The sequence below is a fragment of the Aeromonas sp. QDB11 genome (assembly GCF_027705265.1).
Taxonomy (GTDB): Bacteria; Pseudomonadota; Gammaproteobacteria; order Enterobacterales; family Aeromonadaceae; genus Aeromonas; species Aeromonas allosaccharophila.
Window position 1 is genome coordinate 1 of sequence record NZ_JAPDBM010000032.1, and the last position, 50,681, is coordinate 50,681.

Consider the following 50,681-nt stretch of genomic DNA (forward strand, 5'->3'; position numbering starts at 1 on the left):
TGCGATTAAATCAGATCACAAACGAAGCCTTTTTTCTATCTATTTCAATTGGTTGTAGCTAAAGATCCTGTACATGACAGGTCACTGCAGCGGCCAAACTGTTGCCACATCTCAGTTCAGGAGGAAACGCAATGACTCAGGAAAGGATCCAGACCCGCTACCCACTCGGCGGCCCCTTCGCCACCCAGGCTGAGCTGGAGCAGGCCATCACCCAGGCCATAACGACCCACAGACAAGATTTCTTCCCTCTGCTGGAACGGCTGGTGGACGTGGGGGACACCCGGGTCAACCTCAGTCAGGAGAACCCGCTGCGGGTGCTCAGCATCGAACTCGCTGACGGCCGTGAAGGAGTGGCCCATATCAACTACGAGTCCAACTTCGCCGAGAGCTGCCTGATTATCAACGAATACGACCAGCACCAGACCAGCCTGGCCTTTCGCCTCGACGGGGATGCACTTATCTTCGACGTCGAACTGCCGATCGCGTGGAATTTCAATAACTGAAGATTCAGCGGTGTAATGCCGCCTGGTTGCTACACCCGGTCAGCCAGCTCCCCTCACCCTAACCCTCTCCCAAAGGGAGAGGGGATCAGCCCGTGCCAACCTCCAGCCGTGGTAGTCACTCCATACTCTGCTGTTATTTCAGGCGCCTGTAATCTTCCCCATATGGCTGTCATCTGAATAGCAATATCCAGCATATAGCCACCATAACCCTCACTCATGTACAGGATCTTTAGCGGCAACCAATTGAAATAGATATAAAAAAGGCTTCGTTTGTGATCTGATTTTATCGCCAAACAAAATCAACACGCGCGAAGCCTATGACTATTATCAACGCTAATTACTATCTGGAGCAACTCTTGGCTCCCGCCGCACTCGAGCGCATTGCTCGGCTCTGCAAGTTTTGTCTGCGTCAGCGTGCCATTACCCCAGCCATGCTCGTACCTGCACTGCTGCGGGCCATGGGAGGCGACCAGGTCAATGACATTGCCGGTTTACACCGCCATTTCAATGCCTTGCAACTGGTAAACACCCATCAGGTTTCTTACAAACCGTTTCACAATCAGCTGCGCAAAGAGAGCTTTGCCCTGTTTATGAAAGCCCTGGTCGAGCGGGCCATCGCCTTGCGTATCGACCATCAACTCAAAGCAGCCTCCCTCGGCGCGTTCAAGCAGGTGTTACTGCACGATGGCACCTCCTTTGCGGTGCATCGGCGCCTTGCTGCTGATTTTCCCGGCCGGTTCAAGACCATCAGTCCGGCAGCTATCGAGTGCCATATGACCATGTCACTGTCGGAGCAGAGCCCGTTGTGCATGAGTGTGTCTGCCGATACCGCAGGGGAACGGCAATTTCTGCCTGAAGCCCACACGCTGACCAACTGCCTGCTGCTGGCTGACGCAGGTTACATTGACAGGGCTTGGTTTGAGCAGGTGAACGACGCTGGCGGATTTTATCTGGTGCGCGGCACGAAAAGCCTGAACCCCAAGATAATCCAAGCCTGGCGCGGTGATGGACGGGAAGTACCCAAGCTGGCGGGACTATCTCTGAGAGAGGCCGGACGGCGACGCTGTCGGGCCGAGGTACTGGATATGGTGGTGAAGTCCGGCCAGGTCGAGTACCGGTTGATCCGGCGCTGGTTTGCTGAGGAAAAGCGGTTCTGTCTGTGGATGACGAACCTACCGCGAGCAGCATGGTCAGCAGAGCAGGTGATGAGCCTGTATCGCTGCCGTTGGCAGGTGGAGTTGTTATTTAAAGAGTGGAAATCGCACAACCGGCTCAAGGGGTTTGTGACGGGCGAGAAAGCGATTGCCGAGGGGTTGGTGTGGACGAGCCTGCTGTCGCTGGTGATGAAGAGACGGGTCGCGCAGAGTGTGATGAGTGGGGCGCTATCGATGCTGAAAGCGTCGAAGAACAGTGCGACGTGGTGGCTACCGCTATTGGAAGCAGTGGCCCATAGGGCGCTGACAGAAATAAGGGAAAGATTGGAATGGGCTGCCGATTATTTGGCCAAGAACGCCTGCCGAACCAAGCAGAGAAAGTCGATACAGAACAGGACCTTGGAAGGCGTTTTAAATGGACTCGCCGCTTAAGGTCCTGTACATGAGCGCTTGTTGTACTTGCGCCGTTGGTGCTCATGTTCAATGAAAAATGCCGTCCACGGCAGGATCTTGTCACTGCAGTCATCCAGCATCGCTGGCCCGATCAGCCCAAAAACCTTGACAGATACGCCCACTGGGCGCACTATTTTCGCAACACGGCCCCTGTCGGTGATGCTGCCAGTCAGCAAAACTGCTCAGGGGTTTTTTGTTGCCCGCGATTTACCCTACCAATCCTCTCGCCAGTTAATCGGGGCGCCCATGCCCGATAGATCGAGGCCTATATGGGCCAGATCCGGGAAAGCGTTGAGATGCTTGTGCATCCGCTGCGGCCAGCTTGAGTTTGGGTTGATATAAGCCATCAGGTGGCGGCAGATCCGTAGCAGCAAAAAGCAGCGAGCCTGCGCATGGTGATTGTTTGTGTAGCTCGCAACCCAAGGCAAATTGGCAGCATGCGGCAGCTTTGGCTGTTCCGTAATGTTGCGATTCCACAACCGGCTATGGTGAGCACACACATTGCGCAAGTAGTTGAGACTGCGCAGCCAGGTTGCAAAGACCCGGCCATTAGCAACGCCATAGGCTGCCGCGATCTGATCCTGTTCCGTCTCTCTCATGCCTGCATAGAGCGTTGACATGGTGCCAAAATCCCAGACTTCACAGGCCACCCAAATTGGCAGCGGCAGCCCATATTTGACCTTGTTGTGTTTGACGAACTCCTCTTTGGATCGGCCAATCAATCTGCCGTGTTTCCCTAACCAGTCGTGATGCTTACTGACGCCGCTGCTCTCGTCAAGTTGCTGGCTGAAACCGGCAAACAGACACTCCGGCTTGAGATAGGCGAAGGGGTCAAGCTGCCCCAAGGTGTGGGAAATATCGACACGAATGGCGATTTCGATCCGCTCCAGCGCATCCATCGCCAACATGCGCAGTCGCTTGTCGAACACATAGAGTTCAACCGCATCGATGAAGCGGCTACTCGCCTTGAAGTGTTCCAGCGCGACACGGGTCGTTTTGATTTTCTGCGGCTTTCTGCCCTGCTCAGATAACAGAATCACCTCGCCAGAGCGTTCGCGAAACGGATACCAGTAGCCACTGAGCCGGTAGTAACCGATGCGTTCGAGATAATCGAGGGCGATGGCCTGATCGGTGATGGTCATGCCGCGCCGTTGCAGTTGGGCAAGCTGATCCTGATGGCTAAGCCACGGCTTGGTGTAGGGCATCAGCTTAGCGCCCCCTCTACCAGCGACTCGGCCAAAGCAAGCTGGGTCTGCTGGCTGGTTTGCAGGCGGGATTTAAGTTGATCGCAGAGGGTCATTAGTTCATCCACTTTGGCGACGATGCGATGCTGTTCGTCAATTGGAGGAAGTGGGATAACGGTGCTCGCAATTTTGCCAACATTTAAATTCGGTTGTGCTCCACCAGCCGCATGCTCCCTTAATTCAAGGTAGGCTTTCCGGAAGAACAATTTTACAAAATCCTTATGAGCTTTTGTTTCATCAATCAACCTAATTGCAGCACATGCTTGGTTAGTACCTGCTGGTTCAAGTAATTCAGTTATTTGCCCTCTTGTTTTCCCTTGTCCATACATTGCAACGATTAAAGTGCCTACAGGATAGATAGAAACGTTAGTTTCTTTTATGGCTAATTTCGATATTTGCTCTTTCGTTTTACCAACAAATAGCTCAGCCGTCTCCCCACTAGATACCCAGTTAATTTCCGCTGGTTCCCAATAGGCGGGATTGCTTCTCGATGGTGTAGCACCAGTGCCTACAAGTCCAAATACAGCGATCCTTTCAAACACCCATCCCTGCGGTAGCTCAAACGGCTTTTCGTTTTCACTAATCTCAGGTAGCGGTTTTTCTTTTTTGATTTTCTTCTCTTTGACCAGCCGCGCCTTTTCGGCAGCGATACGTTCCAGTAGAGCTGAAGCGGGTTCATCGCTCGGGTCTTGCGGTACCAGCTTGCCCATTACCGCCAGTTGCAGGATGGTCTGTTTCAAGGCGTCAATGCTGGCCTCAGTGGTAAAGAGGGTATCGAAGTGAGTGCTTAGCCGCGCCCAATTTTGCGACAGCTCATCGGCATCTGCGCTGTCTGTCAGCGTGGTAAGCAGAGTCTCCACCAACGTCTGATGGGCAGCCAACTGTGATTCGCTGTGCTGCTCCAACTGGTCGCAGAGGGCCATTAGCTCATCCACTTTGGCAACGATACGGTGTTGTTCGGAAATAGGTGGAATTGGAATAACCAATTGCTCCATTTTTTCCTTAGTCATATGCACCATAGCAATACCATTGCCAGATGCTTTGATGCTTGCAGATATAGCATCAAGATATAAACACATAAAGTGTTTATCTAAGGAATTAGGGTCAAATATATCCATTTTCCATATATGATAATGGTATATAACTCTACCACCACTCCAGATAAAGGGGCCGAAGGATGCTGACCAAGAGTAGATTAAGTCTCCATTGTCGATGTATTTTTCCGGCTCTAATTCAAGATCTGAATAGTACCATTTATCTGATGTGAATAGATTACCGACACGGAGTAATGGAGTACCAGACTCAAGCATTTCATGTTTTTTGTATGCACGACCATTTAGCACATTGATAGCGGCACCTAATCTTAATTCAGCCCACCCCTCTGGCAGCTCAATACGTTTCTCCTCCTCGCTAATTTCCGGCAAGGCTTTGGGCTTTTTAATCTTGCCCTCTTTGACCAACAGCGCCTTTTCGGCTGCGATGCGCTCCAGCAGCACGGAGGCGGGTTCATCGCTGGGGTCTTGCGGTACCAATTTGCCGCGCACGGCCAACTCCAGGATCAGCTCGCGCAGCTTTTTGATGCCGGTGAGTTCCAGCTTGCTGTTGCTGCCGCGCCCGGCACTGCTTTTGGGGCGCACTGCCGCAGTCCAGAGATCCAGATGGTCGGTAATCAGATTCTCGATCGCCATTATGCCTGCCCCTCTTGCTTGATCGCACCTTTGCCCAAGGCCTCGCCCAGAATGGCTTTTAGCTGGTCACGCAGGGCCTGGATTTCGGCCTGCTCTGTGGCATAGCACGCCAGCAGCTCGTCAGGGTCATGGCTTATCTGCTCGCCGACATGGGGGTTTTTGATATCGAGGTTAAAGTTGCGCTCGATAATGGTCTCGATACCGACCTTCCACGCTTGCTCGTTCTCTACCCGGGCAGCAAAGCCGTCAGCCTCATCGCCCCACCAGGCAATCTCGGCTTCGAACTCCTCGAACTTCATCGGCTTGGTCTTGCTGTAGTTTTTCACCCCAGCAGGATAGGGGTGCTCGTAGAACCAGACATCCTTGGTGGGCTGGCCCTTGGTGAAGAAGAGGATATTAGTCTTGATGCCGGTATAGGGGGCAAACACGCCGTTGGGCAGCCGCACTATGGTGTGCAGGTTGCACTCAGCAGTGAGCAGTTGCTTGATCTTGGTTTTGACCCCTTCGCCAAACAGAGTTCCATCAGGCAGCACCACGGCGGCGCGACCACCCTTTTTCAGAACTTCGATGATGAGCTGCAGGAACAGGTCGGCGGTTTCGCGGGTGCGCAGATCGGCGGGGAAGTTCTGCTCGATACCATCCTCCTCGGTACCGCCAAAGGGCGGGTTGGTGAGGATCACATCGATATCGCTATCCCAGCTCGACAGCGGCTTGTCGAGGGTGTTGCCGTGACGGATCTGCACCGGCACCTCGATGCCGTGCAGCAGCATATTGGTGGTGCAAAGGAGGTGCGGCAACTGCTTCTTCTCAACCCCCAGGATCTGCTGCTGCAGGGTCTGATGGTCGGCTGAGGTCTCGACATAGTGCTCTTTGACATGATCAAAGGCGCAGGCGAGAAAGCCGCCGGTACCGCAGGCCGGGTCCATGATCCGCTCGCCGAGTTTGGGGTCGATGCGGTTGACCATAAAGCGCGTGACGGCGCGGGGGGTGTAGAACTCGCCCGCGTTACCGGCGCTTTGCAGGTCACGCAGGATCTGCTCGTAGATGTCACCAAACAGGTGGCGTTCGCTGCTGTCGGTAAAGTCGATCTCGTTGAGCTTGTTGATCACCTGCTTGAGCAGGGTGCCGTTCTTCATGTAGTTGAAGGCATCGCTGAATGCCTCTTTCACCACATAGCCACGAGGGTTGAGACTGATATTGGCTGGCTGGTTTTTCAGGCTGTCGAACAGATCGTTGTTGACGAAATCGAGCAGGGCATCGCCGGTCAGCCCTTCGCTATCGGCCGCCCACTTGCGCCACAGGAAGCGTTCGGGGATGGGGCAGCGGTAGTTATCCTGCTCAAACTCCAGCTCCTCTTCCTGGGCGTCGAACACTTTCAAAAACAGCAGCCAGGAGAGCTGACCGAGGCGTTGGGCATCACCGTCAATACCGGCGTCCTTGCGCATGATGTCCTGAATGGATTTGATGACTGAGCTGATGGATGACATGGGGTTCTCTGCTTTTTACAAAAATGGTGACGAATACAGGGGCGAATGCGTCAGGAAGATCGATAAAACAAGCGGCCATCATTGGAATGGCCGCATGGTAGTTCAGAAGCAGTCAGGTCGTCAGGCGCTCTGCTGCTCACGGTAAATTTCTTGTTCCAGTTCGGTGATGGCTTGCTCGAACTGTTTGGGGCCACCAAAACCCTTCTTGGCCAACTCCAGCGGGCGCCCCAACTCGGTAAAGGGGGCGACTTTTAGCGCATCCTTGGTCTCAATCTCGGTCACCCCCTGATCGGCATACTTGTCGAGCAGGCTGGTAAGCACCTGCTGGGCGGTGTCGTTGTACTTGGTGAAGTAGTTGCGCTTTTTGACGTTGTTGGCACGCTCGCGGCGGGTCAGTGGCGGCTGATCGTATACCACGTGGCAGATAAGGTCGAACGGGTCGAGCTCCTTACCCACTTCCTGCTCCAACACCTCCCACAGCACGCCCGCCTGAGCCAATTCATCCATAATGGCTTGCTTGCGTTCGGCGGCTTGCCAGCGTTTGGTGAACGCATCGAGGGTGGCAAACTCTTTGAGCAGGGTCTTTTTGGTGTAGTCCTTGAAGGATTCGGTCACCAACTTGCCATCGGCATCGTAATACTGCACCCGCTCGGCGATAACGCTGACCGCCACGCCGTTGACATAATACTTGCTGACCCCGGGCTCGGGGTCACCCAGCGGGCCTGTGCCCTGACCCCCTGAGCCACTCTGGCCACAGTTACTACCGGTTGTGTAGCTGCCAGACTCCTCATCAATCCCGGGAGCAAGCGGATCGTCATGGTTGCCGGGTTCATCGGCAGGCAGTGGATCGGCGCCATCGATGATATCGCCCAAGCCTTCATCCGGATTGTTGATGTCTGCCGGTTTGACCACCATGACGCGCTCCGGCTCACCGTCGAAACGGGGATCGGCAAACAGCTCGGTGGCCTTCTTGAAGTCGAGAATGGTGAACCAGAGCTTGCCGTACTTGTCGTCGATACGGGTGCCACGGCCGATGATCTGCTTGAACTTGGTCATGGACTGGATGTTTTGGTCCAGCACCACCAGCTTGCAGGTCTTGGCATCGACGCCAGTGGTCATCAGCTCGGAGGTAGTAGCGATGACCGGATAGGGCTTTTTCGGGTTGATGAAGTTGTCGAGCTGGGCTTTGCCAAGGTCATCATCGCCGGTGATTTTCATCACATACCGATCATCTTTCAGCATCTGCTCGGGGTTAAGGTTCGCCAGCGCCCGTCGCATCCGGTCGGCATGATCGATGTCGTTGCAGAACACGATGGTCTTGGCCATCGGGTCGGTTTTCTTGAGGTAGTTGGTGATGGTTTCGGCCACCAGCTGGGTACGCTCGTCGATCACCAGGGTGCGGTCAAAATCCTTCTGGTTATAAATACGGTCTTCAATCAGGTTGCCCTGTTTGTCCATCTGCCCTTTGGTGGGACGCCACCCCTGCAGATCGACATCGATATCGACCCGCACCACCTTGTAGGGGGCAAGAAAGCCATCTTCGATCCCCTCTTTGAGGGAGTAGGTATAAACAGGGTCACCGAAGTAATCGGTACTGGAGACGGTCTCGGTCTCTTTGGGCGTGGCGGTGAGACCAATCTGGGTAGCCGATGAGAAGTATTCGAGGATCTCGCGCCAGGCGCTGTCTTCAGCGGCACTGCCCCGATGGCACTCATCCACCACGATCAGGTCGAAGAAATCAGGGGAGACCTGCTTGAAGGCTTTCTGTGACTCTTCTGGTCCGGTGAGCGCCTGATAGAGGGCAAGGTGGATCTCATAGGCGGGGTCGATCGTGCGCCCGGTGACCTTGGTCATGGCCGAGCCAAAGGGCTGAAAATCATTGATCTTGGTTTGATCTACTAGAATGTTGCGATCGGCCAGAAACAGGATGCGCTTCTTGGCGCCCGCCTTCCACAAACGCCAGATGATCTGGAATGCGGTGTAGGTCTTGCCGGTGCCGGTGGCCATCACCAGCAATACCCGATCCTCATCTTTCGAGATGGCTTCTACGGTCTTGTTGATGGCCTGCAGCTGATAATAGCGGGGAGATTTGCCGCTGCCATCCGAGTAATAGTCCTGACTGATGACAGGCAACTGTGCCTGGGTGTAACCCTTCCAGGTGCAGAGTTTGTCCCAAAGCTGGCCGGGGCTGGGGAAGTCCTCCAGCGCGATCTCGGATTCCAGCTTGGCCGGATTGGTCTTGTCATGAAATACGAAGCCATCGCCGTTGCTGGCAAATACGAACGGCACATCCAGCAGGCGGGCATAATCGAGCCCCTGTTGCATCCCCTTGCCAATCTCATGCTTGTTGGCTTTGGCCTCGATCACCGCCAGTGGCAAGCCCATCTTGTGATAGAGCACGATATCGGCCGATTTGACCTTTTTACGTGCCGCCATCTGGCCGCGCACCACCACCTTGCCATCCCGCAGCTTCACCTCTTGGCGAACCTGGGTCAGGTCATCCCACCCAGCAGCCTTGATAGCAGGCAGCAGGTATTTCGAGATGATGTCGGCTTCGGTGAGGGTTGCTTTGTTGATCTCGGCCATGAGCACTCTTCCGGTCGGGGGACAATATTGCTCAAGATTCTCTCATAAATTCAGCCGGGTTTTATTGATTTCAGACTCATAAAGCAACATGGGTGCAGCTCTTGATGGCATGCCTTCGGGTCAAGGAAACGTCTGGCAATGGCGTAACTAGGTCGTAGTGAATGATTGTTGAAGGGCATCGCTTGAGTTAGTCCCATAGCAAGTCAGCCGGTTTGGCTCTCGCTGAATGCAGAGGCCAAGATTCCAGATAGATAGGAATCTGCCCCCCATCAATTCCAGCACACCAAGGTCCATAATCCCTTCAAACAAGATGACCAATATTCCAGAGAGAAAAACGGCACGAAATTTCCAGATAGATAGGAAGTCTTCGATCAGGATTCCACATAACTCGTTCTGAACTGGCATTCCACTATGTGGAAAATTCGCACCACTTTTCCAGATAGATAGTTATGTGGAAAGAAACAGGACGGGAATTGGTTGGGAATGACAGTGTTCATTCCATGGCTCCACATCCTGCGTGATTCCACGCAATCATGTTTGTTACGAGCGAACAAACTTCAATACTTTCAGTGCGTTGTTGATTTTTTCCTGAGCGAAGTCCATGGTGATATGGAGTTTGGTCACACGATCACCTGATTGCATCCTTTATCCGCTACACCTGAGGCCATCACCATGAACAGCATCGTCATCCTGATCCTCCTGTTTTCATTCCTGATAGGGTTTGGCGCCTTTGCTGCGTGGCTGTATATCGAGAAGCGTCGCATGGGAGCCTCGGATAAATGACCCGCTATTTTGCTGAACGGACCTCTTTTGCCACGCACGAAATCAGATGGCGGGAGCAGCCCAACATTTCCTGGATCACCGAGTAGCTGTGTCCGGTGCTCAACAACTGTGCGATGTGCTGACGCTTCTTTTCATCTTTCTGGCGACCGCGATATTTCCCCTCATCCCTAGCCTTGGCAATACCCTGCTGTTGCCTGCGTCGGCGATCTTCATAATCCTTGCGAGCGACGGCTGCGAGCATATCCAGCAGCATGCCATTTACAGCCTGCAAGATGGCGCAGGTGAACTCGGAGCGGCTGTCCCCCTGTAACGCTACCCAGGAAGTCGGAAGCTCCGGAGAAACGATTGAGAGCTGTTTCTGAGCCAGCAACTGCTTCAATGTTTGCCAATCCGTCTGATTGAGGCGGGCCAGACGATCAATCTGCTCTACCAGCACAATGTCACGATCTGCAGCATCGCGGATCAGCCGCATAAGCTCAGGCCTGTCCAACGTCGCACCAGACTCATTCTCCACATAGAAACTGGCTATCTGATTGCCATGCTCTGCAGCAAAACCAATCAGCAGCTCTCGTGCCCGCTCAGCATCCTGCTCCACTGTCGATGCACGTAAATACGCCCGTATGAACACTGAAACCTCCATCGGTCTGTTTAAACTGGTTCTGAATTTTCGGTTCAATATAAGTGGTTTCAATATTGTTTTCGAGAGGGTATTGAGTGGTTTTAATGGGGTATACCTTTTTAGAACCACCACATGACGATCGAAAAACAACCTTTCGATAGCCTTTTGATCTGACAGCACAAACTTTAAGTGTGATCCGTCATCACAAAGTCGCTTTTGAGTTGTATTTGGGTATTTAAGCGACGTTGCTCACCATTCCTGATCTGCTGAATGGGATGCCAAAGGAGGAAATCTACAGAAGCTGGGCTTTGAGGTGAGTCATCTTTTCGACTCACCGAACAAGCCAGCAGCCAAGCGCAGCGCGGCAGGCTACTGGAAGTTACGTACAAAAGCCCAACCATGTGGCACCATACTAACCAGAACTCTGTCTCAAGCGACCAAATGGCCGTACCAATATGAAACCCGACAGCGATGTTATTCACCAGCTGATTACCCTAGCCAACAGCAACCCCCAGGTGCAGGTGCTTTGGCTTTACGGCTCCCGTGCCAAGGGGACTGCAGGTCCTGCCAGCGACTGGGATCTGGCGGTGGCCTTTGATCCAATCAAACAGAGTGGACCACTGGGTACTGCACTGGAAAACCGCTTGCGCCCTGAACTGCTCGCGCTGGAGTGGCAACGTGCCATGGGGTTGGCAGAGGGGAAACTTTCGGTCGTCGATATCAATCAGGCCCCGATTCCGTTGGCTTTTGCGGTAGTAGATGCAAATCGTCCTCTCTATAGCCGTGATGAGGGGCGGCGTTTGCAAGAGGAGGCGCGGATAATGTCGCAGATGGAACTTGGTTATCACCATCGCCAAGCCTATATCAGCAAACATCATTCTGAGGAGTGGAGTAAAGATGAGTGATAACGCCTATATAGGAGCTTTACGCATCAGCCTGTCGCGCTATAAGGCCGAGTTGTCAGAGATACGGGCTATTCTGGCGCTGCGTGCGCTTTCCAATCTGGAGTACCGCGCAGCTGAGCGAACTCTACAAGTGTCTATCGAAGCGTGTATTGGCGTGGCAAAGCACTGGGCTAAAGCATTGGCAAGTCATACCCCACAGGATGCCTATCAGGCATTCGAAATCCTGGCCCAGCGTGGTGAGCTATCCCCCGACACCTTAATCGGCTGGCGCAAGATTATTGGCCTTCGCAATGCGCTGGTGCACGACTATCTGAATATTGACCCCGAGATCATCCGTAGCGTCATTGCTCAAGGCTATAGCGACCAGCTGTTCACGTTTGCAGATCAAGGTCTCGACTGGTTGGCTGCCCATATTGATTGAAACTTCGACGTCATATCTCCGCTTACCGTTCTCTTACCCGCTATAGGGGATTAATGTTTAATACCGGCTATAGCGTGTAAGTTATATTTACCTCCTATAACAGGTAAACATTGATATACCTGTCACAGCGTGTAAATTGGAAGAAGGCACGCTACCAGGTTGTCGAATCATGAAAGTAACCAGCGCCAAGCAGCTGAGCGCCTGTATCAAGGATGCCAGGCTTTCTCAAAAGCTCTCTCAAGGCAAAGTGGCCGAGAAAGTGGGGATTAGGCAAGACACAGTCTCCAGCTTCGAACTCAATCCTGAGTCCACCAAGCTGGAAACCCTGTTCAAGATCCTCGCATCACTCGAATTGTCACTGGACATCAAACCCCGCAATGAGTCATCCGAGAGTCCGGCATCGGGCTGGAAGGAGGAGTGGTAATGGCCAATCTGGCTGTCTACATGAACGGCTATCGGGTAGGCACATTCACCAAAACTACCAGCGGCGCCCATCAGTTTCAGTACCATGAGTCATGGCTGGCACAACCGGGCAGCCGTCCCATCTCACTTTCCATGCCATTGCGCCATCAGGCCTACCGGGGCGATGAAGCCTATAACTTCTTCGACAACCTGCTGCCAGATAATACGGAGGTGAGGAACAGGGTTGTAGCACGCTATCAAGCGGCATCAACTCAGCCCTTCGATCTGCTCAGTTGCATTGGCCAGGATAGCGTAGGGGCATTACAGCTGGTTACCGAAGGGCACGACGTTCCAGATGTCAGGCGAATCGACTACAAAGCACTTTCCGATGGCGAGCTCGAGCAGATTCTGACCAGCTACAAATCAGGAATCCCTTTGGGGATGGTCAGGGAGCAAGAGGAGTTCCGGATCTCTATCGCCGGAGCGCAAGAAAAGACAGCGCTGCTCTTTCTCGATGGCCGTTGGTACTTGCCACTCAACGCAACGCCGACAACCCACATTATCAAACTCCCTATTGGCAAGATTGAAAGCCACTCCTACTCGATAGACCTCTCCCAGAGCGTAGAAAACGAATATCTCTGCACTCTGATTGCCAAGGAGTTTGGTATACCCGTACCTCACTGCTTCATGATGCAGGTTGGCCAGGTCAAAGCACTGGCTGTGGAACGCTTCGACAGACGTTACGCTGCCGATCGCAGTTGGATCATGCGCCTTCCCCAAGAAGATTTCTGTCAGGTATTGAATGTTCCGTCAGCACGGAAATACGAGAGTCATGGAGGACCAGGGATCACTGACATCATGAAAACCTTGCTGGGCTCTGCGACACCAGAACAGGATCGCTACCTGTTCATGAAATCTCAGGTCCTGTTCTGGCTGCTGGCGGCCACCGATGGCCATGCAAAGAACTTCTCGGTCTTTATTGAACCGGAAGGGCGTTTTCGCCTGACCCCTTTTTACGACATCCTATCTGTCTATCCAGTGTTTGGCGGCCGAGGCCTCAACCGAAGGGACGCCAAGCTCGCTATGGGCCTAGCAAGCAGCAAGGGAAAGAAATACGCCATTGAGCAGATATTCCCGCGTCATTTCTTCCAAACGGCGAAAGCTGTGGGATTTGAGCGTTCTGCTATGGAAGAGATCCTGACAGAACTGGCCAACTCCGTTGATGATGTTATTGAGCGTGTTACCCAGCAATTGCCAGCGGGCTTCCCCGATGCCATCAGCAGCACCATTCTAGAGGGCCTAAAAGCCCGCTCAGCCAGGCTGATAAAGGGCTGGGATTAAATTGACGGTATGTGGGATGATTGCACGGTTAGCCAAACCACCTATGGGAAGTTTGCACGGTTCGAAGAGTAAAAGCGGCTTTCCAGGCACCGGACGGTGCTATGGTCGGTTCAAAATATGTTCAAAACTCACCTAAAAAGCGGTTTTGAATGCGTGTTGTAGCATCGCGTTGATTCATATGGGAAGGCTGCACGATCGAGAATGGACTATGTGGGAACGCTGCACGATGTGAGCGGCCTCTCAATATGCTGTTTTAGTTACTTTTACCCCAACTGGCCCCCCGAAAAGCCACTAACATATTGAAAATAATAGATTATTTACATTCTGCATCGGCAAGTAAGCCGGGTCGGCAGACCACAAAAAGCCCGGGTTCATTCCGCAATGCTGATCAGTTAAGGATCCATTGACCGATCCTTCTGCTGTAGGACAATCCGGAACCAATCACTGGTTCCGGATTTTTTATGTCTATTGCAAACGATCTGAACGATGTTGTTGAGGTATCTGGCGACATGCTGGCTCGGCTGGCCATTTTTGCCGACCATATTCCCGACGAATGGATTACTGCCGCTGCAGCCTTGTCTGAAAAGGCCACTATTCGCCGCCGCCGCTTACCTTCTGATATGGTCTTGTGGCTCGTCGTGGGCATGGCCTTTTTCCGCAATGAGCCCATCTCCGAGGTCGCTCGGCGCCTCAACATCTGTGCAGAAGGGTTGGCCAATGATGCCTTGCTCGCGGACAGTGCCCTGTCTCAAGCCCGTCAGCGACTAGGCAAACAGCCGCTCGAGTGGTTGTTCAAGCAGTGCGCCGATGTGTGGGGGCGGGAACGTTATCCTGAAGACCATTGGCACGGTTTACAGGTCTTTGCCATCGATGGGGCCCTGCTCCGAACCCAGGATATGCCTGAGCTCAGAGCACATTTCGGCTCGGGTAAACCGGCAGACACCCTACCCGATGCTGCGGTTGGTCACGCTGATGAATGTCCGCTCGCATGTCATTGCCAACGCGGCCATCAGCCCGTACCGCAAAGGGGAGATCCCCCTGGCCAGCGAGTTCATTCACTCATTGCCGGACAAGTCAGTGACCCTGCTGGATAAAGGCTTCTTCGGTGCCGACCTGTTGCTGCGTATTCAGGCCGAAGACACCGACCGTCACTGGCTCATCCCGGAACGCAAGGGGCTGGTATACACGGAACTTGAGCGCTATGGCGACGGTGACCGTCTGTTGCAAATGACGGTCTCGCCTCAGGCTCGCAAGAAAAACCCGGCGTTGCCGACGCACTGGCAAGTTCGCGCAGTGACCTATGAGGTGGCCGGCAAGGAGAAAACGGTCTTTACCTCCCTGCCCGTGGCGCGATTCAGCGCAGCTCAGGTGGCGACCCTGTACCACGAGCGCTGGGAAATCGAGCTGGGATACCGGGATATCAAAAGCGCGATGCAGCACAACGCCATCACGCTGAGAAGCAAGAAAGTGGACTTGGTTTATCAGGAGCTGTGGGGATTGCTATTTGGATACAATCTGGTCAGGCGGGAGGCGAGCCAGGCCGCCGTAGCTCATCAGCGAGCGCCCAATGAGGTGAGCTTCAAGTTTGCCTGTCAGTTCATAGCGAACCAGATGGCAGTGATGGCGGGCGCGTTATCGCCAGCCCATACCCCTCGGAGGTTGGCGGAGTTACTGGGCTGCATAGGCGTCATGTTCATAGAAAAACGCCCCAGGCCATCGAGACCCAGGGCGGTGAAGATATCAAAGACCCGTTTTCCGGTAGATCGCAATGCGGCTCCGCTTAAGTGAACAGCATTGCGGGTTCATTCCGGGCTTTTTTGTGCGTTTTTTATCCGAAAACCTAGAGACGGCGCAGACACCACATGAAGTAAGCGCCCCCTAACAGGGTGGAGACCAGCCCGACCGGTACCTCCTGCGGGAAGAGGATTTGCTGACCGATCCAGTCCGCCGATACCATCAACAGGGCACCGAAGGCGGCAGCCCCGAGTAGATGCCATCGGGCCCGTACCAGCCCCATCAGCTTGGCCATGTGCGGGGCCAGCAGACCAACGAACGAGAGCGGCCCCACCACCAGGGTGGCGCTGGCGGTGAGCACGGCCACCAGCAGCAGGATGGCGAGCTGGGCACGGTTGAGGCGAATGCCTAGCGCGGTCGCCACCGCAGTTCCCATCGGTAGCAGATCGAGCCAGCGGCTCACCAGCAGGCAGCCAGCCAGCATCAACAGCGCCAGCCCCACCAGCCCATAGGCCACCGGCAGGGTGACATAATAGGTGGAACCGGACATCCAGGAGAGCAGTTGCTGCACCCGCATGTCGCCGTTGGCCAGCGCGATAGCCTGCAGCGGCTCAAACAGGGCCGTGATGGCGATACCTGAGAGCAGGATCCGCTCCGGCTGGAAGCCGTGCTTGCGATTAACCACCACCAGCAGCAACAGGCAGCCGAAGGCACCGAGCAGGCCACCGGCCAGCATCAACGGCAGGGGCAATGCAGGCAGCAACAGCGCCGTGGCTATTACCCCCATAAAGGTGCCGCCGCTCACCCCCAGCAGCTCCGGGCTCGCCATCGGGTTGTTGCTGACCCGCTGCAACAGGGTGCCTGCCAGCGCCAGCAACACGCCAGCCGCTCCCGCCGCCAACGCGCGCGGCAGCCGCCACTCCAGCTGGGCCTGCCAGCGGAGCCAGCTCGGCCAGCTCCAGCCCGTCATTCCCTGACCAAACAGCAGGGAGGCGACCATTGCCAGCAGCAGCCCGACCAGCAACAGGCCGATAAGGCGAGCCGGTGCCGGATGGCGGGCCACCAGCAGGCCGGCGTTTGCCTTCGGTGTACCAGACTTGATACCAAGACGCGGGATCAGCCAGAGCAGCAGCGGCGCACCCAGCAGGGCGGTCATGGCGCCGGTGGGGATCAGCACCGGCCAGAAGCGGCTCAGGCTCTGCAGCAGCAGATCGGTGGCGGCCAGCAGCAGGGCGCCGAGGATCGGTGCCCACAACAGCCGCTGGCCGAGCTGGCGGATCCCGAGCAACCGCACCATGGCGGGCGCCGCCAGCCCGATAAAGCCGATCAGCCCCACCACACTCACCACACAAGCGGTGACAAACACCGCCAGCCCCAGTCCGGCAAAACGCAGATGCTGCAGAGAAACCCCCAGACTGCGGGCGCTGGCATCATCCAGCTCCAGCACTGCCAGCGGGCGTACCAGCACAACGGCCAGCGCAGCGGCTGCCAGCAGGCGGGGCAACAGGTAACTCACCCCGCTCCAGCTGTTCTGCACTAGCGAGCCACTGCCCCACACCAGCAAACCTTTCAACTCCTCCTGAAAGAACAGCAAGAGTCCCATGCTGATGGCCGCCAGATAGAGGTTGATCACCAGCCCGGCAAAGACGATGACCACCGGATTGAGCTGGCGACGCCAAGCCAGGGCGAACACCAGCGCCATCGCAAGGCTGCCACCGGCCATGGCGATCCACTCCCGCCCCAGCAGCAGCCAGGATGGGGCAAACAGGGTCACCATCATCAGCGCCAGCTGGGCGCCGGAGGCCACCCCCAAGGTGGTCGGTGACGCGAGCGGATTGCGCAGCACCTGCTGCATCAGGGTACCCGCCAGCCCGAGTGCAGCTCCGGCCAGCAGGGTGACCACCAAGCGGGGCAGCCAGCTGAAATGCACCACCGCCTGGCTGACGTCATCCAGATTGGGAGCGAACAGGCTCTGCCACCAGAGCGCACCGGGCAGCTGGCGAGCCAGCTCCCAACATGCGAGCGAGAGGGTCAACCCCAGCAGGATCGAGACAGGCCGCAGCAGCGGCGATGTGAGCAGTCGCTTCATCGGCCAGCCTCCATACGCTCGGCATCTTGCAGTAGCGCATTGCTGAGCAGACCGGCGAAACGGCGGGCGGCAAGTACGCCGCCAAAACTCCAGACCGCAGGCAGATGCAGCACGGGCGCCTGCCGTACCAGCGGCAGATGCTGCCACAGCCCAGGCTCCTGCAGCCGTTCGCTCACCCCGACCGGAATGGGATCGACCACCACCAGCCGCGCATTGGGCAAAGTCATAAACTGCTCGATGCTGACCACCGAGAACCCCCAGTCATTGGTCTGCTCCTGCCAGCCATTGCGCAGCCCAAGCCGCGTCATCACCGCATCGAACAGGCTGTGGCGACCAAACACCCGCACATGGCGCTCATCGATAAACTGCACCACCAGCAGGGGCGGCAGATCCGCAGGCAATCTGCCCTGCATCTTGGCGAGATCCCGATCCAGCCCAGCCAGCAGCCGTTCGCCCTCGGCGGTTTTGCCCACCATACGGGCGAGGGTCAGGGTCACCTCGTGCAGTCTCTGCCACAGATCGGTTTGCCCATCATAGAGGGCAATAGTGCTCACCGGCGCGATGCGGGAAAGGGTTGGCACCAGCGGGGCCGCCAGCGGCGAGATGAGGATGCGATCGGGTTTGAGCTCCGCCAGCAGCTCGCGGTTGGGCTGGGTGCGCAGGCCGATATCTACCACCTCGGCGGGTAACCGTGGCTCGCCGACCCATGCCTGATAGGGGCCAGCATCCCCCACAGCCAGCGGCGTCACCCCGAGCGCCAGCAGGGTTTCGGCTATGGTCCAGTCGACGGTGGCGATACGGGGTAGCGGCGCAGAGGCGATCGGGGATGTGTCGGCCTGCGCCACAAGTGGCAGCAGCAGGCTAATAAGGCAGGGAGCCATCTTCTTCAATAAACGGTTCAAGGATGCCCCCTGTCAGACGATGGCGATGGGATGGGCATGAGCCGGATGGCGAATGACCTCCATCGGGATGCCATAGATGGCATGCAGGGTCTCGCTGGTCATGATCCCCTCCGGTTCGCCGTGGATGAGCAGGCGGCCTGAGTGAAGCGCCACCAGCCGATCGCAGAAGCGGGAGGCCATATTGATGTCGTGAATGACGATGATGACTCCGAGGTTGAGCTGACGGCTGAGCTGCTTGACGAGCGTCAGCACCTCCACCTGATGGGCCACATCCAGCGCGGCCAGCGGCTCGTCCAGCAGGATAAAGCGGCTCTCCTGGGCCAGCAGCATCGCCAGCCAGACCCGGCCCCGCTCGCCGCCGGAGAGGGTATCCACCAGCCGTTCGGCAAAGCGTTCGGTATGAGTAAGAGCGATGGCCCGCTCGACCTGACGGTGATCCTCCGCCCCCATCCGGCCCAGCAGGCCACGCCAGGGGTAGCGGCCCATCTCCACCAGCTCCCGCCCGAGCAGATTCTCGGCGCTCGGCAGATGCTGGGGCAGATAGGCCACCTGACGGGCAAACTCCCGGTTGCCCCAGTCGGGCAGCGGCTTGCCATCAAACAGGATCTCGCCGTCGCTGAGGGGTTGCTGGCGTGCCAGCAGCTTGAGCAGGGTCGATTTGCCCGACCCATTGTGGCCGATGAGGCCATAGACCTGTCCCTGCTCGAAACGCAGGTCGGTGGGGTGCAGCAGCGTGCGGTCATTGACCGTGAAGCTGGCTGATTTCATCTCGAACATAAGCAATTCCTGTGCTGGCTTGCCGCCAGTCTCATCAGTGCCGGTATCAAGCCGGCACCTCGCAATCCAGATGGGCGATAGCATCGCGGCTCACTGCGGCACGGCGCGCGCCGGTCAGTTCGGTGAGTTTTCCCTGCCGCATCTCCAGCAGGCGATCGGCCAGCGGGAAGTAGTGATCGTCGTGACTGATGGCAATCACCGTCTTGCCCATCTCCTTGAGGCGCGGCAATAGCAGCTGATAGAAGATGCGGCGGAACTGGGGATCCTGATCCGCAGCCCACTCGTCGAACAGCATCACCTCGCGCTGCTCGGCCAGCGCCAGCAGCAGGGCGACCCGCTTGCGCTGCCCTTGGGAGAGATCGATATCGGCGATAAAACCATCCTCGATGGTGAGCTTGCTGCCCATCTGCAACCGCTCCAGCCACTCGGCCACCAGCTCATCCTTGGGTTCCGGCCCCAGCAGGTGCTGGAACAGGTGATAGTCGGTAAAGATGGCGGAGAAGAGCGCCAGATAGCCGTTGCGATCGGTGATCGGCTCCCCATCCAGCAGGATCCGGCCCGATACCGGCTGGTAAAGGCCGGTCAGCAGCATGGCCAGGGTCGACTTGCCGGAGCCATTGCCGCCGATGATGAAGATCTGCTCCCCCTTTTCGATGACCAGATCGATGGGGCCAACGGCAAAACCGCCCTCCCCCTGATAGTGAAAGCTCACCTGCTCCAACTCGATGCGCTGCCAAGGGCGGATGGCGGGCGGCAGCGGGAAGTCCGCATCCGGCTCAGCCAGATTGAGGACGGCGATCTTGTCGAACGCCACCTGAGCGGCAAGCAGGGTCGGCAGGGCGCCAATCCCCTGCAACAACGGGGTGCGCAGGAACAGCAGGGTCAGCGCGAAGGTGGCGGCCACATTGGTGTTGGCCCAGCCAAGGCCGTTGGCCAGAAAGAAGACCAGACCGATCGCCCCCAGCATCATGATATTCGACCAGTTCACCGCGCTCAGGTGATAGGTGTCGGCGCGAATGATCTGCTGGCGGTAGTCACGGGCATTTTGCTCATAGAGCTGGTGGTAAACGAAGTGAGCCCGCTCGCGGTTGAGCGCCAGCTCCTTGCTGCCAGCGATGATGGCCTGATAGTTCTGATAGAGCCGATCTTCGGCCTGACGCATTTGGGAGAGATGGCGATAAACACGGTTCACCAGCAACCAGCCCACCACCATGGTGACGGTGACCCAGAGCGCGGTCACCCCGAGCAGGGCCGGAGAGAGCCAGCCGAGGTAAAAGGCAGAGCCCAGCGTGAGCACCAGCCCCTGCACCAGCTCCGGCAGGCGCACGAAGGCGATGGTGATCTGGCCGATATCGCTGGAGAGGGAGGCCAGCAGCGGCCCCTGACCAATCTGGCGGATGCGGGCGACATCGCTATCCAGCAGTTGCTTGAGCAGACGGCCGCGCAACCGGTAGACAAAATGGTGACCGAGAGTGGTCAGGGCCAGCTGAGATCCGAGCGTGATCACCAGCAGCAACACAATCAGGCCGACCAGCTGACCGAGGATCGGCAGCGGATCACCTATAGATTCGATAAGAGACTGATTGATAAAAGCAATGACGCCAATCCCGCTGACGGCACTGAGCAGACTGAGCAGGGTGATGGCGATAAAAGGCCAACGATATTGGCGATAAACCAGAGACAAGAGTTCCATAACGGACCGGTATTCCAGAGAGATCAGAACAACTGCGGGTGAAAAGAAGGGCGGGAACCCGGTTCCCGCCCGACTTCGATTACCAGCGGTAGTTGATGCTGCCCACTACGCTGCGCGGCTCGCCGTAGTAGCAGTAGTAGTCACAACTGGCCACGTAGGTTTCACCCAGCAGGTTGTTTACGTTGAGCTGAGCGCGCCAGTTCTTGGCAAAGTCATACCCGATCATCGCATCCCACACGGTATGGGCTGGCACCTCGGCAGAGCCGTAGATGGGGGTATAGTCCGCATTCACGGCGCCAATACCCACGCTGGAACCGATATAACGTACACCGGTTCCCAGATCCAGACCCGAAGCCACCCCTTGCTGCACCTTGTAGTTACCCCAGAAGGAGGCCTGGTGGCGCGGGATCAGGCTGGCACGGCGATCGCCACTGCCGGTGTCGTTGGTTTTGGCATCGGTGTAGGTATAAGCAGCGGTCAGACGCAGTGCATCTGTCACCTGCACGCTCCCTTCCAGCTCAACCCCCTGAGAGGTCACTTCACCCGCCTGGGTCTGCTGGCCGGAACCGGTAGAGACCAGCGAGTTGGTCTGGGCCAAATCGAACAGCGCCAGATTGATGTAACCGTCGAGGAAGGCAGGCGCATACTTCACGCCGGTCTCGTAGAGCTTGCCCTTGAGCGGCTTGTAGGAGTTTCGGGTGTTAGGATCGATCCCCGGCAGCACCTCGAACGACTCGGCATAGGCAAAGTAGGGAGAGAGGCCGTTGTCAGCCAGATACATCAGGCTGCCCGAGAGGGAGAGCTCGTGATCGTACTGGCGCTCGTCCTTGCTGGTATTGGTGTTGTGGGTCTCCACATAGTCAAAACGGCCACCGGCAGTCAGCAACCAGCGATCGTCCCAGCGGATCTGGTGCTGGGCATAGAGGCCGCTCTGGCCCTTGCTGCTCTTCTGGTGAGTGGCGGTCGACTCGTCAAAACCGGGGAAGCCGCTGTAATCCGGGTTCATGGTATTGATGGTGCCCATGGCGTAGTTGTCGGCCTCGACCCCTTCATTGACATGACGCTGCAGATCAACCCCCAGCAACAAGGTCTGCTCGGTGCTGTCGGTGTTCCAGTAGCCCACCATCTGGTTGTCCATGGTGGCACTCTTGGTATTGCCATCACGGTAAACCAGGCCACGACTGGCAGTTGTGCCTTCATAGGTCGGGAAGATATAGGTCTGGCGCAGCAGCAGATCGTTGTAATTGAAGCGGACGTTCTGCTTGAACTCCCAGGTTTGGTTGAGCTGGTGGGCCAGCTCGTAACCGGTGGAGATCTGGGTATTGCGGTTGCGATCGTAATCCGGCTGGCTCAGGTTGGTGGAGGGATCAATCTGGCCACCTGACGTATTCAGGGTGCCATAGACCGGGAAGAAGCCGTTGGTCGGGACCCCTTCGTCGTGCAGGAAGCTGGCCAGCAGGGTCAGACTGGTACGATCCGAAAGATCGAAGGTGACGCTGGGCGCTAGATAAACCCGATCGTTGTAAGTACCGGTAAGCACACCATCACGCTCTTTATAAAGAGCAACCATGCGGTAGCGGCTGTTGTCGGAGATCGCGTCAGAGACATCCCCCCCGACCTGACGATGATCCCGGCTGCCAAGCTGCAGATCCACCTGCCCTTGCGGCGTGGCGGTCGGTCGCTTGCTGATGGCATTGATCACCCCGCCCGGAGGCGCCTCACCGTAAAGGATCGAGGCTGGCCCCTTCAGCACTTCCACACTCTCCAGACCGAACGGTTCCGGCGTCCAGACGTAGTAGCCGGTGCCAAACAAGCGGTTGCCATCCAGATAAGAGGCGGCATCGAAGCCACGCACCTTGAACCAGTCGGTGTTGTTGTCGGATCCATAGAGACCGGTCAATACGCCGGAACGGTAGCGAAGCGCTTCATCCAGCTGCAACACGGCGTGCTGATCCAGTTCCTCGCGATTAACCACGGAGACGGCGCGAGGGGTCTCGGCCATCGGCACTTCCACCTTCATGGCCGTACCGGTCACCACCATGGTTTCGCTGGCTTTGGGCAGCTCAGCGGTGGTTTGTTCGGCCATCAGCGGCAGAGAGACGAGCAAACCGGAGAGCGAAAGCACGCCGAAGGCGCCCTTCTTGCCGGGTCCTGTAGTGTATTTTTGCGCAATCATATTAAAGTCTCGTTTATCAATGAGTTATGTTGTTTTAATTGTTATTTGTGGTCGTTTGTCACGACATCACCCTGTTCCATGGGCGAATAAAGCAGCGCAATCCTACTACAGGAGCCGTGATCGAATCGATTCAATAATTGCTAATCATTTGCATCTACATTGTTATCTGACTGCATCGTTGGCAGGATTCCGCGGGAGATGGGAGCCATCAGGAGAGCTATGAGCGGAGAAGAAAATGGAGAGGAATTTAAAGAAGCAGAAAAAAGATCGGCAGGATGGATCCGGTGGCATTATCTGACTGGATCCATTATCCCCAAGCTTTATCCATATTTATCCACACCCTTTGGCGGTAGAATCCGGCTTTCCGTTTCTTTGTCTGAAATCAGGATCCATTCCATGGCCAAACTCAATCTCGTCGTCGGCTCCATGCTGGGCGCCGCCGAATATGTCGCAGACCACGTCGCCAACCTGCTGAAACAGGCTGGCCACCAGACCCGGATCCACAACCCGGCCAAGCTGGCAGAGGTGCTGGATGATGCGGGATCCATCCTGCTGGTGGTCACTTCCACCCATGGTGCCGGGGATGTGCCCGACAACCTGCAACCCTTCGCCAAGGATCTTGCCGAGCAGCATCCGGATCTTAATTCATTGAAATATGGCGTGATCGCCCTTGGTGACAGCAGTTATGACACCTTTTGCCAGGGTGGCAAGACGCTGGATCGCCTGCTGGCCGAGTGCGGTGCCAGCCGGATCGGCGAGCGGCTCGACATCGATGTGACCCAACACGAGATCCCCGAAGATGCCGCAGAAGTGTGGATCCGCGACTGGATGACGATGATCGCCTGATCAGCGTGCGGGAGATCCTGAAAAAAAGCTTGATCTCCCCACTTATCCCCAGATCGACTATCCACCATGTTATTAACAGATTGATCCGGGGGAGTTGTTCTACAAGGTTACCCACAACGCCCAGGGGTAATGTGCATAACTACGATGTAAAGCTCTGCAAAACCTATAGTTATCCATGTATTAGATCCAGACCAACAGACCTCTGTGTATAAAAGTCCTGGTTATCCCCTCGTTCACCGGGCCAGGATCCAAGCTTTTCCACAAGCTAGGATCGTCCTTAAATTAATGATCTTTATGATCAAAAAGTGCTTATCAACAGAAAGGGCGGATCCTAATAAGAGATCCAGTAAAAGATCGATCTAAAGATCCTTAAGATCTAATTAGTGGATCCTCCCTTCATACTGAACGTTAAGTAGACGTTCCCCTCAGGACGCGAAACAGATAGAATGTTCCGCCCTTTAGCCCAGGCAAATAAAGATCTTCAGGCGTGCAGATCAAGGTGATCCCAATGCAATACCATGAACAATTTGATGTGATCGTCGTCGGTGGCGGTCATGCCGGAACCGAAGCAGCAACAGCGGCAGCCCGCATGGGCATGAACACCCTGTTGCTGACCCACAATATCGATACGCTGGGACACATGTCCTGTAATCCGGCGATCGGCGGGATCGGCAAGGGACACCTGGTCAGGGAAGTTGACGCACTCGGCGGGATCATGGCGCGTGCCATCGATCTTGGCGGGATCCAGTTCCGCACCCTCAACTCCTCCAAGGGCCCGGCAGTGCGAGCCACTCGTGCCCAGGCGGATCGCCTGCTCTACAAGGCCGTCGTTCGCCAGATGCTGGAGAACTACCCGAACCTGAAGATCTTCCAGCAGGCTTGTGACGATCTGATCATGGACGGGGATCGTGTTGCCGGTGTGGTCACCCAGAGCGGGATCCGCATCAGCGGCAAAACTGTGGTGCTGACAGTCGGTACCTTCCTGAACGGGTTGATCCACATCGGGATGGAAAACTACAAGGGCGGCCGTGCCGGGGATCCTCCCTCGATCGCCCTGGCCCAACGCCTGCGTGAACTGCCGCTGCGCATCGATCGTCTCAAGACCGGCACGCCGCCGCGCATCGATGCCCGCAGCGTCGATTTCTCCGTCATGCAGGAACAGCACGGCGACGATCCGCGTCCGGTCTTCTCGTTTATCGGCGATGCCAGCCAGCATCCCCGTCAGGTGCCCTGCTACGTCACCCACACCAACGAGCGTACCCACGAAGTGATCCGCAATAACCTGGATCGCAGCCCCATGTACGCCGGGGTGATCGAGGGGATTGGCCCGCGCTACTGCCCGTCGATCGAAGACAAGATCACCCGTTTTGCCGACAAGACGGCGCACCAGATCTTCGTCGAGCCGGAAGGCCTGACCACCCACGAACTCTATCCGAACGGGATCTCTACCAGCCTGCCGTTTGACGTGCAGGTGCAGATCGTCCGTTCCGTGCGCGGCTTCGAGAACGCCCACATCACCCGCCCCGGCTATGCCATCGAATATGATTTCTTCGATCCGCGGGATCTCAAGGCCAACATGGAGAGCAAGTGCATTCCAAATCTGTTCTTTGCCGGCCAGATCAACGGCACGACCGGCTACGAAGAGGCTGCGGCACAAGGCCTGATGGCCGGCCTGAATGCGGCCCTGCGTGCCCAGGACAAGGATCCCTGGAATCCTCGTCGGGATCAGGCCTACATGGGCGTGATGATGGACGATCTCTCCACCCTGGGGACCCGCGAGCCTTACCGCATGTTCACCAGCCGCGCCGAATACCGCCTGCTGCTGCGTGAAGACAACGCCGATATCCGCCTGACTGCCATCGGTCGCGAACTGGGTCTGGTGGATGACGAGCGCTGGAGCAAATTCAACGCCAAGATGGAACAGGTCGAGCTGGAGCGTCAGCGCATGCGTTCAACCTGGATCCACCCGCAACACCCGTCACTGGAAGCGGTCAACGCCCTGGTCAACACCCCGCTGACCCGCGAACAGAGTCTGGAAGAGCTGCTGCGCCGCCCCGAGGTGACCTACGATGCGCTGATGGCCATCGAAGGTGTCGGCCCTTCCGTGACCGATCCTGCCGCGGCTGAACAGGTTGAGATCCAGATCAAGTACGCCGGTTACATCGAGCGTCAGCACGATGAAGTGGAAAAGCAGCTGCGCAACGAGAACACCCTGCTGCCGCTGGATCTGGACTATCGCGAGGTGAACGGCCTCTCCAACGAGGTGAAAGCCAAGCTGAACGATGCCAAGCCGCAGACCATTGGTCAGGCTTCCCGCATCTCCGGCATCACCCCGGCGGCTATCTCCATCCTGCTGGTTCACCTGAAAAAACACGGCCTGCTGCGTAAAACCGCCTGAGGAATCCCATGTTGGAAAGATTGAACGGCCTGCTCAAGCAGGCCGAAATTGTTATCACCGATACCCAAAAGAGCCAACTGGTGCAGTTGGTCGAGTTGCTGCACAAGTGGAACAAGGCTTACAATCTCACCTCGGTGCGAGATCCGGACGCCATGCTGGTTAAGCATATCCTCGATAGTCTGGTGGTAAGCCCCCACTTGCACGGTGAGCGCTTCATCGACGTGGGGACCGGTCCCGGCCTGCCGGGATTGCCGCTGGCGATCATCAATCCGGACAAGCAGTTCGTCCTGCTCGACAGTCTGGGCAAGCGGATCAACTTCATCCGTCAGGTGATCCAGGAGCTGGATCTGACCAATGTGACGCCGGTCAAATCCCGGGTTGAAGAGTATCAACCCGAGGTGGGGTTTGATGGTGTACTGAGTCGGGCATTTGCCTCGCTGGAGGACATGCTGAGCTGGTGTCACCACCTGCCGTCAGAACAGGGCTGCTTCCTAGCGCTCAAGGGACAATATCCCGAGCAGGAGCTGGCCCAGTTGCCTGCCAATATCCGTCTGGTAGCCTGTCATGAGTTGCGGGTGCCGGAGCTGGAAGGCGAACGTCATCTGCTGGAATTCAAACATATCCAGCCCGAATAGGGTCGCAGTTTCATTTAGGGGATCGTGTGGGAAAAGTCATCGCCATAGCCAACCAGAAGGGTGGAGTGGGTAAAACCACCACCTGTGTGAATCTGGCCGCCTCCCTGGCTGCCACCCGGCGCAAGGTGCTGGTGATCGATCTGGATCCGCAGGGCAATGCCACCATGGGCAGCGGTGTCGACAAGTATGACGTCGAGCGCACCGCCTATGAGCTGCTGATCGAGGATGCCCCCATCAGCGAAGTGATCATCCCTGAAACTTCCGGGGGCTATCACCTGATCGCCGCCAACGCCGACGTGACCGCGGCCGAAATCCGTCTGATGGAGTTTTTCGCCCGCGAAATCCGCCTGCGCAATGCGCTGGCCTCGGTGCGGGACAAATACGACTACGTCTTCATCGACTGCCCGCCCTCTCTCAACATGCTGACCGTGAACGCCATGGCTGCCGCCGACTCCGTGCTGGTGCCCATGCAGTGCGAATATTACGCGCTGGAGGGGCTCACCGCCCTGGTCGACACCATCAGCAAGCTGGCCGCCGTGGTCAATCCGGAGCTCAAGATCGAAGGGGTGCTGCGCACCATGTTCGATCACCGCAACCGGCTGGCCAATGATGTGTCCGATCAGCTAAAACAGCACTTCGGCGACAAAGTCTACCGCACCATCATTCCCCGCAACGTCAGACTGGCGGAGGCCCCGAGTTTCGGTGCCCCGGCCATGCACTATGACAAATCATCGGTGGGCGCCAAGGCCTACCTGGCACTGGCTGGCGAAATGCTGCGCCGCCAGGAGCAGGAGCGTCAGGCGACCATCGCAGACCGAGAGATCATATGACTCCGAAAAAACGTGGACTGGGCAAGGGGCTGGATGCCCTGCTCAGTACCAGCACGGCTGCCCGCCAGAAACAGGTGATGAGCGATCAACGTACTGAAGAGGCCATGGCCCCCACCAATCAGGGCGAGCTGCGCAAGTTGCCGGTGGAGTGGTTGCAGTCCGGCAAGTACCAGCCCCGCAAGGACATGTCCCAGGATGCACTGGAAGAGCTTGCCAACTCCATCCGCGCCCAGGGGGTGATCCAGCCCATCGTGGTACGCCCTCTTGGCGAACAATCCTTCGAAATCATCGCCGGTGAACGGCGCTGGCGCGCCTCCCAGCTGGCCCGTCTCGAGGTGGTGCCCTGCATCGTCAAGGATGTGCCCGACGAGGCCGCCGTCGCCATCGCGCTGATTGAAAATATTCAGCGGGAAGACCTCAATGCCATCGAAGAGGCGGTCGCTTTACAAAGACTGTTGACCGAATTCGAACTCACCCACCAGCAGGTGGCCGAGGCGGTGGGCAAGTCCCGCACCACGGTGACCAACCTGCTGCGCCTCAACCAGCTCAACGACGACGTGAAGCGTTTCGTCGAGCATGGCGACCTCGACATGGGTCATGCCCGTGCCCTGCTGGCCCTGAGCGGCCAGGCCCAGTCCGAACTGGCCAAGCTGGTTGCCCAGAAGGGGTTAACCGTGCGCGATACCGAGAAGCTGGTGCAAAAAGCGCTCGAACCGGCAAAAGCCAGGGTCGAACCTGCCCGTGATCCGCAGATCGGTTACCTGGAGCGCCAACTGGCAGAAAAAATTGGCAATCAGGTGCAACTTCAGCCTGGCAAGCGGGATAGCGGGAAGTTAGTAATAAGTTACGAGAATTTGTCCGATTTGGACCGTATATTGGGCTATTTTGGCGTGTCGGAATCGTGATTTTTACGCTTTTTGTAGTAATAAAACATCCATTCCTTTTGATATGGCCATAACCTTGATTTGCCGCTGAAAGCCGCAAAAATTAAGGATTTTTGTCATATTGCAATAGCTGCCCTCAAGGGTATAATTTGACCGGCTTTAAGAGCTGTTAACATGGGGTCTTCGGATCCCGATTTTTTACAGTTCTGTAATGTTCAGGGGTAGGTTGGTGAAGCAGAAATTAGCCTTGGAAGGTTTGACACTGGCCTTGGTTATGCTCGTTTGTCAGCTCATCCTGATCCTGGCGATGAGTGCCGTCTGGTTTTACCTGACTGGTGCCAGCGTCGGTTATTCCGCCCTCTACGGAGGGGGGATGTACTGGGTTCCTCAAGCCTTGTTTACTGTCTGGGTGCTGCGCCGCAAGGTGACAACCGAGAGTGTGGGCCTGGTTTTGCGGGACTTTTATGGTGGGGCTGGGATTAAGCTCATTTCGACCGCAGGTCTGTTTGCCCTGTTGTCCGGTGCGGGAGTCGAGGTCGTTACCGTCTCGTTTTTCGCCACTTATATCCTCGCCCTCGTTGTACAGTGGATGGTTTCATTCACGCTTAACAACCACTATTAGGAAAACTCATGTCTGCAACCGGAGAAGTCCTGACTCCTCAGGGATATATCTCCCACCACCTGACCCACCTTCAAGTCGGGTCCGGGTTCTGGACGGTCAATATCGACTCAATGATATTTTCCGTCGTGCTAGGCGCCCTGTTTATCCTGTTGTTCCGCAAAGTAGCCGTTAACGCTACCAGCGGTGTGCCGGGTAAGCTGCAGTGCTTTGTGGAGATGCTGGTCGAGTTTGTGAATGGTAACGTCAAAGACATCTTTCACGGTCGCAACAAGGTCATCGCACCTTTGGGGTTGACCGTGTTTGTGTGGATCTTCCTGATGAACTTCATGGATCTGATCCCCGTTGACTTTATCCCTCACGCTGCACAATTGATGGGTATTCCCTATCTGCGTGTGGTTCCCTCTGCTGACGTTAACATCACCATGTCCATGGCTTTGGGCGTGTTCTTCTTGATCCTGTACTACAGCATCAAGGTCAAGGGTATCGGCGGGTTTGTGAAGGAGCTGACGCTTCAGCCTTTCAACCACCCGGCGGCCATCCCGGTTAACCTCATCCTGGAAACTGTTACGCTGATTTCCAAACCTGTTTCTCTGGGTCTTCGACTGTTCGGCAACATGTATGCTGGCGAACTGATCTTTATCCTGATTGCGGGTTTGTTACCCTGGTGGTCACAGTGGATCCTGTCCGTGCCTTGGGCAATTTTCCACATCCTGATCATCACTTTGCAGGCATTCATTTTCATGGTTCTGACCATCGTCTATCTGTCGATGGCGCAGGAAGACCATAATTGATGCAACTCAAATAATCCTTTTTATACAATCAATTACATCTAAATAACTGGAGATCCTCATGGAAAACTTGAACATGGACCTGCTGTACATCGCTGCTGCAATGATGATGGGTCTGGCTGCTATCGGCGCTTCCATCGGTATCGGTATCCTGGGTGGCAAGTTCCTGGAAGGTGCTGCTCGTCAACCGGATCTGATCCCTGTTCTGCGTACCCAGTTCTTCATCGTAATGGGTCTGGTGGATGCGATCCCGATGATCGCCGTTGGTCTGGGTCTGTACGTGATGTTTGCGGTTGCTGGCTAAGTCGTTACGACTCTCCAGGCATAACCCATTAACTAACTTAAGAGGACATCGGCTGTGAATATCAATGCCACCCTCCTCGGCCAAGCAATTGCTTTTTTCTTCTTCGTAGTGTTTTGCATGAAGTACGTATGGCCGCCGCTGATTGCTGCCATCGAAGCCCGTCAGAAAGCTATTGCTGACGGTCTCTCTTCTGCCGAACGTGCCAAGAAAGATCTGGATTTGGCCAAGGCCAACGCCACCGATCAGCTGAAAGAAGCCAAGCTGCAGGCTGCTGAAATCATTGAACAGGCTAACAAACGTAAAGCCCAGATCATTGATGAAGCCGCCGCTGGTGCCCAATCTGAGCGGGAAAAAATCCTGGCTCAGGGCCGTGCCGAGATCGAAGCTGAACGTCATCGTGCCAAAGAAGAACTGCGTAAGCAGGTTGCTGCTCTTGCCATTGCTGGTGCAGAGAAGATCCTGGCGCGTCAAATCGACCAGGCTGCCAACAGCGACATCGTCGACAAACTGGTAGCAGAACTGTAACGGGAACGGGGCTATGTCTGAACTGACTACAATCGCTCGCCCCTACGCCAAGGCTGCTTTCGAGTTTGCCGTTGAGCACAAGGCGGTTGACCAGTGGCTGGGTATGCTCGGTTTCGCTGCGCAAGTAGCGGAAAACGAGACCATGCACAACCTGGTAAACGGCTCTGTGGCTGCCGAAGAACTGGCAAATCTGTTTGTCGGTATCTGTGGTGAGCAACTCGACGAGCATGGCCAGAACCTGATCCGGGTGATGGCCGAGAATGGTCGCTTGGGTGTGCTGCCGGCGGTCGTTGCTGAATTTGTAGCGTTCAAAGCTGAACTGGATAAAGAGGTTCAGGCTGACGTGATTTCGGCGATCGAACTGACCGACCAGCAGAAAGCCAATATTCAGGCTTCTCTGGAACAACGTCTCGCGCGCAAAGTGAAGCTGAATTGCAGCATCGATGCGTCCTTGATGGCCGGGGTGCTCATCAAGGCCGGTGATCTGGTAATCGACGGCACAGTCCGCGGTAAGCTGGATCGCATGGCTGACGCGCTGCAATCTTGATTGGGGTATTAGAGCATGCAACTGAATTCCACTGAAATCGCCGAGCTGATCAAGCAGCGCATTGCGCAGTTTGATGTAAAAAGCGAAGCGCGTAACGAAGGTACTATCGTCTCTGTGAGCGACGGTATCATTCGTATTCACGGCCTGGCCGATGCCATGCAGGGTGAGATGATCGAGCTGCCGGGCAACCGCTACGCTCTGGCATTGAACCTGGAGCGTGACTCCGTCGGTGCGGTGATTATGGGTTCCTATGACGGTCTGTCAGAAGGAATGAAAGTAAAAGGTACTGGCCGTATTCTGGAAGTGCCGGTAGGTCGTGGTCTGTTGGGCCGGGTGCTGAACACCTTGGGTCAGCCGATCGACGGTAAAGGTCCGATCGACAACGACGGCTTCTCGCCGATCGAAGTGATCGCACCGGGCGTTATCGAGCGTAAGTCTGTTGACCAGCCGGTCCAGACCGGTCTGAAAGCCATCGATGCCATGATCCCTATCGGTCGTGGCCAGCGTGAGCTGATCATCGGTGACCGTCAGGTTGGTAAGACCGCCATCGCGATCGACACCATCATCAACCAGAAAGATTCCGGCATTAAGTGTGTCTACGTTGCGATTGGCCAGAAGGCCTCCACCATCGCCAACGTGGTGCGCAAGCTGGAAGAGCACGGTGCCCTGGCCAACACCATCGTGGTCGTTGCCTCTGCCTCCGAAGCGGCTGCCCTGCAGTACCTGGCTCCGTATGCCGGTTGCTCCATGGGTGAGTACTTCCGTGACCGCGGTGAAGACGCGCTGATCATCTATGATGACCTGTCCAAACAGGCCGTAGCTTATCGCCAGATCTCCCTGCTGCTGCGCCGTCCGCCAGGACGTGAAGCTTACCCGGGTGACGTTTTCTATCTGCACTCCCGTCTGCTGGAGCGTGCTGCTCGCGTGAACGCCGAGTACGTAGAGAAGTTCACCAATGGTGCCGTGAAAGGCCAGACCGGTTCTCTGACCGCGCTGCCAATCATCGAAACCCAGGCCGGTGACGTTTCTGCGTTCGTTCCGACCAACGTGATCTCCATCACCGATGGTCAGATCTTCCTGACTTCACAGCTGTTCAACTCCGGTATTCGTCCGGCGGTTGACCCGGGTATCTCCGTATCCCGTGTAGGTGGTGCAGCCCAGACCAAGATCGTCAAGAAGCTGTCCGGTGGTATCCGTACCGCACTGGCCCAGTATCGCGAACTGGCGGCATTCGCCCAGTTCTCTTCCGATCTGGACGATGCGACTCGCAAGCAGCTGGATCACGGTGTGAAAGTGACCGAGCTGATGAAGCAGAAGCAGTACTCTCCGCTGAGCGTGGCTCACCAGTCTCTGGTGCTGTTCGCCGCCGAGAAAGGCTATCTCTCCGATGTCGAGCTGAACAAGATCGTCGACTTCGAAGCCGCTCTGCTCTCTTACGCCAATACCCAGCATGCCGAGCTGATGGCTGAAATCAATGCCAAGGCCGACTACAACGACGCGATCGTTGGCAAGCTGACTGCGTTGCTGGATGACTTCAAGGCAACCCAGACCTGGTAAGCGTGTGTGGCAGCGCGAGCTGCCACCTGATGGAGAGTAAGAGATGGCCGGCGCAAAAGAGATACGTAACAAGATCGGGAGTGTGAAAAACACTCAGAAGATCACCGGCGCTATGGAAATGGTGGCAGCAAGCAAAATGCGCCGTGCGCAGGAACGCATGTCTGCCAGCCGTCCGTACGCTGAAACCATGCGCAAGGTGATCGGCCATATCGCTCAGGGGAACTTGGAATACAAGCACCCCTACCTCATCGAACGTGAGGTCAAGCGAGTGGGTTACATCGTCGTCTCCACCGACCGTGGCCTGTGTGGCGGTTTGAACATCAACCTGTTCAAGGCTGCCCTCAATGATATGAAGCAATGGAGCGCGAAAGGTGCCAAGGTTGACCTGGCACTGATCGGTAACAAGGCCTCCAACTTCTTTGAACGGCACGGCGCCAAGGTGAAAGCTCACGTCGCAGGACTGGGCGATAACCCGAGCGTCAATGACCTGATTGGTTCAGTCAAGGTCATGCTGAAGGCTTACGACAACGGTGAGATTGACAAGCTGTATCTGGTGTACAACAAGTTCGTCAACACCATGGTGCAGCAACCACGGGTCGATCAACTGCTGCCTTTGCCCGTAACTGAAGACAGCAAGCTCGCCAAGAAACACCACTGGGATTACCTCTATGAGCCGGATCCCAAGCAACTGCTGGATACCCTGCTGATTCGCTATGTCGAATCCCAGGTGTACCAGGGGGTAGTGGAAAACTTGGCAAGTGAACAGGCAGCCCGAATGGTTGCCATGCAAGCCGCGACTGACAACGCCGGTAACCTGATTAACGATCTGCAACTGGTATACAACAAGGCCCGTCAGGCCAGTATTACCCAGGAGCTGACAGAGATCGTATCCGGTGCTGCTGCGGTGTAAGGCAAGGGTTATCAAAGGTTTAGAGGATTTGACATGAGTAACGGTTTCATCGTCCAAATCATCGGCGCTGTGGTGGACATCGAGTTCCCGCAGGATGCCGTGCCCCAGGTGTACGATGCACTGAAGGTCGTTAGCGAAGGTCAAGGCCAGGGTCTGGTGCTGGAAGTTCAGCAACAGATCGGTGGCGGCGTCGTTCGTTGCATCACCATGGGCTCCTCCGACGGTCTGCGTCGTGGGTTGGAAGTAGTGAATAGCGGTAAATCCATCCAGGTTCCGGTCGGTACTGCGACTCTGGGTCGGATCATGAACGTACTGGGCGAGCCAATCGACGAAAAAGGTCCGATCGGTGAAGAAGAGTGCTGGTCTATCCACCGCGCTGCCCCCAGCTACGAAGATCAGTCCAACAGCAACGATCTGCTGGAGACCGGCATCAAGGTTATCGACCTGGTATGCCCGTTCGCCAAGGGTGGTAAAGTGGGTCTGTTCGGTGGTGCCGGTGTAGGCAAAACCGTAAACATGATGGAGCTGATCCGTAACATCGCAATCGAACACAGTGGTTACTCTGTGTTTGCCGGTGTAGGTGAGCGTACCCGTGAGGGTAACGACTTCTACCACGAGATGATGGAGTCCAACGTACTGGACAAAGTATCTCTGGTTTACGGTCAGATGAACGAGCCGCCCGGAAACCGTCTGCGCGTTGCGCTGACCGGCCTGACCATGGCCGAGAAGTTCCGTGACGAAGGTCGTGACGTGCTGTTCTTCGTGGACAACATCTACCGTTACACCTTGGCCGGTACTGAAGTATCCGCACTGCTGGGCCGTATGCCTTCCGCAGTAGGTTACCAGCCGACTCTGGCCGAGGAGATGGGTGTTCTGCAAGAACGTATCACCTCCACCAAGACCGGTTCCATAACCTCCGTACAGGCCGTTTACGTGCCTGCGGATGACTTGACTGACCCGTCTCCGGCGACCACCTTCGCTCACCTGGATGCGACTGTTGTACTGTCCCGTCAGATCGCGGCACTGGGTATCTACCCGGCCGTTGACCCGCTGGACTCTACCTCTCGTCAGCTGGATCCGCTGGTGGTTGGCAAAGAGCACTACGAGACCGCTCGTGGCGTTCAAACCGTACTGCAGCGCTACAAAGAGCTGAAGGACATCATCGCCATCCTGGGTATGGATGAACTGTCAGAAGAAGACAAACTGACCGTAGCCCGTGCCCGTAAGATCGAGCGTTTCCTGTCCCAGCCGTTCTTCGTAGCAGAAGTGTTTACCGGTTCTCCGGGTAAATACGTGCCGCTGAAAGAGACCATTCGTGGTTTCCAGGGCATCCTGAAAGGCGAGTATGACGATCTGCCCGAGCAGGCGTTCTACATGGTTGGCGGTATCGACGAAGTCGTCGAGAAATCCAAGAAACTGTAAGCCTCGACAGGAGGGCCCATGGCAGAGATGATCTCCTTTCACCTGGACGTGGTGAGCGCCGAAGGAAAACTGTTTTCCGGTCGCGTGCAAACTGCTCAGGTATCAGGCTCCGAAGGTGAGTTGGGTCTCCGCCACGGTCATGCTCCGTTGCTGACTGCCATCAAGCCGGGCCTGGTCCGCTTGGTGAAGCAGAACGGAACTGAAGAGGTGCTGTACATCTCCGGCGGCATGCTGGAAGTACAACCTGAATCCGTGACCGTGCTGGCGGACACCGCGATTCGTGCTGACGACTTGGATGAGGCGAAAGCCCAGGAAGCCAAGCGCGCAGCCGAAGAGCGGATCCACAGCTCCCATGGTGATATCGACTACGCCCAGGCCGCTACCGAGCTGGCCAAGGCGATGGCTCAACTGCGAGTCATCGATATCGTCAAAAAGAATTACCGCTAATAACGGTGATGTAAAAAGCGACCTTCGGGTCGCTTTTTTTTTACCCGTTCGATAGACTCCGCCGAGTATTTCCACACAAGTTCAAGGTCGAAGTCATGTCTCTCAACGTCGTGATCCTGGCGGCGGGTAAAGGTACCCGCATGCGTTCCGTTCTGCCCAAGGTACTGCACCCGGTAGCCAACAAACCCATGGTTTCCCATGTGATCGATACCGCCCGTCAGGTCGGTGCCGAGCAGCTGCATCTGGTCTATGGCCACGGTGCCGAGCTGCTGAAAGAGCGGATCGTCGCTGCCGATGTCAACTGGGTGCTGCAGGCGCAGCAGCTGGGGACCGGTCATGCCGTCGCCCAGGCCATCCCGTTCTGGAAGGATGAAGACGACGTGCTGGTGCTGTACGGCGATACCCCGCTGATCCAGCCAGAGACTCTGCAACGACTGCTGGCTGCCAAGGCAAGCGATGGCATGGCACTGCTGACCGTGGTGCTGGACAACCCCACCGGCTATGGCCGCATCGTCCGTGAAAACGGTCAGGTGGTCGGCATCGTCGAGCAGAAAGATGCCAACGCCGAGCAGCTGACCATCCGCGAAGTGAACACCGGCGTGCTGGTGGCCAACGGCGGCCAGCTGCGCAGCTGGCTGTCGCGTCTGGACAACAAGAATGCCCAGGGCGAGTTCTACCTGACCGACGTGATCGCCATGGCGCACGGCGATGGCTGCCCGATCGCGGCGGTCCATCCGGAGCGTGCCGCCGAGGTGGAAGGGGCCAACAACCGTGTCCAGCTGGCTGCCCTTGAGCGCAGCTACCAGCAGATGCAGGCCGAGAAGCTGATGATCGCCGGTGCTACCCTGATCGACCCGGCCCGCTTCGATCTGCGCGGAACCCTGGAAATCGGGGAAGAGGTAGTGATAGACGTCAACGTCATCATCGAAGGCAAGGTCGTCTTGGGCAATCATGTGCGTATCGGTGCCGGTGCTGTGTTGAAGGATTGCGTCATTGGCGATCACACCGAAGTGAAGCCCTACTCCATCGTCGAAGGGGCTCAGGTGGCGGATCAATGTTCGGTCGGCCCGTTTGCCCGTCTGCGTCCTGGCGCCGTGCTGGAGCAGGATGCCCACGTCGGCAACTTCGTCGAGATGAAGAAGGCCCGTCTGGGGGTTGGTTCCAAGTGTGGTCACCTCACCTATCTGGGGGATGCCGAGGTGGGTGCCAAGGTGAATATCGGTGCCGGTACCATCACCTGCAACTACGACGGCGTGAACAAGTTCCAGACCATCATCGAGGATGATGTGTTTGTCGGTTCCGATACCCAGCTGGTGGCGCCGGTGCGCATCGGCAAGGGTGCAACCCTGGGGGCGGGTTCCACCATCACCAAGGATGTGGCCGAGAACGAGCTGGTGATCACCCGGGTGCCCCAGCGCCACATCAAGAACTGGGCTCGCCCGGTCAAGAAGAAGTGATGCCCGATCAATAAAATAGAACCGGCGCCTGATGGCGCCGGTTTTTTTTTGGACTTATCACTTATGGCTGGGGTCACTGGTCGATGGCTGGGGGGCCGCCCATGTGGTGGTGGGGGCGCTGTAGTCCATCACCTGATACCAGTCGAGCTTGCGGGTCAGCATCATGATCAGTGCCAGGGTGGCGAACAGCAGCAAGGCTCCGAGCAGCAAGGCGATCTCTTCGGCCTGCAGCAGGCTGTAGAGGATGGCATAGACCAGCCCGAGCAGTGCCGCGAAACCTATCCCCTGCTTCGGGCCGCCCAGTACATGGCTCAGATAGAAGCCGTTGAGCAGCACACTGGCCAGTGCGGCCACCAGATAGGCCCAGCCAAAACCGAGGTGTTCAGTCAGCGCCAGCAGCACCAGATAGAAGATGGCCAGCCCCATGCCCACCAGCGCGTACTGGATCGGGTGAACCCGTAGCCCCTTGAGCAGCTCGAACATGAAGAAGCTGATAAAGGTGAGGCCGATAAACAGCAGGGCATATTTGGCCGCCCGCTCGTTGAGCTGATAGTGATCCACCGGCTGCACCAGACTGACGCTGAAGGTGGAGAGATTGCTATCGCCCCCGTTCATCATCCGGTTGAAGCGGGTCTCCATGTCGCTGGCGAACCAGCTGGTTTGCCAGCTGGCCTCAAACCCTTGTTGACTCAGGGTGCGACTGCCCGGCAGAAAGTCGCCGATGAAGTTGGGATGGGGCCAGTTGCCCGCCAGCAGCAGGGTGCTCTCCTTGCCCAGCGGCACTATGTCGAGGGCGTTCATCCCCTGCAGATTCAGCTCCAGATGAAAGGTGCCATCCTGTTGCGGCAGGCTGTCGAGCGGGGCATGGATACCCGCCAGCGCATCACCGAGGCGGGCGCCGGGGGCAAACGGGATCCGCTGTGTGCCGAGTTGCAGTTCGGGGACGCTGTTGATGCCGCGGGCATCGGAGAGCACCAGGCTCAGGTAGGGTTTGCCCGCCACCAGCTCGGCCGCTTCATCAAGCGGTGGGGTCGCGTTATCCAGCTGACTCTGTCTGGTAGGCAGGCGGCCGGAGAGGGTGAGCCGGGTCTGATAGACTTGCGCCTGATAGATGCCTAGCTTGCGCGGGGTGACCTCCATGTTGGCCTTGATATCCAGCTGCTCCGGCAGCAGGTAGCGATAGATCTGCTCCTGTCGGACGAAGCGCTTGCCCTCCTGTTCGACCGTGACCGCGCGGGTATAGGGCTGCACCAGGATGGGCCCCATCAGTCGTTGCGGGCCGCTGCTGCTGGCCATTATGCTGTGGATGGCCTGACTGCGGTAAGCCTGACGCTCCCGGTTCAGCTCCATGATGGATTGCACCGGTACCATCAACAGCAAGCTGAGCAACAGCAGCAGAAAGATCTTGTGGGTGAATATCTGTTTGACCATGACACGTCTCCTTGTTGGATAGAGCTAGTCTGTCGACCGGACGTGAAGGGGGGATGGGCTTGTGTGAAGTGGTGGTGAAGGGAGATAAAAAAAAACCGGCATTGCGCCGGTTTCTGGAGGAATTACAGGGTCTTCAGCTTCCCGGGCAGGGCGGCCAGCACCTCTTCTTTCGCCTTGAGGGAGGCGAACTGCTTGCCGGGCTTTTGCACCACGGTATGGACGAAGATCAGCTGCTTGCCCGGTTTGCTGGCCCAGCCGACGAACCAGCCGATCTGCTGATCGCGGTTGAGGCTGCCATCCAGCTTCTTCGGGTAGCCCATGCCGGTCTTGCCGTGGATCTGCCAGCCGTCGATCTCGCTCACCTTGAGGATATTGGCGGTATACTGCAGGGTCTGCGCCGAGACCGGCAGCTTGCCGCTCACCATCTTGCCGAGGAAGCGGGCCTGCTCCTCCGGGCTTATGGCGAGGCTGGAGCTGAGCCAGGCCTGGGTCAGGCCGTCATGCTTGCCCGGATTGCCGGAGAGATCCCGGTTGCCGTAGTCGAAGCGGTCGACGTACTGCTGGAAGCGTTCCATCCCCAGCCATTCGGTGATCTGCTGGGAGAACCAGACCACCGAGTAGGTTTCCCAGCGGCGCGGCGTGGTGGTTTCGCGCCAGGCGGGCAGCCAGTCGTCGTAACCCGGTTTGAAGGGCAGCGCCGGATGCTCTTCATCCACCAGAAAACCGCTGTCGTAACCCATCAGCGCCAGCGGGATCTTGAAGGTAGACGCGGGCGGCAGCTGGCTGGAGCAATCCCCTTCGCTGGAGAGGGTCTGGCCGTTGCCGTCAGCATAGAGAAAACAGCCGCTGGCGGCGGAGGCGGGCAGAGCGGCGAGTAGACCGGCAGCCAGCAGGCTGGAGAGAAGCAGGCGGGACATAGCATTTCCTTGAGCAAATGGATGAGGCTAATCAATAAGATAAGGCGGCAGTTTAACGCCGCTTTGTGTGGTGAATGTGAAGTGGCGGGGAGGTGACTAGGCGAACGGTAGCCAGAGTTCCGCCAGCGCGCCACCTTCCGGCCGGTTGCTCAGGGTCAGGCGGCCGCCATGCTGGTGGGCCACCTCATGGGCGAAGCTGAGCCCCAGACCGCTGCTCTTGCCCTTGTCCGGCCGTGGCAGGGAGTAGAAGCGCTCGAAGATGCGCGGCAGGGCGTAGTCGGGAATGCCGGGGCCGCTGTCGGTGACCCGAAAACAGTAGCCCTCCTCCTGCTGGCTGCCGCTCAGGGTGACCTGCCCGTTGGCGGGAGAGAAGTCGATGGCGTTATCCAGCAGGTTGCCGATGGCCTGCTCCACCAACAGCGGGTCCCACTTCTGTTTCGGTGCGCTGGCCAGCTCGGCCACCAACTCAACCTGACGGCGCTGGGCGATGATCTGGCGAGCATCGAGGGTGCGCTTGCCCAGTTTTGCCGGTTCCACCGACTGGCGATCCAGCCCCTGCCCCGACTCCAGTCGTGCCAGTTGCAGCATTCGCTCGATCAGCTGCTGCATGCGCGCGGTTTCCAGATTGATGTTGCCGATAAAGCGTTTGGCCACCTCGGGGGGCGGTGTTTCGGCCAAAATCTCCCCAGCCCCGCGAATGGCAGCCAGCGGGCTCTTCAGCTCGTGGGTCAGGCTGTGGACGTAGTCCTCGATGTAGCGCTTGCCATCGAGCTGGTGGCGCATGGTTTCCAGCGAGCGGCCGAGCCGATCCAGTTCGACGGTGTGCAGCCGTGGCAGCGGTGCCGCCTCCCCCTTGCTGACCGAGTCGGCGTAGTGCACCAGCTTGCCGATGGCGCGGTTGAGCCACCATACCAGCAGGCTGCCGATCAGCAGCGAGATGAGCAGCATCTGGCCGCCGGCCCGCAGCAGCTCCTGTTCCCCGCGCTCGATTGCTGGCATCAGGGTGCGATTGGGTTTGGCGACGGTGAGGGAGCCGATGATCTCGGCCCCTTCCCGCAGTGGCGCCGCCACATACATGGTCGAACTGGCTGCATCGTCGGGATCGGTGCGGGTGCTGCGGGCGCCATACTGGCCGCGCAGGGTGCGGTAGACATCGTTCCAGCGGGAATAGTCCTTGCCCAGATCTGTGCCGTCGGAGTCGTAAATCACCATGCCCTGCCGGTCAGTGACATAGATGCGGTACTCCGCCTGCTGTTTGAGGTGGCCGTCGATCATTGCATTGATGGGATTCTGGTTGAGGCGGGCGAAGGCGCTGGCCAACCGCCCGTTCATCATATTGCCCTCTTGCAGATCATCCAGCGCCAGCGGCGCCAGCAGCTGGGTCATGTCCACCAGGGTATCCTCGGTGGCGCTGCGCACCCCGGGTTTGATCTCCTCGACGAAGATCTCCAGCACGAACCAGGCGGCCAGCGCGAAGATCAGCAGCAGGCCGCACAGCAGTTGCAGCCCGAGTCTCATGCCAGCTCCAGGCTGTAGCCCAACCCGCGGTGGGTGAGGATCAGGTTGGCCTCGGGATCATGCTCGCGCAGCTTGGCGCGGATGGTCTTGATATGGGTATCGACGGTGCGATCCAGACTCTCCTCGGCATCCTGCCACACCAGATCCATCAGCTGCTGGCGCGAGTAGACCCGCCCCGGCGCCAGCATCAGGGTCTTGAGCAGCAGATATTCGTAGCGGGTGAGGGCCAGCGGTTGGCCGCGAAAATGGATGCGGGCCCGCTCCTCATCCAGCACCAGCAGGGCGCTGGGTTGGGGGGCGACGGGTTGGCTGCGGCGCAGGATGACCCTCACCCGGGCGCACACTTCCCGGGGCGAGAAGGGTTTGGCCACATAGTCGTCGGCACCGATCTCCAGCCCGATCAGCCGGTCTATCTCCTCGCTGCGGGCGGTGAGGAACATCAGGGGTATATCGGTCAGCGCCCTCACCTGCTTGCAGAGCTCGAAGCCGCTGATGTCGGGCAACCCCACATCGAGGATCAGGAAGTCGGGTCGCGTCTGTTCCAGTCGTGTCAGCAACTGTTGGCCCAGCATGAACCACTCCACCTCGAACCCGTCGGTCTGCAGGGCGTAAATCAGGGTGTCGGCGATGCTGGCCTCATCCTCCACCAGCCAGATGACTCTCTTTTGCATGGCATCCTCGTCGCAAATTGGCCCCCCATTCTGGCATCGAACCAAATCGGATCCTATTTGCTGTTTTATTTTTCCGAAAAAGAGGCTAACATTTCGATGTTCTTTCGAATCGAAACTTAAAAATGACCAAACGTAATACTCAACAACGCCGCCACACCATAGTGACCCTGGTACAAGAGCAGGGTGAAGTGAGTGTCGATGCCCTCGCCAAACACTTTTCTACCTCCGAAGTGACCATCCGTAAAGATCTGGCCGTGCTGGAGACCGGCGGTCTGCTGCTGCGCCGTTACGGTGGTGCCGTCCCCTTGCCGAGCGAGATGGTGGTCGAGGTCAACCCCGAACAAGTTTCGAACCGAAAGTTAGCCATTGCCCGTGCGGCGGCCGAGCGGCTGCGTGATCACAACCGCGTCATCATCGACAGCGGCAGCACCACCAGCGCCATGATCCCCATGCTGGGCAACAAGCGCGGCCTCATCGTGATGACCAACTCCCTCAACGTGGCCGGTGCCCTGCGGGAGCTGGAGAACGAACCAACTCTGCTGATGACCGGTGGCACCTGGGACCCTCACTCCGAATCCTTTCAGGGTCAGGTGGCGGAACAGGTGCTGCGCTCCTACGACTTCGACCAGCTCTTTATCGGTGCCGATGGCATCGACCCGGAGCGTGGCACCACCACCTTCAACGAGCTGGTGGGCTTGTCGCGGGTCATGGCCGAGGTGTCGCGGGAGGTCATTGTGATGGTCGAGTCGGAAAAGATCGGCCGCAAGATCCCCAATCTCGAACTGCCCTGGTCGAGCATCCATACCCTGGTGACCGACGAGGGGCTGGCCAGCGAGGCCAGAGAACAGATTCAAGCCCAGGGGGTGACGCTTATCTGCGCCCCCGTCAGTCACTGACAGTCAGCCTGCTGACCTCGAGCTCTGAACCATCCAACTGATTTTTTTTTACGATTTGCATCTCAAGGAGAAGTGTATGTGTGGCATCGTCGGGGCTGTTGCCCAACGTGATGTGGCTGAAATTCTGGTAGAAGGCCTGCGTCGTCTGGAGTACCGCGGTTATGACTCCGCCGGTGTGGCCGTGTTCAGCGCCAACCAGCCGCTGCAGCGGGTGCGCCGTCTGGGCAAGGTGGCCGAGCTGGCCAAGGCGCTCGATGAGCAGTCCGTCCATGGTGGTACCGGCATCGCCCATACCCGCTGGGCCACCCACGGCGAGCCTTCCGAGCGCAACGCCCACCCCCACGTCTCCGAGCATATCGTGGTGGTGCACAACGGCATCATCGAGAACCACGAAGAGCTGCGGGAAGAGTTGAAGGCGCTGGGCTATGTGTTCAGCTCCGACACCGACACCGAGGTGATTGCCCATCTGGTCCATCACGAGCTGAAGAGCGCCCCCAGCCTGCTGGTCGCCATGCAGATTGCGGTGAAGCAGCTGCGCGGTGCCTACGGTACCGTGGTGATGGACAGCCGCGATGACAGCCGCGTGGTGGTTGCCCGCTCCGGTTCACCGCTGGTGATCGGCCGTGGTATCGGTGAGAACTTCATCGCCTCCGATCAGATGGCGCTGCTGCCGGTGACCCGCCGTTTCATCTTCCTGGAAGAGGGTGATGTGGCCGAGGTGACCCGCCGCGACGTACACATCTTCGATACCAACGGCAACGCCGTGGTGCGCGAGGAGCAGGAGTCCGAGCTCTCCCACGATGCCGGTGACAAGGGCGAATACCGCCACTACATGCTCAAAGAGATCTACGAGCAGCCCAAAGCCATCACCAATACCCTGGAAGGGCGTCTGGGCAGCGATCACGTGGTGGTCGAATCGTTCGGCAACGGTGCCCGCGCCATCTTCGACAAGGTCGAGCACGTGCAGATCGTCGCCTGTGGCACCTCCTACAACTCCGGCATGGTGGCCCGCTACTGGTTCGAAGAGATCGCTGGCGTCTCCTGCGATGTGGAGATCGCCTCCGAGTTCCGCTATCGCAAATCGGTGGTGCGCCCCAACAGCCTGCTGGTGACCCTCTCCCAGAGTGGCGAGACCGCCGATACCCTGGCGGCGCTGCGTCTGGCCAAAGAGTCCGGCTACATGAGTTCGCTGGCTATCTGCAACGTGCCGGGCTCTTCGCTGGTGCGTGAATCGGATCTGGCCTTCATGACCCGTGCCGGTGCCGAAATCGGCGTGGCCTCCACCAAGGCGTTCACCACCCAGCTGGCTGGTCTGCTGATGCTGGTGGCCTCGGTTGGTCACTGCCGTGGCAACCTGAGCGCTGCCGCCGAGGCCGAACTGGTCAAGGCGCTGCAAGCTCTGCCGCTGCGCATTAAAGAGAGCCTGGCGCTGGCCAAGGATATCGAAACCCTGGCCGAAGAGTTTGCCGACAAGCAGCACAGCCTGTTCCTCGGCCGTGGCAGCCAGTACCCCATCGCCATGGAAGGGGCGCTCAAGCTCAAGGAGATCTCCTACATCCACGCCGAAGCCTATGCCGCCGGTGAACTGAAGCACGGCCCGCTGGCGCTGATCGATGCCGAGATGCCCATCATTGTGGTGGCACCGAACAACGATCTGCTGGAGAAGCTCAAGTCCAACGTGGAAGAGGTGCGCGCCCGTGGCGGTATCCTTTACGTGTTCGCCGATGCCGATACCGGCTTCAAGAGCGACGAGACCATGCGAGTCATGAACCTCAACCATGTGGAAGAGGTGATCGCCCCCATCGTCTATACCGTGCCGCTGCAGCTGCTCTCCTATCACGTCGCCCTCATCAAGGGCACCGACGTCGATCAGCCGCGCAACCTGGCAAAATCGGTGACCGTTGAGTAAGTCACTCTCTGATAAGTCACTTTCTGAAATGAAAAAGAGCCGCAATTGCGGCTCTTTTTGTTTCGGCTGAGGGTTACGACAGCCGCAGGTTGGTAATGGTCACCTCGTCGAGGGAGGGCACTATGATGCCGCTGGTGATCCCCTTGGCGATGGCCTGACTGCGGTTCTTCGAGTCGGTTTTGTTGGTCACCTGGGTCAGGTGAAAGTTGACCGTCCGCTCACTGATCCCGAGGATGGTGGCGATCTCCCAGGAGGTCTTGCCCTCGCTGGCCCAGAACAGGCACTCCTTCTCCCGATCCGACAGTTCGGTCAGGTATTTCATCATATCCGGTCTGCTTTTGATCAGTTGCAGTGCGGAGTTGAAGATGTAGCTGGCGCAGAACGATAGCAGCGGGACATTTTCAAACATCAGGTCGGAGTTGGATTTCTCCTTGGTGATGAATGACAGGATGCCGTGCTCCCCCTGCGGGGTGTGCAGCGGAAAGGAGACACCATTGCGCACTCCGAAATCGGCCGCCAGGTTCATCACGTCGCGGCTGGCGCTGGGCAGCCAGGGCGAGTCGCAGTCGAGCTTGTTCCAGAAAATCGGCTGGGTCTGTTTCAGCCCCAGATAGACCACCGGATCCTGGGTCAGATACTGGTTTTCGCTATAGGCGTCAAACCAGGTGGTCGGACAGTTGTTGAACAGTGCCACGTGGGATTTTTGCATGCTGATGGGGAAAATAATCAGCAGCCGAAAGTAATCAAAGCCCATTTGATGACTGAAGCGCTCCAGCAGTTGCTGGATATCGCTGGTTTTTGTTGCCTTGGTGAACTGGTCTATATGTTCCCAGATCGCATCGTTGAGCATTACTTTCTCCTTTTTCGATCTCTATCACACTGATCGAAAAGATTTTTTCTCGTTATTTATATTTGTGCGGTGGCTATTGGCGCCACTTATTCCGTGCGTGCTTAAAAATTATCCTGTTTTTGTGCATAAAGGCCAAGGAAATCCTCTCGTTGCCAGTCTGCGCTGCATTTGAGATAATGATAATAGTTATCATTAATAAGATGTATTTCAATGAACAAGTTATGGGGTGTGGCCCTGCTGCCACTGTCAGTCCACTTTGCTGCCATCGGGGATGAGCTGGTTGCTCCCGCCCTCAAGAACAGCATAGCTGCCGGGAAAGCCTCTCAGCAGCGGGTGGAAAAAGCCGCCGATGCCGCCGTTGCCGCACGACTGGAGCTGCAAAATGCCCAGCTGCAACTACGCGACCTCGAAGCCTACAACCGCTACATGCAATCTCTGGTGGCCGATCAGCAAAATGAGCTGGGTAAATTGAGCCAGCAGCTGGAAGCGGTGCAAGAGACCCGTCAGGGCTTGATCCCGCTGATGCTGCAGATGCAGGCAGATCTGGAACAGCTGGTGCAAAACGACATCCCGCTGCGCAAGGAGGATCGTCTGGCGCGGGTTGCACAGTTGAAAGTGACGCTAGCCCGCGCCGACGTGAGCGAGGCGGAGAAATTCCGCCAGCTGCTGCAGGCCTATCAGATCGAAGCCGAATATGGCAGTCGGATGGATAGCTATTCTGCCGAGCTGGAGCTGGATGGTGCACCGCGTCGGGTTGATGTGTTGGCACTCGGTCGGGTCTCCCTGCTGGCGATGACTGCCGATCGCAGTCAGGCATGGCGCTGGTCTGCCGAGGCGAAGCAGTGGCAAGCCCTCGATAGCCAGTGGCTCTCCCCCATCGCCGAGGCGATGGATGTGGCCGCCGACAAGAAAGTTCCCCAGTTGCTCAATGTCCCCCTCTCTGTCAGCCGTAGTCAGGAGGCCCAATCATGAGAGTCACCATGAAGTGGTTCCCCCTCCTTATTGCCCTCTCCTGCGGTGCCAACGTCGCTGTCGCCGATGAGTGGCAGCAGCAGGAACAGGCTCGTGAGCAGCAGGCTCAGCAAGATCTGGCGACCGTTGCCAAGGAGCTCGGCACTGCCCGCGCCAGACTGACCGAGGCCCAGCGCCTGAGCAAGGAGCTGGCCAGCCAGTTCGCCAGCAACGAGAAGCAACTGGTCGAACTCAACGCCCAGTGGGAGCAAGCCTCCGGCGACATGAACGAGATCTTCGCGGTCACCCGTCAGGGCGCCAGCGATGCAGTCAAGCTGCTGAGCGAATCCGCCGTTGAGGGTCAGTACCCGGAGCGTCTCGCCCCGCTGAAAGCCATGGCACAGGATAAACAGGTGCCGGATCGCGCCGCCCTCGCCTTGCTGCCCGTCACTCTGCTGCAAGAGATCCGCGAATCTGGCCGGATTGCTCAGTTCAACGGCAAGGTGCTCGATGCCCAGGGGGCTGCCAGCGAGCAGCCGCTGACCCGGGTTGGCAGTTTTGCCCTGCTGGGGAGCGACGGCTTCCTGCAACCGACAGCCGAGGGCTTGAGCCCGGTACTGGGGCTGCCCGGTAGCGTGCTCTCTGCCGTTGCGGCTTATCAGGGTCAGGAAGGGGAAGCGCTGCCGCTGGATCCTGCTCATGGCGCTCTGCTGGCGATGTTGGCGCAGGCGCCCACCTTCTGGCAGCAGGTACAGCAAGGTGGTCAGGTTGGTGCCATTATCGTGCTGCTGGCCGCCATCGGTTTGGGAATTGCGGCGGTACGGCTGTGGAGCCTCTCCCGTGAGCTGGGTCGGGTTCGTCGCCAGCTCAAGAGCGGCGAGTACCATGCCGACAATGCCCTCGGTCGAGTGCTGACGGTAGCTGACAAGCATCCCGAGCTGAGCATGGAGACCCTCGAACTGCGTCTTGATGAGGCAATCCTGCAGGAGACCCCTCGCATGGAGCGCGGCATCGGCATGGTCAAGGTGATCGCGGCCATCGCCCCCATGCTGGGTCTGCTCGGAACTGTGACCGGGATGATCGGCACCTTCCAGGCCATCACCCAGTTTGGCACCGGCGATCCCAAGATCATGGCGGGCGGCATCTCCATGGCGCTGGTCACCACGGTACAGGGTCTGGTTGCGGCCATCCCGCTGATCCTGGCTCACAGCCTGCTGCAATCGCGCTTCACCGAGCTTTCCAATGTGCTGGAGCAGCAGGTGGCCGGCATTCTGGCCGAGCGCGCCGAGAGCAATCACGGCGGGATGGAGCGAGCAGCATGATGCTCGACATCTGGCAACAGCTGCAGAGCTTCATGGGCCGTGGCGGCCCGGTGCTCTGGGTCATTCTGGCCCTGCTGGTGCTGATGTGGATTTTGATGATCGAGCGGCTGCTCTACCTCAATCTGGGTTTCGGCCCGTTGCAGCAACAGCTGCTCGGTCGCTGGCAGGCGCGCAGCGAGCGCCACAGCTGGCACGCCAGGGCGATCCGCAGCCGCTGGCTGGCACAGGCGGAGCTGGAACTGAACCGTCATCTGATCTTCATCCGCACCCTGGTGGTGCTCTGCCCCATGCTGGGGTTGCTGGGCACAGTGACCGGCATGATCGGCGTATTCGATGCGTTGGCCGCGGCCAACCGCTTTAACCCGGAGAGCATGGCGGGCGGGATCTCCCGCGCCACCATCCCCACCATGGCAGGCATGGTGGTGGCGCTCTCCGGCGTGTTGTTACTCAGTCGGCTCGAGAGTCAGGCCAAGCGTGCGCTGGCCAAGACCCGGGACGGCCTGCGAGAAGAGAAGGTAATGCAATGAGACGGCAATCCAAACGCCAGCGTGACGAAGTGCAGATCGACATGACCCCCATGCTGGATATCGTGTTCATCATGCTGATCTTCTTTATTGTCACCACCTCTTTCGTGCGCGAAGCCGGGCTCGAGGTACACAGACCCCAGGCCAGTCAGGTCAAGGCGCAGAAATCCTCCAACATCATGCTGGCGATCGGGGCTCAGGGTCAGATCTTCCTCGACCGCAAGCAGATCGATGTGGAGCGGGTGCAGGCCACCATCGCCCGTCTGCTGGCGGAGCAACCCGATGCCAGTCTGGTGATCCAGGCCGATGAGCGAGTGCCTCATGGCAAGGTGGTGCGGGTGATGGATGAGGCCAAGGCGGCGGGTATCGCCAATATCGCCGTGGCGGTGGCGCCGAAATGAAATACAAGCTGATGAGCCTGGGACTGGGGATTGCCCTCAGTCTGGGCATCCTGCTGTTTATGGCCACCCTGGTTGAACCGCCTCGGGGCGAGAAGGTGGCGAGCGAACAGAAGCCCATCATCATCAATATGCAGAACGAGGTGACCGAGGTGCAGGTACGCGAGCGTCCGGTACCGCAGGAACCCGAGTCTCTGCCAGAGCCTCCCGCCGCATTGGCCTCGACACCGCTGCCGATGCCTGCCGCGGCCCCTTTGGCGGCCGTTGAGCCGAGTCTGGATCTGGTTTCCAGCCTCAGCGCGGTGCAGGTCTATGCCCCCGGTGTGGCGACCAGTACCGCACCGGTATTGAGTGGCAACTACCACGGCCAGCAGCAGGGAGCGGGTATCGGCGCAGGTGACATGCTGATGCCGCTGCAACGGATCGAGCCGGTCTACCCCTATCGTGCCCAGCAGTCAGGGATCGAAGGATTCGTCACCCTGCGCTTTAGCGTGAATGCCGAAGGTGGCGTGCAGGATGTGGAAGTGGTCGAGGCCAAGCCCAAGCGTCAGTTCGAGCGGGCGGCCATTCAGGCGATCAACAAGTGGCGCTATCAGCCGAGACCGGGCGCCACCGACAAGCTGGTGCAAGTCATCACGCTCAAATTCAAACTGGAGTCATAATTATGTTGCGGATCTGGATCTGTCTGCTTGCCCTGGTCGGCCAAGCCTGTCTGGCGATGGAGGTCAGCCCTCACTTCTCCCGTCAGCTTGAACCCGTGATGAAGCTCTATCAGTCCGGTCAGTGGCAACAAGCCCAGAGCAAGGCATCCGGCCTCAAGCCAAATAGCGATGCCGAGCGTGCCTGGCTGGCGCAGCTGCAAGCCTCGCTGGCGGCCAATCTGCAACAGACCGCCCAGGCGAGCCGTTATGTCGAACAGGCCCTTGCCTATAAAGAGTGGCCCGAGCAACAACAGCTCCAGCTGCTGCGACTGCGCGGCGATATTCAGGCCCAGCAATCCAACTGGTCTGGCGCCATCGCCAGCTACAAGGCGGCACTGGCACTCAAACAAGACGATGGGCTGCGCCTGCGTCTGGCCGGCCTCTATTACCACAACAAACAGTACGGTGACGCTGCCAGCCAGAGCGAACAGTTGTTGAAGAAGGGTTGGCAGAAGCAGGCCGCCATCATTCGTCTCTCCGCCCTCACCGCTCAGCAACGTTATGGCGTGGCGGCCGATCAGGCGGCCGAGTTGATCAGCCACGAACCCAAAGAGAGCAAATGGTGGCAGCAGGCGGTGTCGCTCAACCTCTCCGCCAAACGTGGGGATCAGGCGTTGGCGCTGCTGCAGACTGCCATCGACAGAAAACTGATGGATGACGCGTCAGCCCGCAATCAGCTGATCCGCCTCTATGCCTGGCAAGGGCTGCCTTATCGTGGTGCCCGTCTGCTGGAGGCGGCCATGGCCAAGGGACAGATGAAGCAAAGTGCTGAAAACCGCCAACTGCTGGCCCAATTGTGGGAAGGTGCCCGGGAGTGGTCACAAGCAGTTGATAGCTGGCAGCAGCTGGCCAGCCTACATGGTCAGCCCAAAGCTGCCATGCGCGCCGCCGAACTGATGCTGCAACAGGGCAAGACTGATGCTGCCATGATCCAGCTCGCCGCCATCAAGTCGGTAAAAGGCGAGCAAGGCAATCGTGCCAAAGCGCTGTTGGTGCAGGCACACCTCAATAAGGAGCAGTATGCCCAGGCGCTGGAACTGGCCCGTGAGCTGCAGCAACAGGATAACTGGCAGCAGAAGGCAACCAGCTGGGTCAACTATATCCGGGCACAAAGCGAAGAGTTGAGCAAAAAAGCAGCGTAAAAATGGTGCCAAGGGGCTGTTTTGGGGTGTTCAGTTCGCTTTTTCAGCAAACGAACGCATTTTTGCAAAAAGCCCTTGTCATCCCGGCTCAGCTCCCTATAATGCGCCCCTACCAGCACGGCGGAACACGCCGGACTGATGAGCCAGCTTCCTTGCGAAGTGGGCGCCGAAAGAAAAGCGAAAACAATCGCTTGACTTTCGAAGTGAGAAGCGTAATATGCGCCTCCTCAACGCGACAAGCGTGACGCTCTTTAACAATTTGAATCAAGCAATCTGTGTGGGCACTCACAGCATCGAACATCAAACAATTTTGTTGATTTTC

At 57.6% G+C, this 50,681-nt stretch carries 44 protein-coding genes and 1 pseudogene; 30 read left to right on the forward strand and 15 right to left on the reverse strand.

Features of this window, described 5'->3' with window-relative positions:
• Positions 1-131: 131 nt before the first annotated feature.
• Positions 132-503, forward strand: coding sequence for a hypothetical protein (locus OKC40_RS12170; protein WP_004099020.1), 372 nt, complete (start codon positions 132-134; stop codon positions 501-503).
• Between the two features lie 317 nt (positions 504-820).
• On the forward strand, positions 821-2,089 hold the full coding sequence (locus OKC40_RS12175) for an IS4-like element ISApu1 family transposase (protein ID WP_011191342.1): 1,269 nt from the start codon (positions 821-823) through the stop codon (positions 2,087-2,089).
• 233 nt (positions 2,090-2,322) lie between these two features.
• On the opposite strand, the gene OKC40_RS12180 is transcribed toward OKC40_RS12175, so the two are convergent.
• The 5 genes from OKC40_RS12180 to OKC40_RS12200 all read right to left on the reverse strand — a co-directional run bounded on the left by OKC40_RS12180 (position 2,323) and on the right by OKC40_RS12200 (position 10,667).
• Entirely contained in the window at positions 2,323-3,252 is a 930-nt protein-coding gene (locus OKC40_RS12180) for an Abi family protein (protein WP_270795347.1), read from the reverse strand.
• Between the two features lie 62 nt (positions 3,253-3,314).
• Positions 3,315-5,042 carry a restriction endonuclease subunit S gene (locus tag OKC40_RS12185; RefSeq protein ID WP_182926641.1) on the reverse strand — a complete coding sequence of 576 codons (1,728 nt, stop codon included), beginning with the start codon at positions 5,040-5,042 and terminating at the stop codon, positions 3,315-3,317.
• Positions 5,042-6,529, reverse strand: coding sequence for an N-6 DNA methylase (locus tag OKC40_RS12190; protein WP_182926639.1), 1,488 nt, complete (start codon positions 6,527-6,529; stop codon positions 5,042-5,044). The genes OKC40_RS12185 and OKC40_RS12190 overlap by 1 nt, the downstream gene beginning before the upstream one ends.
• A gap of 120 nt (positions 6,530-6,649) precedes the next feature.
• Positions 6,650-9,115, reverse strand: coding sequence for an EcoAI/FtnUII family type I restriction enzme subunit R (gene hsdR, locus OKC40_RS12195; protein ID WP_182926637.1), 2,466 nt, complete (start codon positions 9,113-9,115; stop codon positions 6,650-6,652).
• A 787-nt stretch (positions 9,116-9,902) separates the two neighbouring features.
• Positions 9,903-10,667, reverse strand: coding sequence for a recombinase family protein (locus OKC40_RS12200; RefSeq protein ID WP_442865898.1), 765 nt, complete (start codon positions 10,665-10,667; stop codon positions 9,903-9,905).
• 305 nt (positions 10,668-10,972) lie between these two features.
• Here OKC40_RS12200 and mntA point away from each other — a divergent pair, with 305 nt between their 5' ends.
• The 5 genes and pseudogenes from mntA to OKC40_RS12225 all read left to right on the forward strand — a co-directional run bounded on the left by mntA (position 10,973) and on the right by OKC40_RS12225 (position 15,374).
• Positions 10,973-11,422 (forward strand): type VII toxin-antitoxin system MntA family adenylyltransferase antitoxin, encoded by a 450-nt coding sequence (gene mntA / locus OKC40_RS12205; protein ID WP_075112290.1) that lies wholly within the window; start codon positions 10,973-10,975, stop codon positions 11,420-11,422.
• On the forward strand, positions 11,415-11,843 hold the full coding sequence (gene hepT / locus OKC40_RS12210; protein WP_075112289.1) for a type VII toxin-antitoxin system HepT family RNase toxin: 429 nt from the start codon (positions 11,415-11,417) through the stop codon (positions 11,841-11,843). The genes mntA and hepT overlap by 8 nt, the downstream gene beginning before the upstream one ends.
• A 169-nt stretch (positions 11,844-12,012) precedes the next feature.
• Complete coding sequence (locus tag OKC40_RS12215; RefSeq protein WP_042013334.1) at positions 12,013-12,267, forward strand: helix-turn-helix domain-containing protein; 255 nt, start codon at positions 12,013-12,015, stop codon at positions 12,265-12,267.
• Positions 12,267-13,586, forward strand: coding sequence for a type II toxin-antitoxin system HipA family toxin (locus OKC40_RS12220; RefSeq protein WP_075112288.1), 1,320 nt, complete (start codon positions 12,267-12,269; stop codon positions 13,584-13,586). Before OKC40_RS12215 ends, OKC40_RS12220 begins: the two co-directional genes overlap by 1 nt.
• 461 nt (positions 13,587-14,047) lie before the next feature.
• A pseudogene (locus OKC40_RS12225) lies at positions 14,048-15,374 on the forward strand (IS4 family transposase).
• 52 nt (positions 15,375-15,426) lie between these two features.
• On the opposite strand, the gene fhuB reads toward OKC40_RS12225, so the two are convergent.
• From fhuB to OKC40_RS12250, 5 genes are all read right to left on the reverse strand, one after another.
• On the reverse strand, positions 15,427-17,409 hold the full coding sequence (gene fhuB, locus OKC40_RS12230; RefSeq protein ID WP_270795349.1) for a Fe(3+)-hydroxamate ABC transporter permease FhuB: 1,983 nt from the start codon (positions 17,407-17,409) through the stop codon (positions 15,427-15,429).
• Entirely contained in the window at positions 17,406-18,290 is an 885-nt protein-coding gene (locus OKC40_RS12235) for an ABC transporter substrate-binding protein (protein ID WP_270795376.1), read from the reverse strand. The genes fhuB and OKC40_RS12235 overlap by 4 nt, the downstream gene beginning before the upstream one ends.
• Before the next feature lie 33 nt (positions 18,291-18,323).
• Entirely contained in the window at positions 18,324-19,088 is a 765-nt protein-coding gene (locus OKC40_RS12240; RefSeq protein ID WP_270795350.1) for an ATP-binding cassette domain-containing protein, read from the reverse strand.
• A gap of 46 nt (positions 19,089-19,134) precedes the next feature.
• Complete coding sequence (locus OKC40_RS12245) at positions 19,135-20,781, reverse strand: multidrug ABC transporter permease/ATP-binding protein (RefSeq protein ID WP_270795351.1); 1,647 nt, start codon at positions 20,779-20,781, stop codon at positions 19,135-19,137.
• 79 nt (positions 20,782-20,860) lie between these two features.
• Entirely contained in the window at positions 20,861-22,957 is a 2,097-nt protein-coding gene (locus OKC40_RS12250) for a TonB-dependent siderophore receptor (protein WP_270795352.1), read from the reverse strand.
• 396 nt (positions 22,958-23,353) lie between these two features.
• On the opposite strand from OKC40_RS12250, the gene mioC reads away from it, so the two are divergent.
• The 15 genes from mioC to glmU all read left to right on the forward strand — a co-directional run bounded on the left by mioC (position 23,354) and on the right by glmU (position 37,129).
• Positions 23,354-23,803: an FMN-binding protein MioC gene (gene mioC, locus OKC40_RS12255; RefSeq protein ID WP_270795353.1), complete on the forward strand. Its 450-nt coding sequence runs from the start codon at positions 23,354-23,356 to the stop codon at positions 23,801-23,803.
• A 508-nt stretch (positions 23,804-24,311) separates the two neighbouring features.
• A complete protein-coding gene (mnmG, locus tag OKC40_RS12260) occupies positions 24,312-26,201 on the forward strand; it encodes a tRNA uridine-5-carboxymethylaminomethyl(34) synthesis enzyme MnmG (RefSeq protein ID WP_058056584.1) in 1,890 nt (629 codons plus the stop codon).
• 8 nt (positions 26,202-26,209) lie between these two features.
• On the forward strand, positions 26,210-26,836 hold the full coding sequence (gene rsmG / locus OKC40_RS12265) for a 16S rRNA (guanine(527)-N(7))-methyltransferase RsmG (RefSeq protein WP_270795354.1): 627 nt from the start codon (positions 26,210-26,212) through the stop codon (positions 26,834-26,836).
• A 26-nt stretch (positions 26,837-26,862) separates the two neighbouring features.
• Positions 26,863-27,666 (forward strand): ParA family protein, encoded by an 804-nt coding sequence (locus OKC40_RS12270; RefSeq protein WP_270795355.1) that lies wholly within the window; start codon positions 26,863-26,865, stop codon positions 27,664-27,666.
• A complete protein-coding gene (locus OKC40_RS12275; protein WP_005342343.1) occupies positions 27,663-28,571 on the forward strand; it encodes a ParB/RepB/Spo0J family partition protein in 909 nt (302 codons plus the stop codon). The genes OKC40_RS12270 and OKC40_RS12275 overlap by 4 nt, the downstream gene beginning before the upstream one ends.
• A gap of 190 nt (positions 28,572-28,761) precedes the next feature.
• Positions 28,762-29,172 (forward strand): ATP synthase subunit I, encoded by a 411-nt coding sequence (locus tag OKC40_RS12280; protein WP_270795357.1) that lies wholly within the window; start codon positions 28,762-28,764, stop codon positions 29,170-29,172.
• Positions 29,173-29,180: 8 nt separating this feature from the next.
• Complete coding sequence (atpB, locus tag OKC40_RS12285) at positions 29,181-29,963, forward strand: F0F1 ATP synthase subunit A (protein ID WP_042063276.1); 783 nt, start codon at positions 29,181-29,183, stop codon at positions 29,961-29,963.
• Between the two features lie 58 nt (positions 29,964-30,021).
• Complete coding sequence (gene atpE / locus OKC40_RS12290; protein WP_005307205.1) at positions 30,022-30,264, forward strand: F0F1 ATP synthase subunit C; 243 nt, start codon at positions 30,022-30,024, stop codon at positions 30,262-30,264.
• 54 nt (positions 30,265-30,318) lie between these two features.
• The gene (gene atpF, locus OKC40_RS12295; RefSeq protein ID WP_005339336.1) at positions 30,319-30,789 is read left to right on the forward strand and encodes a F0F1 ATP synthase subunit B; all 471 of its coding nucleotides are present in this window, start codon (positions 30,319-30,321) and stop codon (positions 30,787-30,789) included.
• A gap of 13 nt (positions 30,790-30,802) precedes the next feature.
• Complete coding sequence (gene atpH, locus OKC40_RS12300) at positions 30,803-31,336, forward strand: F0F1 ATP synthase subunit delta (protein ID WP_005342351.1); 534 nt, start codon at positions 30,803-30,805, stop codon at positions 31,334-31,336.
• 15 nt (positions 31,337-31,351) lie between these two features.
• Entirely contained in the window at positions 31,352-32,893 is a 1,542-nt protein-coding gene (gene atpA, locus OKC40_RS12305) for a F0F1 ATP synthase subunit alpha (protein WP_033138551.1), read from the forward strand.
• Positions 32,894-32,936: 43 nt separating this feature from the next.
• Positions 32,937-33,803, forward strand: a complete 867-nt coding sequence (gene atpG, locus OKC40_RS12310; RefSeq protein WP_042656889.1) for a F0F1 ATP synthase subunit gamma — start codon at positions 32,937-32,939, stop codon at positions 33,801-33,803.
• Positions 33,804-33,836: 33 nt separating this feature from the next.
• On the forward strand, positions 33,837-35,225 hold the full coding sequence (atpD, locus tag OKC40_RS12315) for a F0F1 ATP synthase subunit beta (RefSeq protein ID WP_005342353.1): 1,389 nt from the start codon (positions 33,837-33,839) through the stop codon (positions 35,223-35,225).
• Positions 35,226-35,243: 18 nt separating this feature from the next.
• Entirely contained in the window at positions 35,244-35,672 is a 429-nt protein-coding gene (locus OKC40_RS12320) for a F0F1 ATP synthase subunit epsilon (RefSeq protein ID WP_005342354.1), read from the forward strand.
• 95 nt (positions 35,673-35,767) lie between these two features.
• A complete protein-coding gene (glmU, locus tag OKC40_RS12325; RefSeq protein ID WP_182970078.1) occupies positions 35,768-37,129 on the forward strand; it encodes a bifunctional UDP-N-acetylglucosamine diphosphorylase/glucosamine-1-phosphate N-acetyltransferase GlmU in 1,362 nt (453 codons plus the stop codon).
• 57 nt (positions 37,130-37,186) lie between these two features.
• Here the strand turns inward: glmU and creD are convergent, their stop codons facing one another.
• The 4 genes from creD to blrA all read right to left on the reverse strand — a co-directional run bounded on the left by creD (position 37,187) and on the right by blrA (position 41,666).
• Entirely contained in the window at positions 37,187-38,560 is a 1,374-nt protein-coding gene (creD, locus tag OKC40_RS12330; protein WP_270795359.1) for a cell envelope integrity protein CreD, read from the reverse strand.
• Positions 38,561-38,682: 122 nt separating this feature from the next.
• Complete coding sequence (locus tag OKC40_RS12335) at positions 38,683-39,477, reverse strand: OXA-12 family class D beta-lactamase OXA-959 (protein WP_075112279.1); 795 nt, start codon at positions 39,475-39,477, stop codon at positions 38,683-38,685.
• A gap of 96 nt (positions 39,478-39,573) precedes the next feature.
• A complete protein-coding gene (gene blrB / locus OKC40_RS12340) occupies positions 39,574-40,995 on the reverse strand; it encodes a beta-lactam sensor histidine kinase BlrB (RefSeq protein WP_042063268.1) in 1,422 nt (473 codons plus the stop codon).
• Positions 40,992-41,666, reverse strand: coding sequence for a beta-lactam response regulator transcription factor BlrA (gene blrA / locus OKC40_RS12345; protein ID WP_013724228.1), 675 nt, complete (start codon positions 41,664-41,666; stop codon positions 40,992-40,994). The genes blrB and blrA overlap by 4 nt, the downstream gene beginning before the upstream one ends.
• A gap of 122 nt (positions 41,667-41,788) precedes the next feature.
• Here blrA and OKC40_RS12350 point away from each other — a divergent pair, with 122 nt between their 5' ends.
• Both OKC40_RS12350 and glmS read left to right on the forward strand, forming a co-directional pair.
• Positions 41,789-42,562, forward strand: coding sequence for a DeoR/GlpR family DNA-binding transcription regulator (locus OKC40_RS12350; protein WP_042063267.1), 774 nt, complete (start codon positions 41,789-41,791; stop codon positions 42,560-42,562).
• 76 nt (positions 42,563-42,638) lie between these two features.
• Positions 42,639-44,471: a glutamine--fructose-6-phosphate transaminase (isomerizing) gene (gene glmS, locus OKC40_RS12355; protein ID WP_270795364.1), complete on the forward strand. Its 1,833-nt coding sequence runs from the start codon at positions 42,639-42,641 to the stop codon at positions 44,469-44,471.
• A 73-nt stretch (positions 44,472-44,544) separates the two neighbouring features.
• On the opposite strand, the gene OKC40_RS12360 is transcribed toward glmS, so the two are convergent.
• Entirely contained in the window at positions 44,545-45,321 is a 777-nt protein-coding gene (locus OKC40_RS12360; protein WP_058052634.1) for a helix-turn-helix transcriptional regulator, read from the reverse strand.
• A 210-nt stretch (positions 45,322-45,531) separates the two neighbouring features.
• On the opposite strand from OKC40_RS12360, the gene OKC40_RS12365 reads away from it, so the two are divergent.
• The 6 genes from OKC40_RS12365 to OKC40_RS12390 are packed head-to-tail and all read left to right on the forward strand — an operon-like array spanning position 45,532 to position 50,359.
• The gene (locus OKC40_RS12365) at positions 45,532-46,293 is read left to right on the forward strand and encodes a DUF3450 domain-containing protein (RefSeq protein ID WP_270795366.1); all 762 of its coding nucleotides are present in this window, start codon (positions 45,532-45,534) and stop codon (positions 46,291-46,293) included.
• Complete coding sequence (locus tag OKC40_RS12370) at positions 46,290-47,594, forward strand: MotA/TolQ/ExbB proton channel family protein (RefSeq protein ID WP_270795367.1); 1,305 nt, start codon at positions 46,290-46,292, stop codon at positions 47,592-47,594. Before OKC40_RS12365 ends, OKC40_RS12370 begins: the two co-directional genes overlap by 4 nt.
• On the forward strand, positions 47,591-48,121 hold the full coding sequence (locus OKC40_RS12375; RefSeq protein WP_005339367.1) for a MotA/TolQ/ExbB proton channel family protein: 531 nt from the start codon (positions 47,591-47,593) through the stop codon (positions 48,119-48,121). Before OKC40_RS12370 ends, OKC40_RS12375 begins: the two co-directional genes overlap by 4 nt.
• Positions 48,118-48,519: an ExbD/TolR family protein gene (locus OKC40_RS12380; protein ID WP_270795369.1), complete on the forward strand. Its 402-nt coding sequence runs from the start codon at positions 48,118-48,120 to the stop codon at positions 48,517-48,519. Before OKC40_RS12375 ends, OKC40_RS12380 begins: the two co-directional genes overlap by 4 nt.
• Positions 48,516-49,178: an energy transducer TonB gene (locus tag OKC40_RS12385; RefSeq protein WP_270795371.1), complete on the forward strand. Its 663-nt coding sequence runs from the start codon at positions 48,516-48,518 to the stop codon at positions 49,176-49,178. Before OKC40_RS12380 ends, OKC40_RS12385 begins: the two co-directional genes overlap by 4 nt.
• Positions 49,179-49,180: 2 nt before the next feature.
• A complete protein-coding gene (locus OKC40_RS12390) occupies positions 49,181-50,359 on the forward strand; it encodes a hypothetical protein (protein ID WP_267529567.1) in 1,179 nt (392 codons plus the stop codon).
• The last annotated feature ends 322 nt before the right edge of the window (positions 50,360-50,681 follow it).

Bases quoted from the DNA above. Each gene is read 5' to 3' on its own strand.
- OKC40_RS12375 (WP_005339367.1), top strand. From the start codon at position 47,591: ATGATGCTCGACATCTGGCAACAGCTGCAGAGCTTCATGGGCCGTGGC.
- fhuB (WP_270795349.1), bottom strand. From the start codon at position 17,409: ATGAAGCGACTGCTCACATCGCCGCTGCTGCGGCCTGTCTCGATCCTG.
- hepT (WP_075112289.1), top strand. From the start codon at position 11,415: ATGAGTGATAACGCCTATATAGGAGCTTTACGCATCAGCCTGTCGCGC.
- OKC40_RS12170 (WP_004099020.1), top strand. From the start codon at position 132: ATGACTCAGGAAAGGATCCAGACCCGCTACCCACTCGGCGGCCCCTTC.
- atpA (WP_033138551.1), top strand. From the start codon at position 31,352: ATGCAACTGAATTCCACTGAAATCGCCGAGCTGATCAAGCAGCGCATT.
- atpD (WP_005342353.1), top strand. From the start codon at position 33,837: ATGAGTAACGGTTTCATCGTCCAAATCATCGGCGCTGTGGTGGACATC.
- OKC40_RS12220 (WP_075112288.1), top strand. From the start codon at position 12,267: ATGGCCAATCTGGCTGTCTACATGAACGGCTATCGGGTAGGCACATTC.
- OKC40_RS12320 (WP_005342354.1), top strand. From the start codon at position 35,244: ATGGCAGAGATGATCTCCTTTCACCTGGACGTGGTGAGCGCCGAAGGA.
- mnmG (WP_058056584.1), top strand. From the start codon at position 24,312: ATGCAATACCATGAACAATTTGATGTGATCGTCGTCGGTGGCGGTCAT.
- rsmG (WP_270795354.1), top strand. From the start codon at position 26,210: ATGTTGGAAAGATTGAACGGCCTGCTCAAGCAGGCCGAAATTGTTATC.
- OKC40_RS12175 (WP_011191342.1), top strand. From the start codon at position 821: ATGACTATTATCAACGCTAATTACTATCTGGAGCAACTCTTGGCTCCC.
- OKC40_RS12280 (WP_270795357.1), top strand. From the start codon at position 28,762: ATGTTCAGGGGTAGGTTGGTGAAGCAGAAATTAGCCTTGGAAGGTTTG.
- atpG (WP_042656889.1), top strand. From the start codon at position 32,937: ATGGCCGGCGCAAAAGAGATACGTAACAAGATCGGGAGTGTGAAAAAC.
- OKC40_RS12215 (WP_042013334.1), top strand. From the start codon at position 12,013: ATGAAAGTAACCAGCGCCAAGCAGCTGAGCGCCTGTATCAAGGATGCC.
- OKC40_RS12365 (WP_270795366.1), top strand. From the start codon at position 45,532: ATGAACAAGTTATGGGGTGTGGCCCTGCTGCCACTGTCAGTCCACTTT.
- OKC40_RS12275 (WP_005342343.1), top strand. From the start codon at position 27,663: ATGACTCCGAAAAAACGTGGACTGGGCAAGGGGCTGGATGCCCTGCTC.
- OKC40_RS12335 (WP_075112279.1), bottom strand. From the start codon at position 39,477: ATGTCCCGCCTGCTTCTCTCCAGCCTGCTGGCTGCCGGTCTACTCGCC.
- creD (WP_270795359.1), bottom strand. From the start codon at position 38,560: ATGGTCAAACAGATATTCACCCACAAGATCTTTCTGCTGCTGTTGCTC.
- blrB (WP_042063268.1), bottom strand. From the start codon at position 40,995: ATGAGACTCGGGCTGCAACTGCTGTGCGGCCTGCTGCTGATCTTCGCG.
- OKC40_RS12350 (WP_042063267.1), top strand. From the start codon at position 41,789: ATGACCAAACGTAATACTCAACAACGCCGCCACACCATAGTGACCCTG.
- OKC40_RS12360 (WP_058052634.1), bottom strand. From the start codon at position 45,321: ATGCTCAACGATGCGATCTGGGAACATATAGACCAGTTCACCAAGGCA.
- mntA (WP_075112290.1), top strand. From the start codon at position 10,973: ATGAAACCCGACAGCGATGTTATTCACCAGCTGATTACCCTAGCCAAC.
- OKC40_RS12385 (WP_270795371.1), top strand. From the start codon at position 48,516: ATGAAATACAAGCTGATGAGCCTGGGACTGGGGATTGCCCTCAGTCTG.
- OKC40_RS12380 (WP_270795369.1), top strand. From the start codon at position 48,118: ATGAGACGGCAATCCAAACGCCAGCGTGACGAAGTGCAGATCGACATG.
- OKC40_RS12370 (WP_270795367.1), top strand. From the start codon at position 46,290: ATGAGAGTCACCATGAAGTGGTTCCCCCTCCTTATTGCCCTCTCCTGC.
- OKC40_RS12185 (WP_182926641.1), bottom strand. From the start codon at position 5,042: ATGGCGATCGAGAATCTGATTACCGACCATCTGGATCTCTGGACTGCG.
- hsdR (WP_182926637.1), bottom strand. From the start codon at position 9,115: ATGGCCGAGATCAACAAAGCAACCCTCACCGAAGCCGACATCATCTCG.
- OKC40_RS12250 (WP_270795352.1), bottom strand. From the start codon at position 22,957: ATGATTGCGCAAAAATACACTACAGGACCCGGCAAGAAGGGCGCCTTC.
- OKC40_RS12235 (WP_270795376.1), bottom strand. From the start codon at position 18,290: ATGGCTCCCTGCCTTATTAGCCTGCTGCTGCCACTTGTGGCGCAGGCC.
- atpB (WP_042063276.1), top strand. From the start codon at position 29,181: ATGTCTGCAACCGGAGAAGTCCTGACTCCTCAGGGATATATCTCCCAC.
- OKC40_RS12190 (WP_182926639.1), bottom strand. From the start codon at position 6,529: ATGTCATCCATCAGCTCAGTCATCAAATCCATTCAGGACATCATGCGC.
- OKC40_RS12180 (WP_270795347.1), bottom strand. From the start codon at position 3,252: ATGACCATCACCGATCAGGCCATCGCCCTCGATTATCTCGAACGCATC.
- blrA (WP_013724228.1), bottom strand. From the start codon at position 41,666: ATGCAAAAGAGAGTCATCTGGCTGGTGGAGGATGAGGCCAGCATCGCC.
- OKC40_RS12390 (WP_267529567.1), top strand. From the start codon at position 49,181: ATGTTGCGGATCTGGATCTGTCTGCTTGCCCTGGTCGGCCAAGCCTGT.
- mioC (WP_270795353.1), top strand. From the start codon at position 23,354: ATGGCCAAACTCAATCTCGTCGTCGGCTCCATGCTGGGCGCCGCCGAA.
- OKC40_RS12240 (WP_270795350.1), bottom strand. From the start codon at position 19,088: ATGTTCGAGATGAAATCAGCCAGCTTCACGGTCAATGACCGCACGCTG.
- glmS (WP_270795364.1), top strand. From the start codon at position 42,639: ATGTGTGGCATCGTCGGGGCTGTTGCCCAACGTGATGTGGCTGAAATT.
- atpE (WP_005307205.1), top strand. From the start codon at position 30,022: ATGGAAAACTTGAACATGGACCTGCTGTACATCGCTGCTGCAATGATG.
- OKC40_RS12245 (WP_270795351.1), bottom strand. From the start codon at position 20,781: ATGGAACTCTTGTCTCTGGTTTATCGCCAATATCGTTGGCCTTTTATC.
- glmU (WP_182970078.1), top strand. From the start codon at position 35,768: ATGTCTCTCAACGTCGTGATCCTGGCGGCGGGTAAAGGTACCCGCATG.
- atpH (WP_005342351.1), top strand. From the start codon at position 30,803: ATGTCTGAACTGACTACAATCGCTCGCCCCTACGCCAAGGCTGCTTTC.